We start from the raw sequence: 54,941 nt of genomic DNA on the forward strand, positions 1-54,941 counted from the left end.
TTCGGAAAGAGAACGACCTCTAAGACGTTTGACAGACCCGTTTGTTGGCCTATTCCTCGCCCTGGCCCGCGCTTCGGGCCGGGCGCTGTCCCGGGCCCTTTCGTTGGCCCTGGCCCTGACTGGCGCCCCTGCGTTTACCCCCGGTACGGTCGTGTGCCGGGGCATTGACGGGTGTGCCGCGGTAGCAGCCCACGGTGTAGGGAAATTCCAGGGTGGCGCTGTAGTGGTACGTCGTCGTCTCCTTGCCGTTCCACATCACCTTGCTGGTGCGCCCATGGCAGCTGTCCAGGTCGGCGTTGGTGGGCAGGTTGCCCTTGTCGTCCCGTTCGACGTAGATACCGAAGCCGTCCAGCGCGTACCCGACGAGGGTCGAGCCCTTCTTCGTGGCCGCGGAGAGCAGACAGGACGGGATGTCGTGGTAGTGGTAGTCCTCCGCGCCGTCGGGATGGCCGTCGCACAGGTCCTGGGTCTCGTGGGCCGCGGCGTCCCGTCCCGCGTCGTCGAGGGCGTTGTAGAGGTAGACGCCGTTCTTGAGGATGCCGATGGCTGCCATGGAGAGGCAGCCGGCATTGGCTGCGAGGCTTGGGGTGATCGGCAGGGTGAGGTTGACATTCTTCGACGCGATCGCGTTCGGGTTGGTGTCGTACTGGTAGGCCGGGTCGGACTGCTGGATGGGGAAGGAGCCGGTGCTCTGGTGCGTCGGCAGGTCCTTGGAGGTGATGATCCGGAAGTCGCCCTGGACGGTCTCGCCGTACTCGGCGTCCGGCCAGTTGTGCTCGCCCTGCACCTGTACTTTCGAGGTGGAGTCCCACGTCTTGTTCGTTGTGTCCATCCAGGGGCCGTCGTGGCGTGCCCCGCCGGGGCGGAAGGAGGTCTGGCACGAGTAGACGTGCCCGGTCTGCGGGGTGGTGGAGACTCTGTCGTCGCCGAGCGGGATCTTCTTGGGATCGGTGACCCCGGACCAGGTGGCGGGGACGCCTCCGCCGGCCACCGACGGCGCCGGGCTCACGGACTGCCCGGGCAAGGACTTCAGGGAGGAAGGGGCCGCGGACGTGCAGGCCGCCAGCAGCACCGTTCCACCGGCCATGGCCAGCCCACGCAGCGCGGACCTTCCGGATTTCACGATTCTCGCTGTCACACTCGTTCCTTTACTCGGGAGGGTGATGAGGGGGCGGACTCGGAGCCGCGGCTGGGCACGGCCCCGGAACCTCCCGGTCCGTCGAGCGAGAACCTTGGCAATCCCAGGGGCGTGCCCCCCTGAGGCCTTCCTGAAGGTTGGCTGAAACCTCACGCGGGGCTGGTCCGCCCGGCATCTACGGCCGGGGCAGGCGCACCAGGAAGGTGGCGCCGCCGCCAGGGGTCTCCAGCGCGGTCACAGTTCCGTCGCAGCTGCTCACCAGCGCCGCCACGATGGAGAGCCCGAGACCCGATCCCGTTCCGGACTGCGTGCGCGCCCGGGACGCGTTGGGGCGGAAGAAACGCTCGAAGACGTACGGGCGGTCGGCGGCCGCGATCCCAGGGCCGTTGTCGCACACCCGGATCTCGACCATTGGCCCGAGTGTTTCGGCGGTGATCCGGGTGACGGTGCCGGGCGGCGTGTGGTTGCGGACGTTGGCCAGCAGATTCCCGATCACCTGCCGCAGTCGTAGTGGGTTCGCGCAGGCGAAGACGGCCGGGCCGGGCGCGGGGTCGAATTCGACAGGGTGGCCGGGGCCGATGGCGCAGTGCTCCTCGACCGCATCCCGGAGAACGTCGGCCACCTCCACGTGCGTGTCCACATCCGTGTCCGCGACCTCGTGATCGAGCCGTGCGAGGAGGAGCAGATCCTCCACCAGGCCGGTCATCCTCTCCGTCTCCGCGGCGATCCGGGACATCGCTCGTTCGAGCAGCGGACCGGGCGGAAGCCCGCCGCGGCCATGGAGCTCGGCGTAGCCGCGGATGAGCGCCAGCGGCGTGCGCAGTTCGTGGGAGGCGTCGGCCACGAACTGCTCCAGCCTGAGTCGGGCGGCCTCACGGGCGGCCAGGGACACATCAAGCTGGACGAGCATGTGGTCGAACCCCGTGGTCAGCCGTCCGACCTCGTCGCGGGTGGCGCGGGGCCGGGTACGGCGCGTGAGGTCACCGGCCGCCACCGCCTCCGTGGCGTCGACCAGGTCGTCCAGGGGCCGCAGTTGCCGTCGTACCATCCACCAGCCGGCACCGCCTCCGAGCGCCACGACGGCGCTGCCGCCGATCAGCAGGCTCCCCAGCAGCAGGTCGGCCGTCCGGGAGGCCTCCGCCAGCGACACGGCGAAGACGGTCACGCCACCGTCGGGCCGCCGGACCGCGGTCCAGTGGTACTCCAGCGTTCCGTCCGCACTGCCGGCGCTCCTGATTCGGCCGTCTAGGCCACCGGACAGCGCGGTCTTCCAGGAGATGTCCGGCAGCGGATCCAGGTCCCCGGTCAGCTCCGAGGGCACGGCCTCCTCAAGGCGCCCCTGTGTGTCGAACCGCAGCAGTGCGACCTGCCGGGCCGGAGGCTGATCCGCACCCGGTCGCCCCCTGGACTGTGCCGGCTGACCCGGCTGACCCGGCTGTGCCGACTGCGGCTGGGCGCGGGCGCGCAGCAGCCGTGCGTCGGCCTCGGCGACGAGGTTCGAGCGGGTCCACCACAGGGTGCCGCTGCCCAGGACGGCCACCGATCCGGTGAGCAGCACCGCCACCAGGACGGCCATACGCGCGCGCAGTTGCATGCCTTACGTCCCCGACCGCAGCACGTAGCCGAATCCGCGCACCGTGTGGATCAGGTCAGGACCGTGCACGTCCAGCTTCCTGCGCAACTGGCTGATGTGCGCCTCCACCAGGTTGCCGTCGCCGCGGCCGGCCTCGGCGTGCCCCCAGACTGCCTCGATGATCTGCGCCTTCGACAGCACCTGGCCGCGCGCTTCGAGCAGGTAGCGCAGGATCCGGTACTCGGTGGGAGACAGGACGACCTCCTGGCCGCCCCGGGTCACCCGGTGTGCCCGGTCGTCGAGTACGAGGTCGCTGATCTGCAATGGCCGGTCCACTTGGCCGGTCCGCCCGCTGCGGCGCAGTACGGCGGCGATCCTCAAGGTCAACTCCTCCAGACTGAAGGGCTTCGTCAGATAGTCGTCGCAGCCCCGGGCGAACCCCGTGCGCAGGTCGGCCCGGCTGTCGCGGGCGGTGAGGAAGATGACCGGAAGTTCGCAGCCGGCGCTGCGCAGCCGCCCGCACACCTCGAAGCCGTCGAGGTCGGGCAGGGTGACGTCGAGGAGCAGCAGATCGCAGTCGGGGGCCACGCCGGCGGCAAGGCACTCCCGGCCGCTGCCGATGGTGACGGTGTCGTATCCCTCGTGCCGGAGTGATGCCTCCAGCAGCTCGGCCATCGGTTCGTCGTCCTCGACGAGCAGGATCCGGGCACGTGGCCGCCGGGCGTTGGTCCCCGAGGTCGTCACAGTCATGCGCGGGATGGTAGGGCAGCGAACTGTGGTCTCCGGCGGGCCCGGGACGACGCGAGCGGGTCATCCCGGGCCTCGGTCCGCTGAACAGCCCTGGCAAGGCAGCCCGTCACGCTGATCGCGCCCGGAACGACCGCCCGTGGACCACCTGCTGGAGGTGGTCCGCTGGGCGGCAGCCGGTCCGCAGTTCGGCCGGTTCCCGGCCCTCGCCGACCAAAAGCCCTCGTCCCCGATCCGGACACCGGGAAAGGCCCCTACACAGATCTGTAATTCCCCGTCCGCGTCGACCGTCCCGGCACCCACCACACCGACTACCACGCAGCCAGCGGCGGCCCCCACAAACAAGGCCTGCGCACCAGCGCCGGCGACTACCGCGCCCAGAACCGATCAATCCCCGGCCACATCGCCCTGACCACCTACCACAGCGCCAAGGGCCGCGAGTTCCGCATCGTCATCCTGCCCGGCCTCGTCGAAGGACTGCTCCCACATCACTACCCCGGCAAGCCCCCCGCCAAGGAGGTCGCCGACGCCCGCAGAGTCTTCTACGCCGCCCTCACCCGCGCCAAGGACGAAGCCGTCCTCATCGGAGGCGACCGCTACACCATCCCTGCCAACAAGTGGTACTCCGGACGCACACGAGACACCAAGCGCTCCAGATTCGTCGACGAAGTCGAAGCCCAACTGCCACACGCGCCCGACTGATGAGCCGAAGCATGTTGGTTGGCACATAGGCAGGGTTGTTGTCAGCAGATCGCAGCGTGAGCCCTTGCAGGGTGGCAGGCGGGATGAGGCTGCTTCGGCTGGCGCCGTAGCAGCCCGCACAACCTGCCGGTGGACCTGTCGCTGCAGCTGAACGAGGCGATGCTGGGCTGTCGGAGGAGGCCGCCCGGCGCATCGCCGAACGCCGCTGACGGCGCCAACGACAGGCGAACGTCAAGCCGCCGTCATGGAGATCCTGAACTGGTGCCGAGACGATGTTGTTCAACGGCAGAGGCGGGATAAACGGGGCACGGCCGCTTCCTGTCGGCAGAGGGGAACAGTCTCGATTCGCCGTGCGGCGATCGCTCGGCGATGTCGCTATCCGGTCAGGAGAAAAAGCTTATGCGCATTGGAGAGAAGCTGGCGGCGACCGCGGCGCTTGTCGGCACCGTGGTCACGGGCGGGCTGCTGGCTGCCGCGCCGGCGAACGCGGCCATCACGGATATGGGAATCCATTTGACCACCGGGCACAACGTGGGGCTGTACAACGACTACAACGTCATCGACAACGCCGACAAGGCCACTCAGCAGGACCTCATCTACAACGCGAATCCGAACGTCACGGACGGTATCGAGGTCGACTGCTGGAGCGACAAGGGAAAGATGCTGGACCAGGGAAACCGCTGGTACCACACGAAAACCGAGTACTACAACCACCTCGGGTACTCGCTACACATTTACGCGTGGACCTACGCCCCCTACGTGGACGGCGAGGCCGGCATCCGGGCCGGCCTGCAGAAGTGCGGCTACTAACCCGGTAAGTCCTTCAGCGACCAGGGGTGCCGGCTCCGCGCCGGCATCCTCTGCCGAACGGACCACGTCGGCCTCGGAGTAGTGGCCTGAGCCGCTCATGCGTCGCTTGATACGCATGGGGCGTCTAGTGCCGCGGTTGGCCGAGCTGGTGTTGTCGGAGCATGAACGTGCGGTGCTCGGCGGCTGGGTGGCCGAGAAACGTCCTGCTCCCCACAGGCACGGCAAAGTCGAACCCGCACGGCCATTCGACCAGGTATGGTCCGACAGGCCGTGCGGGTTCAGTAGCTGACCGTTTCCAGGGGGAGGGAATGGGCGGTAGTGCCTTTGGGGAGCTTCTGCGCGATTGGCGGCTTTCGGTCGGCTGGACGCAGGACGAACTAGCAGTCCGGTCCGGGGTGTCGGTGCACTCGATCAGCGTGTTGGAGACAGGGCGGCGACAGCCGCGGCTCTCCTCGGTGAGCCAGCTCGCCGACGCCCTCGCACTCGATCCGCGCCGCCGCGAGCAGCTGCTCGCGGCGGCGCGCAACGACACCACGATGCCGTCCCTGGCGCCGCCCCGACTGAGTGCCGCGGTGCCGCGGCAGCTGCCGTGTGCGGTGGCGGGCTTCACCGGTCGGGTGTCCCAGCTCAAGGAGCTCACCAGCTTGCTGGATCGGGAAGACACCGTGGTGATCTCGACGATCAACGGCACGGCGGGCGTGGGCAAGACCGCACTCGCCGTGTACTGGTCGCACCAGGTCGCGGACCGGTTTCCCGACGGGCAGCTCTACGTCAACCTGCGGGGGTTCGACCCCGGCAGCCAGCCGGTCGAGCCGACCGAGGCGATCCGGGGTCTCCTGGGCGCGCTGGGGGTGCCGGCCCAGCGGATACCGGCCGCTCTGGCCGAGCAGGCGGCGCTGTACCGATCCCAGCTGGCCGACCGGCGGATCCTCGTGGTGCTGGACAACGCCCGCGACACCAGCCAGGTCCGGCCGCTGCTTCCGGGCTCGGCCAAGTGCCTGACCGTGGTCACCAGCCGTGACCACCTCGGCGGACTGATCGTCAGCGAGGGGGCACGCGCCATCCCCCTGGACCTGATGACCACCACCGAGGCCTATGACCTGCTGGCGAGCCGGCTGGGCCCGGAACGGCTCGCCGCGGAACCGCAGGCTGTCGACGACTTGATCGAGTTATGCGTGCACCTGCCGCTGGCGCTGAGCATCGTCGCCGCGCGAGCCACCCTCACCCCGGCCGTGTCGCTGACCGAGCTGGCCCAGCAGCTGCGGGACGTACGCGATCGGCTGCACGCCTTGGACCTCGGTGACACCAGCGTTGACCTCAGCGCGGTGTTCTCCTGTTCCTACCGGACTCTGAGCGCCGAGGCGGCCCGGATGTTCCGGCTGCTGAGCCTGCACCCGGGGCCCATCGTCTCGGTGTCCGCGGCCGCCAGCCTCGTCGGAACCGGCCGCGATCAGGCCCGCGTGGCCCTGTCCGAGCTGACCAGGGCCAAGTTGCTCATCGAACCCAGCGCCAGCCGATTCGCCTACCACGACCTGCTGCGAGCGTACTCGGCCGGCCAGGCGCACCAGGGCGAGTCCGAGCAGACGCGCCACGGCGCCATGCACCGCATGGTCGACCACTACCTGCACACCGCGCACGCCGCAGCGCTGCTGCTCCACCCGCCCAACGACCGGCTGTCACTGGGCGAACCCCAGCCCGGGACTGTCGTCGACGAACTCGTCGACGACGAGCAGGCATGGCAGTGGTTCACGGCCGAGCACGCGGTGTTCCCAGCCGCCATCGACCGCGCCGCCGGCGCCGGCTTAGACACCCAGGCATGGCAACTCGCCTGGAGCGTAGCCAGTTTCTGTATCCGCGCCGGCCACTGGAGACAGCTGGTCGACACCCAATTCGTCGCGATCGCCGCGGCTGAACGGGCCGGTGAACCGCACGGGCAGGCGAGGTCGCTGCGTGAACTGGGCCGGGCCTACATCCGGCTCGGCCGCTATCCGGATGCGCGGGCCAGCCTGCGCCGCGCGCTCGAACTCGACGAGCCGCTCGGCGATCTGGTCGGTCAGGCCCGCAGCTACAACAACCTCGGCATCGTCGCCTACGCACAGGGCGACAACCCGGAGGCGTTGGAGCACGGCAAGGCCGCCTACGCGTTGTTCCACGCGGCCGGACACCGCGCGGGCCAGGCGGAAGCGCTGAACGCGATCGGCTGGATGCAGACCCAGCTCGGTCAGCACGACGAGGCGCTGCACTCCTGCGCCCAGGCGCTCGAACTGCACCGCGCGGTCGGCAGCCGGCACGGCGAAGCGGACACCTGGGACAGCCTCGGCGTCGCCCACCAACACCTCGGCGAACACCAGCGGGCCGTCGCCTGCTACCACAACGCGCTGGACCTGTACGAGAAGTTGGGCAGTCGCCATCCCCAGGCCGACACGCTCATCCGCCTTGGCAACACCCACCAGGACGCGGGCGACATCCCGGCCGCACACCGCTGCTGGCGGCGAGCGCTGCCCATCCTCGACGACCTAGGCCACCCCGACGCCGACGTCCTGCGCGCCCGGCTGGCCCCCTGAGCCCGCGTCCCTGCCATGGAGTGATGACTGGCGGATGGACCCGATCGCAAGTGTGCTGCGCTGCGGACAAAGGGTGATGCTCCACCGGCCGCAGGTCCGCAACGGATGCACGGGGCGCTAGGGTCTGTTGCGAAAGTGCAGGTCGCAGCTACTCATTGAGGCGACCGCTGTTGACAGGCCACTTCGTCCGCCACCTGTACAACGAGAGGGTGTACTGCTGGGCAACCGACAGCTCTAGGGGGTCGGCATCCCGAATAGGAGGACGGTCACCAGTATGGTCATCGGGATGGCGAGGGCCACTGCCAGTCCGGGAAGGCAGCCCCAGATCGTCAGTCGAGCACTGGTTCTCGCGTAGTCATCACTCTTCGGCACGCCTGTATCCAACAGTGAGAAACACCAACTCTCTACCTTCAGAGGCACGTGCCTCTGGGACCTCCAGGTTGAAGGTGCTGGTCACAGCCACTCGTGGTGCACCGGCGGCTGCCGCAGGCCTGCTACCGCACCAAGTGGCCGGGAGGGAATCTTCGGCGTTCCCGCGCCCTATCGCGAACGCCAGCTGACGGGCAGCAGCATGGCGGGCCACGAAGGCCCCACTACGCCCTTGCATTACCACTGTTGACACCACACAGCGGGACCCGTATCGAGTGCGCTCGACAACGGGCCCCGCCCAGTACTGTACTGACGCCAACTCAGTACCACAGCGAGACGAGAACAATCGCCAAACCCGACGTGGCACACCTCAAGGGCCGGCATCCGACGCTGATCGCACGGGTCTGATCACCCCTCACGGGTGGGTTGGGTCTTCTGGCCTCTACGGCCGCCCTCACAGCCCGGCCCGCAGAGCTGCCCCATGAGTGGTTCGCCCCCAAGTGAACGGATCTGCGACAGAGGTGCGTTGGACAAGACTGCACGATGTGAGCCAGGAGTGGCCAAGCCCCCGCAGGACCGAGTGTGTCAAACGAGCGGTGTAACTGGGGTAGTTGCTGGTTAGTGACGGACCGCTGAGAGTCGGCCGTCGAAGGCGTTCAGGGTGGTCTTCCAGCGCGTGGTCCAGCGGGCCTGGCCCTTGCCGGTGGGGTCGAGGGACATGATTGCCATGTAGACGCACTTCAGGGCGGCCTGCTCGGTGGGGAAGTGTCCACGGGCCTTGACCGCCCGGCGGATGCGGGCGTTCACGGACTCGATCGCGTTGGTGGTGCAGACGATGCGGCCGATCTCGGTGTCGAACCGCAAGAACGGAGCGAACTCCTCCCGCGCGTTCTCCCACAGCTTCACGATCGCCGGATACCTCCTGCCCCAGGCGTCGGCGAACTCCGCGAACCGGTCCAGGGCGGCCGCCTCGGTCGGCGCCGTGTAGACGGGCTTGAGGAGGCGGGCGATCTTGTCCCGGTCCTGGCGGGCGGCATAGCGGAAGGAGTTCCGCAGGAGATGGACCCCGCAGGTCTGCACGATGGTGCGGGGCCAGATCGTTTCCACGGCCTCGGGCAGGCCCTTGAGTCCGTCGCAGACCAGCATCAGCACGTCGCTCACGCCGCGGTTCTTGATCTCGGTGAGGATGTGCAGCCAGTGCTTGGCGCCCTCGCCGCCGTCGCCGGCCCACAGCCCGAGAATCTCGCGCCGGCCCTCGGCGGTGACGGCCAGGGCCACGTAGATCGGCCGGTGGGCGACCGCGCCGTCGCGAATCGGAACTCGGCGGCGTCGGAGATCCCGTACAAGGGCCAGGGTGTCCGCGTCGAAGCCGTGACCCTCCTCACCGGCGTTTCGGCCCACGCGTTTATCGCGTTGCCTTCGAGATCCGCCGCCCGCTGCGCGCGCGCAACGAGCCGTGATCTGAGGCGATGCCGGAAGTGTGCGCGCTGAACGTGCTCAGGATCAGGACGGCCAGCCCGCAGCCGGTGATGATCCACCAGGGTGCGGGGCGGACGCCCGCAGCGATCGCGGCGCCGACGACCGCGATGCCGAGGGAGGAGCCGATCTGGCGGCTGGTTGCGGCGACCGCTGCGGCGACCCCGGCCTGGGCGCGCGGCAGGCCGGAGACGGCCGTGTTCGTGATCGGTGCGTTGACGAAGCCGAAGCCGAGCCCGAACAGGGCGTAGGTGAGGGACAGCAGGGCGTGCGAGGGGTGGGTGGAGCGGGTGACCAGGACGGCCAGCAGCCCGCTCGCCGAGATGCCCGTGCCCGCGAGGAGGAGCGGGATGCGGGGGCCTCGGCTGCCGACGATCCGCCCAGACAGCGGCGGGCAGATCAGGGAAAGCACCGCCATCGGGAGCAGGTGCAGCCCGGTGGACAGCGCGCTGAGCCCCAACTGCCGCTGCAGGTAGAGGGTGTTGGCAAACAGGAAGCCGCCCAGTGCCGCGAAGGCGAAGACCGCCGTCGCTGTGGCCGCGCTGAAGGAGGCGCTGCGGAAGAGACGCGGGTCGACGAGGGGTTCGGTGCGTCGGTTCTCGTACGGGACGAACCAGGCCAGCGCGCCTGCTGCGGCAACCAGGCAGGCCAAGATCGGTGGTGAGGTCCAGCCCTCGTCAGGGGCTTCGATGATGGCGTACGTCAGGGTGCCCAGCAGGGTGATGACGAGGAGCTGTCCCACCGGATCGGGCCGGCGGGCCCGGGGCGCGCGGGACTCGGGGACGTACCGCACGGTGAGCGCGAGGGCGGCCAGGCCGATCGGGATGTTCAGCCAGAACACGGAGCGCCAGCCCGCCGACTGCACCAGGAGGCCGCCGAGGATCGGTCCCGCCGCCATGCTGATCCCCACCACCCCGCCCCACACGCCGATGGCCCGCGCCCGCTCCCGCGGCTCGGTGAAGGTGTTGGCCAGGATGGCCATCGCGACCGGGGTGAGCATGCAGCCGCCCACCGCCTGCACCATCCGGAAGGCCACCAGCCACTCGAGTGTCGGCGCCAGGCTGCACAGCGCGGACGCGACGGTGAACAGTGCCAGGCCGAGTTGGAAGATCCGCCGCCGTCCGACGCGGTCGGCCGTGGAACCGGCCAGCGTCAGGAACGAGGCGAGCACGATGGTGTAGGCGTCGAGGGTCCATTGCAGACCGGAGATGGGGGAGGCGAGGGCGTCCTGCATCGAGGGCAGTGCGACGTTGAGGATGGTGGCGTCGAGGCTGACCAGCAGGACGCTCATGCAGCAGATGGTCAGGACGAGCAACTGGTGCCGTCTGCTCCCGGGTTCGGGCATGGCAGCTTCCCTGTTCAGTGGGTCGGCCGGTTGGTGGCGTGCGCGTCCGCGAAGTCCCAGACCACGGGCAGGAATTCGGCCGGCGTCTCGACCTGCGGCATGTGACCGGTGCCGGGCAGCAGTTCGAACCGGGCGCCCGGGACGGCGTTCGCCCAGGCCCGGCCGTAGTCGGCGTCGACGACCTGGTCACTTTCGCCCCAGGCGACGAGCGTCGGGTGGGTGACCTTGGCCAGACGCTCGAGCAGGGTGGGGTCGGCCATGGCGTTCGGGCCGGAGTAAACCTCCAGTGCGGCCCGGTTGGCGACCATGACCGCCCGCTGGGCGTCGGAGAGGGTGCTGGGGTCGAAGCGGAACTTCGAGGGGTCGTGGAAGGAGAGCTGGGCCAGTTCGGCGGGGGAGAGGGGGAAGGTGTCGGCCACGGGGTGGCCGGGGACCTGTATGCCCACGGCGTTGACGAGGACGATACTGCTGATCCGGTCGCTGCCGAGTGCGGCCAGTTCTGCGGCGATCCATCCGCCGATGGAGTTGCCGACGACGGTGACGTCTTCCAGGCCGAGGGTGTCGAGCAGCTGTGCGTAGAGCTGGGCCAGGGTGGGGACGTCCGTCAGCCAGGCGGGGCGGGTGGTGCCGCCGAAGCCGGGGTGGACGGGGGTGATGACCCTGGCCGGCCGCTGCTCGGCGAGGAGCCCGGCGAAGAGGGCGACGGTCTGGGGGCCGCCGCCGCCGTGCAGGAGCAGGAAGGGGTGTCCCTCGCCCTGCGGCCTGCCCTGGACGTCGATGGTGAGGTCGACGTCGCCCTGTGCGAGGGAGAGGGTGTGGGTGGTGGTGCCGGTCATGGAGGTACTCCTCAAGTAGGTGGTTCTGCAAAGGGGGGTGGGTCGGTGGGCCTCACGCGAAGTCGGTGGCCGGGACCGTGGCGTACCGGCTCATCACCTCGATCGTCGACTCCGGGGTCATCTCCCGGCCGCCGGCGATCATGTCGCGCAGGTCGCGGAAGTACTGCACGTACAGGTCCGGCGTGAAGGTGTTGAGCATCACCGCCGGTTCGTCGCCGAGGTTGGCGAAGGTGTGCGGGGTGCCGGGCGGGATCATCGCGAGGGTGCCGGCCGGGGCGGCGTGGGTGGTCTGACCGATGGTGAAGTGGACGGTGCCGGAGACGACGTAGAAGCCCTCGTCGTGCTGGGCGTGCCGGTGCTGCGGTGGGCCCTGGGTGTGCGGGGCGATGGTGATCTCGCCGATTCCGAGGCGGTGCCCGGTGGTGCTGCCGTCCTCGAGGATGCGGATCCGTGCTGGCCCCAGGTGGATGGTCTCGCCGTCGTCCGGCCCTACCAGGGAGACGTCGTTCATCTTTTTCTCCTTCACGCCTCGGTGCTCGACTCTCATGAGAGCGAGCTCTCACGAAATGGAACGTTAGAGGGTTGCCTCTCTTCATGCAAGTGAACTCTCATAAAGAGAGTCGGCAGTGATAGCCTGGGCCCGAGACCTACAGGCACGAACGGGGGCGCACCAATGGCGACACGGACCGGAACCAGTGCGGGCGTGAGCACCGGCCGCAGCAACCAGAAGATGCGCACGCGGACCGCGATCGTCGATGCGGCCCGCCAACTCATCGGCACCGGTGGCGAAGTGACCATGCCCGCGATCGCACGCACGGCCCTGGTGTCGGAAGCCACCGCCTACCGGTACTTCCCCGATCTCCCCTCGCTGATCAGCGAGGCCCTGGCCGGCGTATGGCCACCCCCCGCCGACGCCCTCGCACCGGTCGCGGACTCGGCCGACCCCGTCGAACGCATCGCCTTCGCCTGCGAATTCCTGCTCCGCGGCATACTCGCCCGACAGGGAGCGGTGCGCGCGATGATCTCGGCGACCATCACCCGGCCCGAGACGGTGACCAACCGCCCCGGGGTTCGTTTCGGGCTCATCGACCACGCCCTGCTCCCCCTGCAGGACACGCTCGGGCGGACGGATCCCGAGGCGTTCGCCCAACTCAAGCGCGACCTCGCCGTTGTCGTCAGCGCGGAGGCGCTCTTCACGCTCACCGATCTGTGCGGGCTCGAACCGGACGAGGCCGTCGCCAGCGCCGTACGGACGGCGCGGAGGTTGACAAAGGCCGCGGTGCGAGAGATGTAGTAGCCACCCAGGGTGGCGTGGTCCCACAGGCGGGCTCGGCCGCACATGTCGGCGTTTTCGGGGAAGCCGTTCTCGGTGCTGCCGTCGTAGAGGCCGCCGATCCGTGCGGGCGTCAGGCCCTGTTCAGCCGCCATCTCAGCAGCGTGGGCCAGGCGAGGCTCACGGCGCGAGGTCATGGCAGAACTGTCCGTCCTGTCGGAGGCCGCATAACTCCTTGACCAACTGGGAGAGCTGGCCGGGTCAAACCGGTCGGTGCACTGAGAGCTGGTGTTGATGTCTGCCTCGTAGCTGGTCTTGGACAGGAAGTTCGCCTTCGCGCCCACCGAGTCGCCGTAGCCGCAGTTGTTGTAGCTGTCGGTGATGTTGTCGATGGCGTCGTAGAAGGCCCACTTGGCGTCGTTTCGAGAAAGCCCGCCGGCAGGCCGCCATACCGCTACCAGGTCGTGCACATTGTTTCCCTTCTGCAGATGGCGGGATCGGTGCCGGGCGCGAGCGGGGCAAAGGCCTGGCACACAGGGTGTCCGGCGCATCGTTCGGCCGGCGACGGAGGAGGGGGCCCTGCCGTCGGGGAGGGGAGTGGTCACCCGGCGGCAGGGGGCTAATCGGATGCCGCGTTGGCGTTCCAGGTCGGTGACGTGTCGGCGGTGGTAGTCGAGTTCGGCTTGGGCGGCGTGGGCGTAGTGGCGGACGACGTCCTTGCCGAGTAGGAGGTGGGCGACGGTGCTGAGTTCGCAGTACGCGAGCGCTTGGGCGAGATCGTCGTAGAGGGGGACGGAGTGCTGTTCTTGGTAGGCGTCGCTGTCGCAGGCCGGCCGCGCGGTTAGTTTCTCTTCGATGCCGTGGGTGATGGCGGCGAGGTAGGTGGCGACCGCGACGTAGGCGGAGGCGTCGGCGCCGGCGAGCCGGATCTCCAGGTGTGCGCCGGGGCCGTGGCCGGTGACGCGGACGGCGCAGCCGCGGTGGTCGAAGCCCCAGGTGTAGCGGGTGGGGGCGAAGGAGTGGGGCTGGTAGCGCTTGTAGGAGTTGACGGTGGGGGCATACAGGGGGGCCATGTGCGGCAGTGCGGAGAGAAGTCCGGCGATCGCGTGCGCCATCGCCGGCGCCAGGCCTGCGCCCCGGCGGGCTGAAGGGTCTGCCGGACGCGATTGAGACGGTCTGGCCCCGCACGGTTGTCCAAACGTGCATCGTTCACCTGATTCGCAATAGCATCCGGTACTGTGCTCGTCAGGACTGGGACAGGTCGCCAAGGATCTCAAGCCCGTCTACACCGCGCCGAGCGAGGCCGCCGCGACCGAACGGTTCTTGGAGTTCTCCGAGAAGTGGGGCACCAAGTATCCGGCCGTGATCAAGCTGTGGTCCGATGCCTGGGCCGAGATGGTGCCCTTCCTGACCTTCGACGTCGAAATTCGCAAGGTCATCTGCAGCACCAACGCGATCGAGAGCGTCAACGCCCGCATCCGCAAGGCGGTTCGGGCCCGCGGCCACTTCCCCACCGAGGGCGCCGCGTTGAAATGCCTCTACATGGCGCTGATGAGCCTGGACCCGACCGGCAAGGGCCGCCGCCGCTGGACGATGCGCTGGAAGGCACCCCTTAACGTTTTCCAGATCGCTTTCGATGGCCGCCTGACCCCCACCGACCAGCGATAACTCAACAACCAAGATCAGCCGTTAAGTTGACACACCGCTGCGATGAAGGCCGTGATGCGTTCAGACGGAGGCTCCCTGACCTCACTGCCGAGATAGCGGTCGTACAAGCCATTGAAGGACCGGCGGGCGCTCTTGTCGTCCGCCGGTCGCACACCTTCCCAAACAGCCAGGTCGTAGCTCATGCCAGGAGGCTCTCACGCCGCTCTGACAGCCATAAGAAACGACGTCTTAGACCGTGTCCTATGTGGTGAGGCGGCCGTTGGTCTGGGCATGGGGCGGGGCACATGGAGTTGGATTGTTCCGGACGGGCTGTGGGAGATCGCGAAACCGCTGATCCCGCCGTCGAAGGTGCGGCCGCAGGGCGGCGGGACTCAAGACACACCTGATGAGACGCTGTTCGCGGCCATCATCTACGTCCTGGTCAGCGGCTGCGCCTGGCGATCGTTGCCGCCGTGCTTCGGCGTCTCGAAGTCGACGGCCCACCACCGGTTCCTGATCTGGTCCAGAGCCGGTGTCTGGGGCCGCCTCCACGAAGCGGTCCTGCACCGGCTCGACGACGGCGGCCTCATCGACGTCACCCGCGTCGTCCTCGACACCGCCCACGTCAGGGCTAAAAAAGGGGCGAACACACAGGTCCGAGCCCCGTGGACCGAGGCAAGCCGGGTTCCAAGATGCACATCCTTTCGGACGCGAACGGACTGCCACTCCTCGTCGGCGTCTCAGCCGGCAACACCCACGACAGCGAAGGGCTGAAGCCCATGGTCGAGGGTCACCAAACGAGACACGACCCTCACCGAGGACGGTACTTCAAGCCCCAGCGCCTGCATGCGGACAAGGCCTACGACCGCGCCGACCTGCGCAGATGGTTGCGGTGGAAGCGCATCGGGGTACGGATCGCCCGCAAAGGCATCGAATCCAGCGAACGACTAGGCCGACGCAGATGGGTCATCGAACGGACCATGTCCTGGCTCTCCGGCTACCGACGCCTCAGCCCCCGCTACGAGCGAAACCCCGTAACTACCTGGCCTTCCTCGGACTTGCCGCCGCCCTCTGCTGCTACAAGCGACTCGTCCGCCTCACCACATAGGACACGGTCTAACTCGACGGCGCAGAGGGGGTGGTTGGTCTTCGCTGTGAGCGGCGGCTCTGTGTGCTGGTGTGTCAGTGGTGCCGGTTATGTTGCTGGGCATGACACGTTGGATCAAGTATGGCGTCATGGCGTGGATGGAAGGCGGCCGGTACAGGGACGACGAGACTGTCCTGGTCTACTTCAAGGGGACCAGCCTGGCTGCCATGGCCGAGGGCCTGTCCGCACAGCGCCGACCGCGGTTCGCCTACGGCAACGACCCATCACCGGGCGACTGGGGCGTGATCGTGCACCACATGTCCAACCCTGCCCTTGAGGACTACGACGGGATCGACTACCGCAGGCTGTGCCCTCAGGGCGCTGAGCTGATGGTGTTTGTTCCCAACCCGTGCGTGGCCAAGGCCCACGGACCCAAGGCCTACCACTACAAGGACGGCCAGACATCGTCCTGCATCGACTACGAGGACCCTGACTACGTCGGCGAATACTGGCCCAACAAGATGGCCCCCCTCATCACGGCGGCCGGACTGGATCATCAGAGCGATACCTATGAGGAGCAGCTGACCCAGCTGATCTGCGACCACCTGGGACTGCCCGCACTGGATCGCGACACCATCACGGTGGACCGCGACCTGGTGGCTTCCTACTTCTAGGCGCCTCTTCGACGGGCCCCTAAGGTTTCCGTCCGTCGGGTCAGCCGACGCCGTTCGGCAGAGTGGTTCGAGCACTGCACGTCGACCGCGACCACCTGCGCGTGGAGCAAGATCAGCTGGCGCAAGCCTGAGCGTCAGGCAGGTGGAGCAGGGAGGGGGCCAGTCCGCAGGACCGGCCCCCTCCCTGCTGTGGGTCAGCCGGCCAGCGGCTGCCACCGGTCTTCCTGCGCGGGATCGAGCCGGCTGCCCCACACCAGCGCCCCGCCTACCAGGCCGGGCTTGTCCCGCGTCGCCAGGGCGGGAGCTTCGAGCATGTCCGCGACGTTCTCCAGGTAGGCCGCCAGCGTGTCGAGCTCATCGCCAGGACCTTCGTTGTAACGGGACCAACGGCCCAGGTAGCCAGTCGCAGCGTCCAGATACAGGCCCGAGGTGCGGTCCGTGACGCCATAGGAGACGACCGGGATCCAGGCCGCGTTCCACACAGTGATCCGGTTGTCCGCGGTACGGCGGCTGTTGAGGGCGTCCTGATGGGCTTGGGTGTCCATCTGCTGCCGGTAGAAGTCAGCTACGCCGTCCAGGGGCATCAGGGCCTGGTTGCCGGGCAGGCATCCCGCGCCGTCTACCCCGTCGTCGCCCCCGGTGAGAGACCACCAGGCGCGCAGGTCGGTGGGTATCGAGATGCCGAGGTCCTGCTCCAGGCCGGTGAGGGTCGCGGAGCTCGCGCCGTCGCGGAGCGCCGCGTGGGAGTCGGGGGCGTGGTGCTGGAGCCAGTGGGTGATGCGTTGCCAGGCGTCGGCGATCTGCCGCTCGGCGACCGTATCGAGGCCGGGACCGGCAGGCTCGCCGTTGCTCTCACCCTGACCCTGGCTCTCGGCGTTCGCGGCGGCCTCGTTGACCGGGACCCGGTTCACGTACCGGATCTCGATCCGATCGGGCTCGCGTATGTAGCCGACGGCCAGGGCGGGACAGTCCTCGAACAGGTCGCCGTCGATCATCACGGTGAGGATGCCGGGCAGAGTCGAGGGCCGGCCCATGTCCGGATCGTCCGCCAGTTGGCCGGCCAGGACCCTCAGGGCGTACGGCGCGCCCGCCCCCAACTGTAAGACGGTGTCGCGCACGTGTGGAGGGATCTCAACGTTCACGGCCTGCTACTCCTTGCTGATCGGATGGAGGGCAGTGCCGTTCACACAGTAGGATGCGGATGCTGACGGCAGCCCCGGCGCACATTTTGTCTGGTACAGCGTGCGGCTGGTGCGGCGGCGACCATGCTCGGCTTCCGTCTGCAAGAGCGCTCCGTCACCCGCCGTGACGGGCAGGCCCAGAAGGCCCAGCAGCAGGAGCTGCGGCATGTGCTCGTGTGCTTCCTCGCTCGGCTCGCCGCGATACGCCGCCTGCAGCACGAGCGGTCCGTCCTGCGGGAGACCGGTGCCCCGAGGCGGATCGCACGGCCGACCGAGCGTCCTGGACGCCACTCGAACTGCACTTCTTGCTCTCCCACTGGGCGACCTCGTCCTGATGGGGACGGCGGCCAGCAGCTTCAGGGCCTGCCGAAGGTAGCTGCCACCGGCGGCGATGAGTGCGACGCGCTGAGCGCGCCGGCAACGGGGCGGGTGGGCTCAGTCGTTGCGGCGCCGTGCCTCCCGGGGCCAGCCGGCTCGACCCTTCAACGCCTCGACGCGGGTAGCTAGGTCGTGGCACAGGGCCTCCAACTTCTACTCAATCCGCGGCCCCAGCGAGATCGAATTCGTCGCCCGTGACATCGGCCGCGTGCCCGACAGCCGCCGTGCCGGACTCCGGTATCGCAGGGCCATGGAGGTTGCCGAGTGGAAAGTCGCCCGACAGCGTCGACGCGGCGCGCACCGCGTTGCGGCAGGCGTGCGCAAGCGGCCTGGCCGTCGCCCCGGAGATGACGGTGGACGCGGCGCACAACTGGATTCGGTGGGCGGAACGTGGGCTGAGCGCCCGGTGGCCACCGGACGGGCCCAGGACGGCGGATACGGCAACGGCGGCTGGGGTAGTCCTCATCAGGGCCTGTGGGGGGCGGGCCACGATGAGGGGGTGGTCCGTCGTGCAACAGGGCCTGATCGCCCGTACGTTCAGTCCGTACACGTGGCGGGCGAGGATCCGCCCGATCCTGATCGCGGCGCTGCCGCCGGCCCTGCCTGTGGTGGTGCTGGTGCCGGACTGGTCGGCCGCGCGCCGAGTGTGGGCGCTCGTGCTGGTGTCCGGACTGCCATTGCTGCTAGGGCAGTTCAGCCGGTCCCGGGGACGGCGGCTGGAGCCGGCGTTGTTCGAGCAGTGGGGTGGCAAGCCGTCGGTACAGCTGTTGCGGTGGCGGGGTCCGACGGGGACCGCGCATCTGGCGTATCTGCACGCCCGTATCGAGCAGATCGCGGGACCGCCGCTGCGGCTGCCGTCGGCTGCGGAGGAGCAGTCCGACCCAGAGGGCGCCGACGCCGTCTACGAGGTGGCGGGCACGGTGCTGCGGACCCGGGCGCGGGCGCTTCCGGGCAGTGAGCTGGTGGCGGAGGAGAACCGCGAGTACGGCTTCCGCCGCAACGCGCTGGGGCTGCGGCCGCTGGCCCTGGGCGCGGGGGTCATCGGTCTGTTCGGGGCGGTGCTGTACGCGGTGGTGGGCTGGGCGCCGGCCGGTTTCGCCAAGGCCGTGGTGTCTGTGTCGATGGTGCTCGCGGACCTGGCGCTGCTGCTGTTCTGGCTTCGGACGGTGCGGTCCGCCTGGGTGGAGGAGGCGGCCTGGACGTACGCCCGCCGCCTCATCGAGACGGTGGGGCTGCCCGACCTGGAGTCCCGGACGTCGTAACCGCTGTCAGTCGGCGGCGAGGGCTGGGCGCAATACGGTGTCGCCGTTGCAGTACAGGGCATAGAGCAGACCCAGCGGATTGCGGTGGACGACGGCGAAGTGCTCCCGGGTGGCACGAACCGCCTCGCCGATAGGCTCGCCGGACAGGAGACGGTCGAAGAAGACGGTGGCCCAGGCCGCGGCGAAGGGGGCCGGGGTGTCCGCCTCGGTGCCGAGTACCCCACGGGAACGCTCCAGGAAGTGGGTCAGGAAGCCCTCCGTGGACAGCGCCGAGGTGACGGCTGTGCCACATGCGTTGAGCACGATCACCGGTGAGCCGGGCAGGGCGGTGCCGTGGTCGCGCAGGCTGCGCAGCAGGATTCCCCCGGTGGTGCCCTCCACGGCGAGCCGGGGATTCGCCGGTCCGTCGTCGTCGTGGGCCACGGCGTGGCAGTAGAGGTAGACGATCCCGGCGGATCCGCCCGTCCCGCACAGGGTGTCGAAGAGGGGCTGCTGCCGGTCGTGGATGGTGAGGCGGGCGAGTCCCTTGTCGTGGTAGTCGCGCCAGTACGCCTCTTGCTTCGCGACCAGGTCGCGTTCGCCGCCGAGATCGATGGCGCGGTTGAGGCCGAGGGTGACGTCCAGGCCCCGCCGGGTGTCGATGGCCACCTCGATGATGCCCCGGCCGGCGTGGGCGGCGACGGGGATGCAGTCGACCCGGTGGCGAAGGCCGAGGATCTGTTCGAAGTCGGCGTCGCGCATGTGCTCGACCGGGCACATCAGGTGCCAGGGCAGCAGGGGCCGGTCGGTGACGAACTGCACGCTGCGCGGGCCGGCCCCGGTCAGGTACTCCTGGATCCTGCGGCCGACCTCTTCGAGCTGGGCGTCGGCCCCGTCGAAGAACAGGTCGCGGAACATCCGGCAGCCCGCCTCGGCCAGCAGCCGGGTGTGGTGTGTGTAAACATCGTCCGGGAGGGCGAGTCCGGTCCGGGGAGGACCGTCGGAGAGCGGGCCCCACTCGGCGGTCACGGCCCGCAGTGGACGACGGGCCTGCACCGCGATCGCGTGCAGGGCGCTGTCGGTCTTGTGCAGCGGCGCCCGAACGGCGTGGCCGATGCCTCCGGAGACGACGATCTCGTACTCGCGGCCGCCCGGAGCCGGGCGTATGTGCACCGACAGGCCGCGGTCGCGCACCTCGGCGACGGCCGCACGGGAGGGCCCTTGGGCCCGCACGCGTACCTCGTGTCCCAAGACGTTGATGTGCAGCACCTGCACGAGGCTGCCTGAGCGCCAGAAGGTCGCCTGGAGCGGGAGGGTGCCGGTACGGGCAGGGGTGATCAGGAAGCGGGCCCGGTCGGGGGAGGGTCCCTGGGCGGGCACGGTCAGTGTGCCGGCGAGGGCTTCGGCCTCGGCGTCGACGCCGGTCACCCGGACAGTCAGCGTCGCAGGCCAGGCGTCTGCGGTGCCGAGGTCCCTGAGCGGCTCGGACACGGAGTCCTCGCGCGGGCCGCCGTCGACGTCGAAGCCCAGGACGAACGTGCCCGGCCGGTTGGCTGGGCCCGGTTCGACGTCAGCGTTGATCCAGCGGCCCGCGTCGTCCAGGTCCGGCGGCAGGATGCCCGCGCGCAGGGCGAGTTGCGAGGCCGGCGGGATGCGGGCGCCCCGCTCCGTGCCCGCCCCCCGGTCAGTGGGGATGGTCTTGCCGATCAGGGACGGGGCGAGCCGTCTCCTGACTTCAGCGTGATCGAGCAGCAGCCGCAGCAGGGCCTGCGCGCGGCTCTCGTACTCCGTCGGCGGTGCCGTCGTCAGTTCCTCCACGGCGATCAGCAGCCGTGGCCGCAGTTCGGGCCAGTTCTCGCCCACCAGGGCCGGCAACTCGTACCAGAGGTCCATGAGTTCGACGAGAGCGGGATCGGGGTTCACTGTGCCCTCTCCGGATCGGTGTGCGTGCGGGTTACCCGGCCGGGTGTCACCGTCAGGTCGGCGCCCGGCCGGTCCTTGGGCGGGTGGACGGCCCGAAAGCCCCGCGCGGCGGCGATTTCGGGGCGGGCGTATTCGGTAGTGCTGGGCGAGAGGTAGTTGAACCAGAGCACGGGATCCTGGTACCGCCGCGCGATCCGGGCGACGGCCCGCCGGTCGGGATGGCCGAAGCGGGCGCCGCTGGTGGAGAACAGCCAGTGGCGGCAGTCCAGTCGGGCGAGGAGTTCCGGGCTGAGGTTGCGGCTGCTGCCGTGGTGCGGCACCTTGCACAGGTCCACCCGGTACGGCCGTCCCCACGGGGTGTCGTCCAGGTGGCGCAGACCGTCGCACAGGGTCTCGGCGTGCGCGTCGGCGCCGAACAGCACGCGGGCGCCGTCGTACTCGGCGAGGAAGGCGATGCTCGACCGGTTCGGCACGGACTCGTCGCGGATGTAGGGGCGCAACGCCAGTTCTTCCCAGGCCACGCCGGCATCGCTGCCGCGCAGGACGTCCGGGGGTGCGAGAATCTCGGGGCCGAGTCGTTCGCGTTCGATCTCCTCCACCCAGCGCGTCCAGTCCCGACTCAGGTCCAGTAGGGCGCCCCGCCGTGGGGACAGCAGGGTCAGCCGCAGCCCCGAGACGTCGAATACGGGCAGCTCACCGCCTACCGGGACGGCGACGGCGCGCCCGTTGAACCTAGTATTCCAGGGCTGGTCCACCAGCAGCCGGGAGAAGGTGTCGGCCTGGGCGTGGCTGAGGACGTCGCCGAGGATCTGCCGGTCGCCGTTGAACCATACTTCGTCCGCGGTGAACCCCTCCGGCGGATCGCGGAACAGGGGTATCAGGCCGCCGATGTGGTCGGCGTCGAGATGGGTGCACACCACGAGATCGAAAGTGCGCTCGGCGACCGGTTGTCTGCGAAACCGGGCGGCGAGCCCCTCGGGCAGCCGGCCGCCGCGGCCCCCGCGGCCGCCGTCGACGAGCATGCGGCGGGTGCGTCCTTGGTACGTCCACTCCACCCAGAGGCAGTCGCCCTCATGGGCCGGCAGTGCTTCGACTCTGATCACGTGCGGCCCGTCACGCCCCGAAGTATCCGAAGCCGGCCCAGGAATGGAGGTCGGCGAAGGAGCGCTCGTCGTCCTCCTGGAACTCCAGTGCCAGCAGGAGCCCTTCGGTGGCCTCGTCGTTCGGCAGCCACGGCTCGCCGACGGCGAGGGCCTGCTGGAGGAAGGCGAACCGTTCGCCGTTGGGTACGTCACGCAGCCAGACCTGGGCGTCGCGCAGCGCCGTGGCCGGGTGGTCGTCCTCGGTGCGCCAGCGCCGGTAGAAGTCGGTCATGAGGAGCGCGGCCGGTACATCGGGCAGCGACCACATGGCGGCGACGACTCCGGCGACGCCCGCCTGGAGCAGGCCGCCGGGCAGCGACACCACCTCGTCCGGCAGTACGGTGCCCGGCAGGTACGACTCGCAGGCGGACAGGACGGCCAGGCGGAGCGTCAGCCGCAGCGCCAAAAGGTCGCGCAGCCGCAGTTCGTCCGTGCCGGCCAGCAGCAGTCCGCTGTCCAGCGGGGTGAGCAGATCGGCCTGCCCGTGACAGGCGAAGTGCGCGGCGTCGGCCTCGGCGAGGGCGTTGCGGGCCGCGGCGGCGTGGGCTGCCGGGCCCCGCAGCACGGTCGTACGGGCCGGGAACCCGGCCGCCGCCGCGCGGGCCTCCTGCTCGGCCGAGCCCAGGGGCGGCCGTCCGGCCGGGTCCACGACGACGGTCAGCCGCTCGACGCGGCCCCCGGCGCGTGCGCGGGCCGAGGTCAGGGAGCGGGCGTTGGGCACGTAGCTGAGGACGAGGTCGTCGAGGGCGTACCGGCGTCCGGTGGGCGTCGCCCTGTCCTCGGTCCAGGCCGCGTGCAGGGGCAGCAGGCCGAGCAGGCCGCCGGCTACCAGAACGGCCCCGTCGAAGGAGCGCAGGGCGTCGCAGACCGGGCCCATGAGGTCGTCCCACAGCCACTTCGTGGTCGTCTCCAGAGACTTCTCCCACTGCGTCAGCCGTCCGGCACGGTCGGCCGCGTACGCCTTGTGGGCGTCGTCGTGGGCGCGCGCACGGCTGAGCACCGCCTGGGCGGTCAGGACAGGCAGGTCCACCTGGCGTACGTCGTGGTCGTGCACGACGAGGGCGACTCCGCCGCGTTCGGCCGCCGAGAGATACACCAGCGGCTGCTCCTCGGCGGCGCGGTAGACGTCTTCCTCGGTCGGTTCGGGCAGGAAATCCTCGAACCCGTCGAGCTGCCGGATCTCCTGCACGACGGCGTCGAGTTCGCGCCTGGCCGCGCGGATCTCCGCGATGCGGTCCACCCCATCACCCCCAGCACCGTCGGCTCCTTCACCGATCCGGTGGGACTCAGCGTAGATGAACGCTCACACTGAGGAGGTGAGTCGAGCGTCCGAGAGGGAGTGCCCGTGACCGACGACCGGACCGAGGCGGCGTACCGGGCACGTGACCGGTATGCCGAGACGGGCGATGTGGAGGCAGCCCGCGAGGCCGTCGAACTGCTGCGGGCGCTGGCGCAGGAGGAGCATGTCGCCGCGCATATGGACGAGTTGGGCGGTGCACTGCTCGATCTCTTCGAGGCGGAAGGTGAGTTCGCGGTGCTCGCCGAGGCACTGGAGACGCACGAGACGTATGTGCGGCTTGTCCGGGACGCCGACTCTCTCAACAACCTGGGCAACTGCCTGCGCGTCTGTCACGACGAGACGGGGGACGAGCATCTGCTGGAACGGGCGCGGGAGGTGCTGGAGGCGGCTGCCGAGTTGTCCCCAAAGGATGCCACGGTCCTTGACAACCTCGGTCTCGTCCTGACGGACCTGTACGACGCCGAGGGCGAACCCGCGTTGCTCGACCGCGCCCTGGAACTGCACGCGCGTGCCGTCCTGTACGGCGCCGCCGAGGATCCCAACCACCTGCTGCACGTGGCGAATCTGGCCTCCGCCCACATGCACCGCTACGACCGTGCCGGCGACCCGGCCGATCTCGATGCCTGGGCCGGGGGCTGCGCACGGGCGGTGGCGCTTACGCCCGCCGGATCTCCGAACCTGCCGCTGCGGCAGGCCAATCTGGCCCTCGCCCTGTTGGAGCGCCACGCCCGCCACGGCTCACCCGCCGATCTGGCCGACGCCGTGCATGCCGCACAGCGGGCCCATGACACGAGTCCCGCCGGCGCCGCCGACCGGCCCCGGCAGGCCGGTGTCCTCGCGAACGCGCTGATCCGGAGGTATCACGAGGAAGGTGACCCGGAGGACATGGACGAGGCGACCGTCTTGCTGCGCGCCGCCACCGCGGATCGTCCCCAGGGCCGTTCCGGTTCGCCGCACCTGTGGAACAACCTCGCCCGCACCCTCTTGGAGCGCTACGAACGCGACGCGGACCCGGCCGAGTTGGAGGAGGCCCTCGAGACGGCCGCGCACGCGGTGGACCTGCTCGACGGCCCCGAACCGCTGCTGCCGCAGTGTCTGGACACGCTCGGCACGGTACTCACCGCGCGCTATCTGCACCACGGCGACGAGGAGGACCTGGAGCGGGCCGTGACCTGTCTGGAGCGATGCGCCGATCTGACCGACGAGGCGGCCCCGGCCCTGCCCGGCAGGCTGACCGCTCTGGCGATCGCGCTGGCGTACCGCTACGAGCACACCTGGGAGATCGCAGATCTCGACCGTTCCGTCGGCCTGTTCGACACAGTCGCCGAACTGCGCCCCCAGCGGCCCGGTCCCGCGGACCTCAACAACCGTGCGCGCGGCAGGATCCGGCGCCACCAACGCACCGGGGACCCCGAGGACCTGGCGTTCGCCCTGGACCAGCTGGAAAAGCTGGTGGCGGCCACGCCTGAACAGGCCCCCGGCCTCCCGCTGTACCTGGAGAACCTGGCCGAGGCCCTGCGGCTGCGGTACGAGTCCACCGGGGTGGCCGACGACCTGGAGCGGGCCGTGGCGGCGCTGCGCCGGGCCTTGCGGTTGCTGCCGCCGCGCGCCTCCCGGCGGCCGGACACGCTGCAAGGGCTGGGCAACGCGCTGCTCGACCGGTTCGGCGCGACGGGCTCGGTCGTGGACCTCGACGAGGCGCTCGCCCTGCACCGCCAGGCACTCGCCGCGCTCCCCACGGGCGCTCCGGGCCGCGCCGGCGCCCTCAACGACCTGGCGAACGCCGTGCGGGAGCGCCATCAGCATCTCGACGCCCCGCACGACCTGGACGAGGCGATCGCCCTGCTGAACACGGCAGTCGCCCTGGCCGGTCGCACGACACCTGACCGGCCGGTGTTCCTCGACAACCTCGGCAACGCCCTCATGGACCGCTACGAACGCGACGCCGACCCGGACGACCTCGACACGGGTCTCGCCGCCCATGCCGAGGCCCTGGAACTGCTGCCCGCGTCGGCGCCGGAACGAGGCCGGATCGCCGCCAACGCCGGGGGAGCGCTGTGGCGCCGCTGGCGGCTGAGCGGCGGCCGGGAGGACCTGGATGAGGCGATCTCCCTGCTGCGGGAGGCGGTCGGTGCGACACTCCCGGCGTCCCCGAACCGTCCGCTGCGGCTGAACAACCTCGGCTGCTTCCTGCGTGACCTGCACGGTCTCACCGGGGCGGAGGACGACCGGCTGGCCGCCGCGGCGGCGCTGGAGGAGGCGTGCCGGTCGGGGGCGGAGCGCGGGCCGCGCTGGGCCCTGGAGGCGGCGCGCAACTGGGGGAGCTGGGCCACGGCGCGCGAGGCGTGGCCGGAGGCGGCCGGAGCCTACCGGTTCGGTCTCGACGCCCTGCGCACGGCATACCGCGGCCAGGGGATGCGCCCGCACCGGGAGAGCTGGCTGAGGATCGCCGACCGGCTGCCCGCGGACGCAGCCGAGGCGTATCTGCGTGCTGGTGACGTCCCGGGTGCCATACGGGCCCTGGAGGCGGGCCGGGCGGTGCTGCTCAGCGAGGCGCTGCTGACCGGGGACACCGCCCTCGAACGGCTGGCGGCCGCAGGACACACCGCGGTGGCAGACAATTACCGCCGTCTCGTGGACCGGCTCGCCTGGCTGGAGAACCCGCACGACGACACCCGGTCGCACACGGCCGGACGCCCACGGTGAGCCGGACACCCATGACGGGCCTGCCGGACGCGGTGGGCGACCGGACTGCCGCTGTCGTGCGGCGGCTTCCGGACCGGCGTCTGGAGCGGCTGATGAACCGCTCCTGCGCGGACCGGGCGGGCCCTCGTCGCGTCGTCAGACGTCCGCCAGACGAGCGACTTGGTTGTCCTGGCATGCGCAGGTGTGGAACGGCTCGGACGTTCCGGGCCCGTGCGGGTCTGGGCGGACGGCGGTCCCGCGCCCGTGGGTGCTCAGTCGTCGCCGAGCAGGACCACTCGGCGGCCGTGACGGTTGGGGGAGCCGATCGGGCCGGTGCCGTGCGCCGGGCGGCCGGCGGGGACCGCGCGTTCGCGGCCCCAGGCGCGGATTTCCTCGATCTGTTCGGGATTGCTGCGGATGAGGGGCGCGGTGTTGGCGAAGATGTCCTCGATGAACGACGGGCTCAGCCGGTCGGCGCCCCCGCCGAGAAGCACCTCGGCTCCGACGTCGTGCAGGGCGGACTCGATGTCGGAGCCGGCGAACCCCTCCGACAGGTCCACCAGACGGTCGATCTGTCCAGGCTCCGGCTCGGTCTTGACGTAGCGGCGGTAGTAGAGCTCGATGATCTCCCTGCGGTCCGTCTCGTCCGGCAGGTCCACGAAGAACAACTCGTCGAAGCGGCCCTTGCGCAGCAGCTCCGGTGGCAGGCTGCGGACGTCGTTGGCGGTCGCGACCACGAAGGCACGGGAGTCCGACTCCTGCAGCCAGAAGAGGAACTGCCCGATGACGCGCTGGCTCACTCCGGAGATGTCGTGGCTTCCGGCCAGCCCCTTCTCGATCTCGTCGATCCACAGGATGCAGGGGGCGACCCGGTCGGCGGTTTGCAGCGCCTCCCGCATCCGGCTCTCCGACTCGCCCAGATAACGGCCGTGGATGCTCGCCATGTCCAGCCGGTACAGGGGCAGCTGCCACTGCTGAGCGATGGCCTTCGCGGACAGCGACTTCCCGCAGCCGGGCACCCCGACCAGCAATACGCCCCGGGGCGGGCGCAGACCGGTGCCTCGCAGGTCGGTGTGCATCAACCGGTGCTTGCGCTCCAGCCAGTCGCGCAGACTGCTCAGGCCTCCCACCGCGTAGTCCTCGGACTTGAGGGTGAGCCGTTCCAGGCCGGCCAGATCGTTGAAGATACGGTCCTTGGAGCGGGCCAGCTCCAGGACGTCGTCCGCCTCCACCGATCCCTTGGCGACCAGCGTCGCCATCAGGTTGACGGCCTCGCCCTCGGTGACGCCCCGCAGAAACTCCGCGGCCCGGCGCACGTCGTCCCCGCTCCAGTGCACAGGGACGACACCGTGGTGGGCGTCGAGGAAGTCACCGATGATCCCGTGCATCTCGTCGGCATCGGGCAGATCGAGCTGCAAGCTCATGCCGAGCCGCTGCAGACCACTCCAGATGGGGCTGTCGGTGAGCAGCACGACACAGCCCGCGTTGTCGTCGGCGATCCGGGCGAGCTCGGCCAGCTCGCGCGTCAGCGGGCTGTCCGACTCCACGTCTCCGGGGTCCACGAGGACGAGCGTCGCCTGCTGCCGCACCGCGAACTGGGCAGCGGCGAAGTCGGTGGCCCCGGTGAACGACCGGTCGTCCAGGACGGAGGAGCTGGTGCGCAGATCGCGCAGCCCGGTGGCCCGCGTGTGGATCCAGAACTGCTGGCCGCTGCGCCGTGGCTGGCCGGCGACCTCCTTGACCATGCGCAGAGCACGTTGCTGCTCGATCGTCCGCAGACCGATGACCGGTACGCGGGCGGTGAGGTAGCGGTCCAGGTCGTGCTGGCTGGCGGCGTAGTTCGACATGTTCTGCTTTCGGGGCCGTGTCCTGAGGGGCGGTTGCGGTCCGGTGGCGGCGGGTCAACCGGGCCGGATGATCCGGCGGCGTCCACCGGTGTGCGGCGCAGGGGCCGGAGGGAGCCCTTCGGCCGGGTCGTCCAGGACCGCGGTGAGCGGGTTGTCCCGGTAGGTGCGTCGTCGGGCCTCTACCGCGCGTGGGTCGTCGCCCGCGGCCAGCCGCTGGTCCAGCCCCTGTTCCAGGGTGTCCTGCAGAGTGCGGATCTGGTCGTCGACCGCTTGCAGGACCGGGGTTCGGAAGTCCTCGGGCAGACAGGGATGACGCAACACGGTCCGTACGGCCCGCAGTGTGACGCGGCCCCGGGTCAGGGCCCGACCCGCCGTGAATTCGTCCCCGGCGGCGTTCACCTCCCGGACCAGTGCGTCCAGTCCTCTCTGCAGCCGTTCCTCGACCGCGCCGCGAACTTGGCCCAGCAGCCGTTGCCAGGCGTCGACCGGCAGGTCACCGGGTTCCAACCGGGGCAGATCGGCGCCCCCGTCGGGCCGGTCCCCACGTGCCCACTGCTCCAGAAAGTCCGCCCAGACCTGATAGGGACTGGCGCCACCGCCGCTCCGGGCAGACCGCGGGCCCGGGGGGAGGGGGGAGGACGCATTGCCTCCGGGAGTGCCGGGCGCGGCTTTGGGGGCGCCGGATGCGGATGCGGCGTCCTTCGGGGTGCGGCGCCAGCTACGCCCCCACAGGACGCGGGGCGTGGATGTGGCGGAGCCCGCGGTGCCGGGCGTGGTCCCGTCGGCTTGCGGGGATCCGGATCGGGGTCCAGCTGCTTCTGGGGTGTGGCTGCGGGCGTCCGGGCGTCCGGGTTCGTTCGAGGGTGGTGGATCCAATGGTTGGATGCGTCTGGTCACCGTTTGTTCCTCGGGCGTACCACCATGACCTCACCTGGCGGCAGCGGTTCCCATGCTGGCAGGCCGCTCACCAGGCGTCGCTGCCGGCGTCTGGCCGGCGGGGCGTCCGACGCCGCTTCCCCCGGCGTGCCGCCCGTGGCGGGCAGGCCCGGTACGGTGCCGGGGTTCCGCCACCGTGGCAGGTCACCGGGCCGCCCCTGGTACTCGTCGTTCGTCATGACCGTATCGCCCTTCTCTGCTCAGTCGTCCCGGCCCGTGAACCCGTTGGCGCCGACCACCCGTCCGTCGAAGGGCGTGGCCCCGTTGGCGGCCGTGGCAAGGGAGGCGATGAAAGCCCGCGCGTGTGCCTCGCCGGCGTCGGCCTCCCGGTAGCGCTTGCGCCAGTCCGTCCACTCCGCGTGCACGCCGCCCAGCTGGGTGAGTGCGTCGTCCCGGCGCCGCCTCAGCGACTGCTCGGCGTTGTTCTGTGCGGTGCGCGCAGTTTCACTGCGGTTGTAGACGACGACACCCCAGACCCCGGCGGCGAAGATCACGGCGATGAACGCGAACTTCACGTTGATCGCGAGCAGCACCATGAAGCCGGGCAGCAGCACCGCCAGCATGATCTGGAGCTGCTTCTTCACGTCGTACGCGAGCGACTTGACGTAGGCGGCGATGTGCCGGTCGTAGTGGCGGCGTAGCGACTGCTTGAGGTCGGCCAGGTCATGGGCGATCGGCTGGGTCCAAAGGGGCGGCTCGAAGCCGGGTCCGTCGGCCGTACGGCTGCCCCCCTTGCCGAACCTGACGTCGACGGCGGTGGGCAGCGCGGCCCGGTAGTCGCGCGCGAAGCCGGCGTGCGCCTCCGCGAGCCACTCGTGGCAGGAGGCGACGGCGAGCTTCTGAGCGGCCGGTGAGGCACCGACGGACGCCGGATCCAGAGCCGCGGTCGACTGCACGGTGAGGTAGTCGCGGGTCTCGTCGAAGGCGGGTGCCTTCAGGTCGGACTCCCGGCGGGCGGCCTCCTCGTCACCGTCATGCCGGACCACCAGCTCGTGGTAGAGCAAGGTGCGGCGCAGCGGCAGCTCCTCGGCGTCATAGTCGCCGACCAGTCGGTCGAGGATGGCATCGATCTCGTCCTCCAGCCGGTCCGAGGCCGGGGTCGGCTGGGCCATCAGTTGCTCGAACCGGTCGAGGAGCGTGGCGTGGACCCGCGCCGAGACCAGTGCCGCGTCGAGTCGGTCCCACTGCGGGCAGGACTCGGCCAGCCGCGGGAACTCGGCCGTCGTGCTCGGGCCCCGCAGCCCCTCGATCTCACCGCGCCACCGGCTCACCTGGGCGGACCGGACGGCGTCGTCGTCCAGCAGGTCCTCGCGCCACTTCGCCAGCGTCTCTTGCAGCAGCGCCCGGCCCGCAGGCCCGAACGCGCCCTGCGAGGCGCATTCCAGGATCACCTGGAACTCGCGGCCCAGCGCCATCGGGTTCTGGTGTAACAGGTAGTGCCGCAGCCAGCGCACGGAGGCCTCCGCCCGGTCCTGCCGGCGCAGCACCAGCGCGAAGAGCAGTGAGGTCTTCGCCGGTGACCGACGAAACGCCTCCTCGGTGGCCTGCTCGCACAGCTCGCGCCGGTCGGCGGTCCAGGCGGCCAGGCCCACCAGGGCCGGGGCCAGCCAGTACCGCGGCGACTTGATCATCAGTTCCTCGGTGATCTGTCGCACGGTGTCCTCGGAGACCAGCCCTGAGTCGAAGGCCTGCAGAATGCCGGTCGCGCTGCGCCGCACCTCGTTGTGGTGGCCGAAGTCGCGCTCGATGTCGGCCTTGACCTCGCCGACGCGGGTTTGGGCCAGCTGCTTGTTCTTGTCGAGTTCGTCCTTGCGGACGTACGCCTCGAACCGTGTCAGCAGGTTCAGGAGGGTGCTCTCGGTCTGACGCTGCGTCTGCTTGACGTCGTCGACCTGCTCTTCCACCCCCTGCAGCTGGGAGGAGAGGCCCTGGATGCGCCCCGCCAGTCTTCTTTCGACGGCGCGGGCGACAGCCTCCGGGCTCACTTCGGACATGGTTGCAACTCCGTTCAATGCAGTGCGCCGCCCCGCTGCCGGGATGCGGACCGGGTCAGGGCCGGACGACGTCTCCGTCGGCCAGCACGGGAAGCAGGAGGCCGCCTTCGTGGACCTCGATGAACGCGTACGCCTCGGAGCGCGCCAGAGACCGGGCCGCGTCGAAAGGCGGCGGCATGGGCTCCCGGGCGGCGAAGTGGTCCAGGATCCGCCCGTCGAGCGCCAGCCGGTGATCCACATATGGGTGGCCCAGATGACAGCGGGCCACGAAACCGAGCGGTGCGGCGCCATATCCGGCCAAGTACTGCTCGCGCAGCCACTGCGCGTGCTCGCGGAACGCGTCCTCGCTCAACTCCGCGTCCAGCCGGGCGACTGCCCGGAGCAGGGAGCCGGGGCGCGCCCGGAGCAGTTCCCGCGAACGTCGGGGCTGCATCCCCCAACGCGGTGTGATCGCCGGTCCGGTGGCGGGCCGGGCGACGGTCGGCTGCGCCGGCGGTACGACGATGCGGCGTATCCGGTCTCCGGAACTCATGATCCCCCCGATGAACCCACAAAAGCCCTCGCGGCCTCCTGGCAGGTGACGTCCCCGGCAGAAGACGCGAAGGGGCATGCGGCGCGGCGCCGACTCGACTGCACGCCTTCAGCAGAGGAGTAATGCGCCGTCAGTGTGGCGGAAAAACATGGCGGTTGTCCCTGTTTCGGCGAAGTACGCCCATGTTCCGACCGGCTTACGACCAGAACCGGGACGGCAAAACGTGCCCGGCCGCTCAACCGCCTTGCCACACTCGGCATATGGGTACGAACACGACGGTCGGCACCGGCCCCGGCGAGGTCCGGGTACTGCTGGTGGGCATCGACGACTACAGCACCGTGGACGGACTGCGCTCGCTGCACGGGTGCCGCAACGACATTGCCGCCGCCCGCGCCTGGCTGGCGCGCCGGTTCGGGACGCGGGCCGTAGTGCGGGAACTGCTCGACAGGGAGGCGACCGTCACGAACGTCACCTCAGGCTTCGCCGAGCATCTGGCGGCAGCAGAGCCAGGAGACGGCGCCCTCTTCTGGTTCTCGGGACACGGCACCGACTTCGCCGACCTCGACGGCACCTACGCCGCCACCGAGCCGACCGGGCGCTACCAGGCACTGGCCCTGGCCGACGGCCCCCTCCTCGACAAAGAACTCAATGCCCTCCTCGACGCGGTCGCGGCGCGGGGCGTGCCCACCACGGCCGTCGTCGACTGCTGCTTCTCCGGCGGGGCCACCCGCGCGAACGACACGGCGGACACCGCCGACGCCGCAGATACGGCCGTGCCGACCCTGCGCGCCGCCCGCTTTCTGCCCGCACCCCGTTCATGGCGGCTCCGCCCGGGCAGCCGGGACGCGGCAGCCGGCCACGCCGAGCCGCCTCGGCACGTCCTGCTGGCCGCCTGCCGCCTGAACGAGTCGGCCTACGAGCGCGTGAGCGGCGGTGTCGTCCGCGGAGTCTTCACGCAGGCCCTACTGGAAGCCCTGGACGGTGCGCCGGCCGACAGCCGCCTCAACCACCGGGACCTCCTGGCCGCGGCGGCGGCCCGGGTGACGGCCCACGAACCTGGACAACATCCCGTTCTCGCGCCCCTCGGGGCCGGCGGCCCCGCCGACACACCGTTCCCCGGAGGCACTCCCGGGTCGACGGGACCCCATCTGCTGCGGTACGGCGGCGCCGGATGGGAAGTCGACTGCGGAGCCGCCCACGGACTGCGGGTCGGCGCGGACAACGGCCCGGAGTTCACCGTCATGCCGGGCCGCACCGCAACGCCGGTGAAGGCAACCGTCCGGGTGCACACGGTCCAGGCCGACCGCTGCCTGGTGACGCCCTGCGGCTGGACGCCCGACGAGCGGCAGGTGTATCCCGTCGAACTCTCCGCACTGGCGCTGCCGCCCGTCGGCGTGTCAGTGGACGACACCGGCGACCTGCAGGCCGCTCTCCAGCTGCGCGAGGCCCTGGCTACCGCCGGACCTGGCGGCGGGCCCAGCCCACTGCTCGGGCTCGGCGCACCGAGGTCCGAGGTCCGTCTCACAGCCGCCGTGTCCGACGGCCGGGTCCGGATCCGGCCCGCGGACGACACGCCGAGCGTTCCCGACCTGCCGCTGGACACCGCGTCGGATGCCCGCCGAGCGGCCGACTGCCTGATCCACCTGGCCCGCTGGTACCAAGCCCGCGACCTGGCCCACCCGATGTCCACCCTGAGCGGTCAGGTCAAGATCGAGATCACCCCCTGGGGCGGCAGCCGACCACTGTCACCCGACGCCGACGGGCTCTTGACCGTGCCGTACGCGCACTCGCCAGAAGGATGCCGGGAACCCTGGGTATCCATCAGCCTGCACAACACCTCGCGCCGCACCTTGTGGTGTGTACTGGTGGACCTCACCGACAGCTACGCAAGTCATACGGTCCTCTTCCCGGGGGACTTCGTCGGACCCGGTCGGCGCGGGTACGCCCTGGACGGCGAACCGGTGCGGCTCGCACTGCCCGCCTCCCGGCCCGTACGCCCCGGCGCACAGGTCATGGACTGGCTCAAGCTGCTCGTCGCGGACACGGAACTGAACACGCTCCCCTTCCAGTTCCCGGCCTGGCGACCCGGCGGAAGCGCGAGCGAACGGCAGACCGTGGCGGGGCTCGACGGGAAGTGGCGGCTCGCACCCACCGGCCACCGGGACGCCGGGCCGGCGGCGACGGCGTCCGGCTGGGGCACCAGGACCGTACGGCTGCGCACGGTGGTTCCCCGGGTCGGCCAGGCCGGATGAGACCGGGGGCCGCTGCTCATGACCTGCTCAGGGGCGGCCCAGGTGAGTGAAACCGGCCCAGGCCGTGGGGTCGTGCAGGTCCGTGGCCAGGGCCCGTTCCCGCAGGGCGGCCGGCATGCCGTCCGGCAGCACACGATGCGGGTCGAGCATCCACAACTGCGCACGCCGCAAAGCCTGTTGGGGGCCCAGTCGTTCCCGCCGCAGGAAATGGTGCGTCAGATACATGAGGACGGAGGTGGCGTCGTCCGGCACCGGCCATAGCGAGCCGATGACGGACGCCGCGCCGGAGACCAGGAAAGCGGTGGCCAGAGTGTAGGCCTCGTTGTGGCCGCGCCCCGACACATGGCTGCGGCAGGCGGCCAGCAGCACCAGCGCGAGGCGCTCGCCCGCGGTCTCGGCGAGTGCCTCGGCGGAGAGTTCACCGCCGCTCAGCGACAGCCGGGCCGTGCGCCCCCGTCCCTCCGTGACCACCCCGTGGCAGGCAAGGTGCAGGATGCCCCCCGAGGCGTCCGGGGAGCGCAGCCAGGCCAGCACGTCATCCGCCGTGGCGCCCCGGCCGAGATAGCTGCCGGCGCTGCTACCGCCGTGGGCGGCCGGTGCGTAGAAGCTCCGCCACACCGCCTGGGCCTCCTCGCCGGCGTAGGGCAGATCGCCGGTGGGGTCGCCGACCACGAGCGCGGGCCCGTCGGGCCGGACGGCGGGACGGGCAGCGAGGTCGCACAGCAGCCGGGCCGAGGCGGTGTACGAGATCTCGGCCCGCTGAACGGCGTAGTGTCGCCGCCCCTGCCCGGCCGGTTCCCAGGCCGCGTGCCAGGGGACTCCGCCGAGAGCGCCCATCGGCACTAGTACCACGCGAGGCGTTCGCTCGGGCATGCCGAGGGCTTCGAGCAGTGGCTTCACGGCCGCGAACCACGTCCACGAACCCAGCCGGTCGAGTTGGTCGCGCAGCCGCGTGGGCGCGGTCCGCGCGGACGGCCGGCTCACCGGCCCGAGATCGCGCCCCGCCCCGGCCGCCGGGCGCTCCGGAAGGAACGTGCGCAGGGGCGCGGCCCCGGAACGCAGCAGCGGCAACGCAAGTGCGTGGGCACGCCCGTCGCGCGTCACGACGACGGCCGTACCGCCCCTGTCATCGTCGGACGCCAGGAGATAGGCCAGCGCATCCAGCCCGAGCACCCGCAGCGCACCCCCGATCTCCTCGACCGACGGCGGGTCGAGCAGCGGATCGAGCGGGGGCGGGCCGGCAGGTGCCGGTACGGAGTGCGAAGCCGTGGCTTCCGGTGGGGTGGCGAGGGCGGTCAGGGCGCGGCGTCTCAGTTCGCTTGGTACGGACTGCCGGACCGGGGCGGCGGCGGTGGTCGTGGCTTCGGCACCGCGCCACTCGGCTGCCAGGTCGGGGTGGCCTGCGGCGGTAAGACGGTCCGGGACCGACAGGGAGGTGAGGGCGGCGTGCAGGACCAGGGCACGACAGGCGTCGAGAGCTCTGACCGCGTCCTGCGGACACTCGTCCCGGATGGACCACTCGACCACCTCCAAAGCCGCGTCGGTGGCATGCACGGCGACCTCGGTGGCGTGGTCGGTACCGGACTGCGTGAGCGCAGCCCAGGCATGACCGCGCAGCGCCGCCAGGCCGGTGAGACGGGCCTGCGCATGGTCGGCGTCGGCCCGCGAGCCGGTGATCCGCCACCAGTCGGCCCGGGTCCGCAGGGACCGGCCCAGCGCCAGACCGGTCAGCGCCCACATCGGATGCTCGGGACCGCCGGCCCTCTCGCGCGCCCGGATGAGCCACTCGATACCGGCGTTGAGCACCTCGGGCTTCTTTTCGGCGAGGAACCGCAGGTTCAGGGCCGAGCCGAGCGCACAGGCGCACCGTACCCACTGCTCTCCGCCCTCGTTGGCCACCGCCAGTGCCGCCGAGAGCAACTCCTCGGCCTCGTCCAAACGCCGCGTGTCATTGCGTTCGGCTGCCTCGGTCAGGCAGCGCACTCCGTTGTCCGCGAGAACTGTCGCATGCTGTGCCGGCGGTAACCGTGCCGCCATGCGCTTCAGTTCGCCAGGCGTGGGGGCGCCGGCCGGTCGCAGGGACCGGGGCCGCCCCAGGCGCTCGGCGAGCGCGTCCCGTTCGGTGCGGGCGTTCTCCAGGCTGCTCCACACGGAGATACGGTGCGGGTCCTCCGGGTTTGTCGCGGCGTAGGCGTCGCCGAGCGCGCGCAAAGCGCGGTCGGCCATCCCGAGATCGCCCAGGGCCACGGCGCGCCTGACGCTCAGCAGGGCGATCTGTGCGTCCAGACGGTTTCGTTGGTAACCGGTCAAAGTGGGGCTGGTGCGCAGCGACTGCAGTCCGGCCAGTGCCTCCTCGATGTCGTCGACGCCACCGAGGGCGGCCCCCCGGCCCAGTACCGCCCAGGCCCGGACCATGGACACCTGGTCGGCGGTCCGTCCCGACGAGCCCTCCGAGCCGCTCAGATCCGCTCTGGCCCGGTCCAGATGCCCTAGTGCGGCCTCGTACGACGTCCGCGACCCGGCCCCGCGTACCCCTCTCAGCCGTGCGGTCCCGGCCATCAGTCCCACGGTGGCCTGCCAGTCGGCATCCTCCAGCGCGCCCATGGCCGCCGCGTGCAGCTCCTGCACCTGCTCAGCGGCCGCGGGGCTGTCCCCTTCGTGGTCGGCGACGAGCATCAGGATCGCGGCCGCGCCCATGGCGTACTGGGGGTCAGCGCGATCCAGGGCCCGCCACCGCCGGTACGCCTCCGCGAAACCGTCGGCCAGCCGGTGGGCGCCGCCCACGTCGTGCACCAGCGCCCCTACCTCCCAGGTGTTGTGGTTGACGAACGTCGTGCCCTCGTCGATCTCCCGCTGCGTCTCCTGGTAGGCCCGCACGAACAGTTCGGTCCGCTCGGGGTCGGGCTCGGCCAGGCCGAGTCGGGCGAGCTCGTTGTGGGCGGCGGCGGCCACGCAGAGCACGAGGCGGCGGATCCCAGGGATCGCCTCCGGCCGCCGAGCCAACCGCTCCGCGTGCTGTCGGGCAGCGAACAGCCGGGCGGGCTCGTGGTCGTTGCCGAACCGGGTCAGCTGACAGGAGGACAGGGTCAGCAGCGCGGCCGACGGGTCCCCGTCGTCCTCCTCGTCCCAGTGTTCCAGGGCGTGTTCCACTAGAGCGAGGCAGCGGTCCCGGCCGGTGTCGTCGTTGCGGGCGACCGCCTGCTCGTACAGCACCCGGGCGAACACGTCGATGTAGTGCGGCGGCAGCTCATCCAGGGTGTCGGCGGTGTCGAGCAGTGGTTCCACCAGGGCTTCGACGAGCGGTGCCTGGGTCCGGTCGTTGCAGTGTGTCGTGCTCCACAGCAGGCACCGCGCGAACGCCTCTTCCTCGTCCGGCAGCGGAGCACCCGCCGAGCGGGCCCGTGCCATCACGTCCAACGCCTCGCGCACCAGGTCGGTGTCCTCCCGGCAGCGGCCCAGGAGCAGGAGCGCCCATCCCAGACCGTTCAGTACGAAGCCGTCGTCGCGGTCCCCGGCGGCCAGCGCGGTGCGCAGCTGCCGGACCGCCCGCTCGGCGTCGCGCAGGTCCTCCGGATCCCCCGTGGCGATGCAGCGGTCGAGCAGCAGGTCCCCGAGATCGGCGTGAACCTGGGCACCGTCCGGGTCGTCCGGGCCGAGCAGACCAAGGACGCTCTCGCAGCGCCGGATCGCCTCGTCGAGCAGCGCCCGGCGCCCGCAGAGGCCGGGCTCCGCCTCCTCTGCGGCGGCACACCAGTAGCGGAGGGCGCACACCTTCGCCATCAGCTGCTGTACGAAGATCTCGTCGCCCGCGCCGGAGCCGTCCGGTCCGCCATCTCCCGGGCCGACGGCCGCCGGGCTCTCCAGGACGGCACTCAGCAGGCCGTGGGCACGGTCCAGGTGCTCGGGGCAGTCCTCCATAGCGGCGAGCATGACGAGGAGGTGCGCATAGCCGGTCCGGCGGTACTGCCAGGCGATGTGCGTGTCCCGCCCGGCACAGGTGTGACCGCCCACCGCATCGAGGGACTCGGCGGGACCGGCGCACGCGGCGCAGGTGAGGTCGGCGTGGGCGAAAAGGGCCTCGGCATCCTGCACGGCCGTGCGGACGTCACCCGCCTCGGCCTCCTCGAGCAGGGCCAACCGGTAGCTGCACGCGGCGACGACCGACCAGGCGTCGTCGATGGCCTCGGGGGCGTGCAGGCCGGCCATCGCCTCCAGCACTCCGGCCCGCTCGGCGCGCAACGCTGCGGCACTCGGTTCCCAGGCATCATCGGACGAGAAGGCGGGGACCGCGAGTGCCTCCAGGAGGTCGTCGGAGGCTTTGCCCGTGACCCCGTCCGTGAATGCATCCGGCCCGGACACTACGGTGCCATCCTGGTCGCGTACGGTTCCAGCACGGCGTTCAGCCACTCCCCGCCCTCGGTCGAGTCCAGGGCCAGCGGGGGAAGCCCTTGGTCCGACAGCGCCCCGGCCTGCAGACGGTCCGCGAACAGCACGGTCACCCGATCTGCCGGTTCACGCTTCGACGGCCAGAGCAAACCCTGCGCCCAAGGCGCGGTGTGCGCGCGAATCCAGTGCCCCCAGTGCCGGGTGAACGGATACTCGGCTGCCTCCGCCTGCACGAGCCAGGCGTCCTGCGCGACCGCGGCCAGATCCCGTCCCGTCACCAGGGGCAGCACCGCGATGTTGGTGGTCAGCCGGAGAAAGGAGAGCAGCTTCCCGCGGACGGTGGCCCGCGGCAGCAGCCGTGGCCCACCGTCGGGGTCGAAAGGCACCGACCGCAGCAGCGACTCGCACACCGCGGCGGCCGGGGTCAGTCCCGCGTAGAGGTAGCCGTAGCCGTCGAGGTCGGTCGCGTCGAAGCGGCCCCCTCCGTAGAAGGGGTGCGCAGGACGGTGGTTGAAGTCGGCACCGGACCGGGTCGCCGAGTGCAGACGGAAGAGGTCGGTTCCGCCGGCCAAGGTCACCTTCGCGGGCGCGCCAGGCAGAGCGCCGGGTGGGCGGGAGTTGGGCATGGGAGTCGCTCAGTCTCCTTCCGGCTCGGTGAGACAGCGGGCCGCCTCGTCGATGCGTGCCTCGTGATCCCGGCCGAGCAGTGCGGCGGGACGGGCACCGCCGAGCCATGCGTTGGGCGACAGCCACCAGTCCGCCACCCCCCAGGGGTCGTCTGCGGCGCCGAGAGCGGAGTTGACCGTCCGGACACGGGGGCGCAGGGCGTGTCCGCGCCGGTGGGCGGGCTCGGGTTCGAACTGGAACAGCGGCAGCCGGTTCCGGCCGTCGATCCCACGCAGGCGGATCAGCCCCGGCGCGCACGGATCGCCGCCCCGGGCCACGACTTCCGCCTCGTCCAGCGCGGGCTCGGCGAGCAGTCGGTCCCGCACCGCACCGAGCACCGGTCCCACCATGCGATGCCCGTCGAGTACCAGCACCGCGAGGTCGGCCGCAGTGAACCCGTGAACCACGGGGGCACTACCGAGCCGCCCGCCCGCCCCCATGAGGAGCGGGCGCAGCAGAGCAGCGGCGGCAGCCAGAGCCTGCTCGCGGGCCTGCGGGCCGGACTCGGCACGAGACGCCCGCAGGTGACGCGCCAGCGATGTACGGGCCTCGGCCGACAGCGTGGCCGCCAGCCGGTCCCATTCCGCCGCCGCACCGGCCAGGACGGACAGATGGCCTTCGGTCATGTCAGCTCCGTGGAGCGCCCGTCCGCCGGAGAGTCCGGGGAAGAGGATGTTCCGGCCGCGCCCAGCAGCCGCTCCACCAGGTCGGCCCGTTCGAGGCGGCGTACGACCAGGTGAACCTCGGTGTCCGGCCTGCGGGACAGGCTTGCTTCGAGCGCGGCCCACAGCGCGGCGAGGCCCACTTCCGGCCGAAGACCGCCGCGTCCTGAACCGAGCAACGGGAAACAGATCGACTTCAAGGGCGGCTCCCAACGAGCGGCCTCCTCGGCGAGCAGGTCCAAGGCGGCGGTGGCCGCACGCGTGATGTCCGACGGCTGAACGTCATAGTCGTTCGTCCCAGGACGAGGTGTGGCAACGACCGCGTGATAGACGCGCCGGATCCCCGCCGAGCGCAACGCCCCGGAGCCGGTTGCCACCACGGTCCCCGGCAGCACCGCCCGGTCCGGTGCGCCACGGCGGGCCAGCCAGTTTCCCAACTCGTCGTGGACCGTGTCCTTCAGTAGATCGCCGCGGGGGTTACGCAGGGACGCCGAGCGTCGCAATGATGCCGCCACCGAAGCTTTGTAAACGGGCGGCAGGGCCAGAAACGTGTTGGCGGGCGAGACCACCACGTCGACGTCGCGCAGCAGGTCCACCGCGTGGACGTGAAGCCGGATCGAGGTCCGGTGCCCACCGACGACCACCGGCACCGTGCGATGAGTGGCCGGCAGAAGCACCCCCTGCGGTGCCTCGTACGCCGGTCCCTGCCGAGGCCCTGCCTCGTCGCACATCCGCACGATCTGTTCGGCCACTTCACCCAGAGCCATGAGCTCCTGAGACTTGCGGAAGCGCTCGACAGTGACGTGATGCACGGCCGCGGCACGACGGCGCCGCTCCGCGGCCGCCATCTCACGTGTGTCATCGGTGAGTCCCAGGCTGTACGCGGCAGACTGCCGCAGCTTCCCGCCGTCCACCGCCGCCACGGCGACCTTCAACAGGTGTTCCAGGGCGGCCGCACGGGCCTCCGGCGTCCGTAACAGTCCGAGGCGAGCCGCCGCCGCCTCCAACGAGGGGAGCCGCAGACCTCGCATCCGTAGCACCCCGACGCGCCTGACCTCCCGCACCTCGCGAAGAACCGACGCGTGGTCAGGCGTCCGCTCCTCCGGCATGCGGCCAGGATCGCACCCTGATATCACCGCTCACAACCGATTCGGCACACTCGGCACCCCACCCTTGACCACAGGTGGATGCCGACCAGTCGGCCGCCGGTCCAGGAATGAGCCGCCCGGAATGCGGGGCGCTTGTCCGCCGTCCACGCGCGGGAGGGCGCACTCGAACCGATCCGGCGGAGCGGAGAACGACTCGGCGGGGCTGGGCTGGACGCGAGCAGCGCTGTCAACGGCATCCGTACGCCGCGTTTGTCGGGTGCGGTCCGTCCGGCGCCGGAGGGCGTATCGAAGTCGAAACGGGCCTCCGCAGAGTCCAGCAGCCTCCCCGAGCCCAGGGCAGCGGCGCCGATGACATGACTGGCTGGCAGAACGGCATGGGGCGCGACCCGCACGCCCGTTCCCACCGGTCGGCCGCCGCGACCACGTGCTCGCCCACAGACGCCGGGCCTGTTGCTGATCTTGGCCCTGATACTGGTTCCGCTCCGCGAATACGGCAGAGTCGGCCGGACCGTCCCCTGGGCCCGGCGGCAGCATCCTCAGCCATGCGCGCGGACGATCCGGGCCACCGCAGCGGCGTGCACGGCCACGTTGCTGCGCCCCGCCTCGCCTCTGAAGTGGAGGGCGACCGCGTTGCCGGAGTCCAGGTCGATCACGGCGGAGCCGGAGTTGCCACCCAGCGTGGTGGCGTCGTGGTGGACCACGTCCTGCCCCTCGATCCCAATGAGCTGTCCTGCGGCCAGCCGCTTGCAGTTGTAGGCACCGTCGAAGATGCGCTGCTGGTCGGCCGGGTCGGCGCGCGAGTCGTGCCCGGGGTAGCCGATCACCGCGATCCAGCCGCTCACGCGCGCCCCCGTGGTGTGGAGCGCGATGGGCGGCGGCGGGCTCTCGCCGTCCTCCCCGGTCGCGTCGATCCGCAGCAGGGCCACGTCATACCTGTGGTCCGGTTCGCTCCAGAGACTTCGGTGACGCGGAAGCGGGACTCCTCCGGCTGCTGGTACTCCTGGTACCAGTCCAGGCTGGGCCGTACGGCCTTGCCCGTCCAGGACTGCTTGAAGGCGAACCCCGAGCCCGAGTCCGCTCCGGCCTGCGTCTGCCGGACGAACTTCTCGGCGACATGACGGTTCGTCACGACGAGCCGGGGGACCCACCATCCAGCCGGTGCCGACCCATTTCAGGTCGTGGTTGCGTAGGTCGATACGGCCGACGCTGGGGATCGCCTTCTCCAGCGGCCCACCGGGCCGCTCGACGCGAGCCGTCACGCTTGCGCTGCTGGGCCGGCCGTCCGGCGGCATCTTGAGGCCGAGGCCGGCTGACCAGTGCCCCTGGCCGAGTTGACCTACCACACCTCATGCAACTTCCGTAGCGGCCAGCCCTGAAGGGATCAGAGGGACGGACAACTGCGCAGTGGCGCCAGTAAGGTGCGGGACGTGCTCGTGCGGACCACGGCGCCAGAGCGGAGCGCGGGAGGCACCGGCAGACATGAAAGTCTGGTTCTTCGTCCTGTGCGTTGTCTTCGTCCTCATCGTCGCCAGGCGCGTGCTGCGGCTTCTGCGTGGCTCGCGCCCGGGCAAGCGCGGTGTGCTCGTCGGGCCCCAGCGGGCACAGGCCCTGGACCGGCTCCAGGCGTCCGTGTGGCGTGAGTGGTCCGAGGAAGCAGACAAGCGTGGCCTCACCCCCAACATCCAGCGACCGCGGTTGCTTCACACGCAGTGGGCCCCCGCGCCGCCAGCGCTGACCGATGGCCGCACCCGTGGGCTCACCGGTACCACGGCGGACATGACCGGGCTCGTCGAGTCGTTCACCGCTCTCGTTCCCCAGCGACTGGTGATCATCGGCCCGGCGGGTTCGGGAAAGTCGACCTTGCTCCTGCTGTTCCTGCTCGAACTGTGCCGGACACGCGAACGGGACCTGGCCGGCCAGGGGCTTCGGGGGGAGGGCGCGGAGGCCCCGCCTGCGGTGCCCGTCCTGTTCTCCCTGAGTTCCTACGATCCCAGACGCCACGGGCTGCTGGACTGGCTGGCTGGGCGGCTGGCGGCCGAATATCCCGAGGTGGGGTCGGCGGCTTCCGCGAGGGACCTTCTCCACCGAGGCGATGTGCTGCCTTGTCTCGACGGGCTCGACGAGATCCCGGAGCAGCGCGTCGGCAAAGTGCTGAACCGTATCCGCAGGGAGTTCGCCACCGCGCGACCGGTGATTCTGGCCTGCCGGACGGAGGAGTACAGGCAAGCCCTGGCCCGGGAGCCGGTGCTGCACGGTGCCTCGGTCACCGAGGCACGCGAGCTGGCCTTTCCGCATGTGATGGAGTACCTGCGGGCCAGCCTCGGAGAGGGCGGCCCCAGCCACAAGGAATGGGCGGATCTGTTCGGCCGTCTCGAACACGGCTGGGGTGTGCTGGAGGACGAAGTGGCCGCGGCACACGAGCGCGGTGTGCCGATGCCCCCGCCGAACTGGTCCCTGCTGGTATCGCCCGCCGGCCGTTCCGGCGTCGCGGAACTGGGCAGGCGATGGACGGTCCAGGCGGAAGCGGCAGCGGCGCAGGGCGGCCCGGCACGCGAGGTGACTCCCCAGCTGCTCGCGGCCCTCGGCGCAGCACTGACGTCGCCCCTGACGGCGAGTCTCTTCACCGATCTCTACGGCTACACGGACGTCAGCGACGAGACACCGTTCCGGCGGCTGGCGCGTGCCGCCCCCGGCACGGTCCGGGCGGCGATCCTGGAGAACGCGGTGCGTGTCCTCTTCGACCACCGTCTGAACCCTGACGACTGGCCTGATGCACGGGAGCACCTGTCCTTCCTCGCCCGCCACCTGGAGCGCACCGGCCGGACCGACCTGGCCTGGTGGGAGCTGAGCGGCGCGCTCCACCACGGCATCTACGGCGGTCTTCTCGGGCTCCTCGCGGCCGTGGCCGGGGGCATCACTACGGCATCCGCGGTCGACGCGGGGGAAGGCGCGCTGGCGGCGTTCCAGCTGGGGACGGCGGCGCTGGGCACCGGGATGCTCGTCTCTTGGCGGGGGCCGGACCGGGTGGCTTCGTGGCTGGACGAGTTCCTGCTCAAGAGGTCCACTGCGCGGAGGCCGCGCCGGGAGAACCCGGAGACAGGGACATCATCGGGCAGCCGCGCAGGGGACCCGAGGCTCGGGCGGACGTCGACGGCTCTCGTAGTCGGGCTGCCGATGGGGGGAATCCTGGGCTTCCTCGGTTCGTTTCCGGACGGACCCGTCGTCGGGCTGCTCATCGGCATCATCGGCGGTTCGCTGGTCGGCGTGCCCGCCGGTCTCCTCGGCGCGGGCGGGCCCGTTCGCGGACCGCGCTGGTTCCGCCGCGGCACCGGCTTCCTGCGCCGCATCGCGGGCGGAGCGGGCGTGGGGTTCGCCGCCGGGGCAGCCCTGGGGCTGCTCTTCTGGTGGACTCTGCGCACCATCCGCGGATCCGACGCCGGGCACATGAATCGACCCACCTATGTGCTGGCCTCCATGCTTTTGTTCGCCCTTGTCGGCATGGCTCTGGGGCTGGTGTCGGGCTTTCTTCGCTGGCTTCAGACACCCGCGCCGGCCGACGACTCCACGTCCCCTCGGATCTTGCTGCGCGGGGACCGGAGGCTCGTCGCCGGATGGGCTCTGATGATCGCCGGGTTGGCCGGGCTCGGCATGGGATGGATCATGGCGAACTCCTCGACCGGCCGCGGGCAAATAGCCGAGGGCAGCGTGCTCCTCATGGCCCTGGTCCTGTGGGTGCCCATCGCCGTCCGTCCCTGGCCCCGGTATGTCGTCGCGCGCTCCTGGCTATGGCTCCGGGGTGATCTTCCACGCGACCTCATGGCATTCCTGGAACACGCCCACAAGGTGTCGGTGCTGCGGCAGGTGGGAGGCGTCTACCAGTTCCGTCACAAGGACGTACAGGAGCACCTGGGCATGGCACCCGCCGACACTGGTGCACGGTCTTAGCCGGCAGGGCGTCAGGAGCCGCCGAGGAAGCCGGTCAGTGCGGCTTTCGCCGTGTCGAGCGCGAGCAGCACGATTTCGGCGGCGTCCTCCGGCAGGTCCGCGAACAGGCCGGTCGACGCCTGACGGCGGAGCGCGTCCGGATCGCCGACGGCGCACCATCGTTCGACATCGTCCGGTGTCAGGCCGGCCGTTGTCGCCAGCGCGCGGAACGGTGCTGCCAGCGCCGTGCGCACCACGTGGGTCCCGGGATTCCCGGTGCCGTCCGGGAGGGCGGCCCGGGCGCGCAGCAGCGCCAGACCGCCGCCGGGCACGGTGCCGCACCGCAACGCGGCCTGGGACGTGTGCGCAGCGCGTTGGGCGGCCTCGGTGCGGGCAGCGATCTCCGCCTGCGTATCCCCGCCGACGGCCAAGGAGACGGCACGGGAGGTCAGCCAGTCGATCTGTTCCTCCAGCGCCGACCGTTCGCTTTCGGAGGCCGCCCGGTCCATGAGCGCGCGGGTGGAAGCGATCCACCGGTCCAGCATGCGCGGATCGTGGGCGCCGCCCATCAGCACCGTCTCCGACGCGGAGACCACCGCCAGGTCCGCCTGGCCCAGGACGTCGAACCAGGCGGTGCCCGGGAGCAGGCGGGAACTCTCCGTCAGCGCCGTGGCGCCGGTCAGCACGGCCAGGGACCGCAGCCGCTGGTGCCCTTGCCGCGCGGCGGGAACACGGACCACTGTCGGTACCGGTCCGTCCGCCGGATCGCACAGGGACCGCAGCAGGCCGCTGCGCAGATCGGAGCCGTCGGCGGTGGTGAGCACCAGGAGCGGTCTTCCCTTCCTGGCGAGGCGGTCGCGCAGCCTGCGGAAGGCCTCGCCGTCCCCGGTCACCGAGTCGAGCAGCAGCACGTACGGCTTCACGAGCCGGGTCCTGCGGGTCCATGCATCGGTTCCGGGGGCATCGGCGGCGTACGGGAGGGCGTACCCGGCGGGCACGCGCAGGCCTTGGCGTACGACCGGTCCCTCGATGGTGCGGGTCACGCCGGGTTCGCAGATCAGTACGCCGTAGGGGCCCGCGAGCAGTGCCGCGGCCGAGACCGCCTCGGCCACCTGCGGGTCCGTCGTCGCACCGCGGACCACCGCGTCCGGACGGGAACACGGCGCCGCCATGTCGACCAGGACGGCGCGGGCCAGGTCGAGCGCCTCGGCGCATTCTCGGAACAACTCACACAATCCGCTGCCCCTGGCCCGTTGGTCGTTCGCCTCCCCGACCAGAGCTGCGGCGAGGACCGCCGCGAGCAGCGCCCCGTCCCCGGACGCCGCGTCCATCGCGCGGGCGGCCTCGACGACCGGATTGATGCCGAGCACCGCTCGGGGATCGGCGGTCCGAAAGCAAGCGGCCACCTGCCGGGCGTCGGTCACACTGACGGGCCGGCCGTCCGGGTCCAGCACCGTGGTGCCAAACGAACGGGAGCCGAGAAGAGCGCTCATGGCGGCTCCGACGGCCCGGGCGCCGTCGCCCGGTGTCGTGCCGATCCCGCTCCTCCATGGCACCGGGGTCTCCGGAGTCCGGATGTGCGGCAGGGGGCGGGCGAGGGCGTCGCGCAGCAGCTCGGCGTGGGGTCCCGAAAGGATCCGGGAGGCGATGAGAGAGGTGGGGATTGCCTGGTTCAGGTTCATGCCGCCGTGATGACCGTGGTGCATGGCCACCAGCAGGCCGCCGTCGGTGACGAGGGGACCGCCCGACGAGCCCTGCAGAGTGTTCGCGCCTTTGTACCGGACACGATGCGCGCCGGGGTACAGGACGTCCCCGGTGTTGCTGTGGTCCAGCAGCTGCCGCAGGGGGTGGTGGAAGAGATGCAGCGGGCTGCCGAAGACGTAGTCCTCCTCGGACAGCTTGTAGTAGCCCCTGGGGCGCAGAAGGCCGTTCGGCTCGACCAGATCGGGGGGATGCGCGGCCAGGCGTACGAAGGCGAAGTCCAGGCCGTCCTCGTCGGTCTTCATACCGGGTGGCACCGGGTCCTCCGGCGCGGGCGGGCTGGAGTCGAGAAGTGCGATGAGGGGAATCCGCACAGCGTCCTGCGCGGAGGTGTGTCCCGGGTCGTGGTACGAGGGGAACACAGCCACCATCCCGGCCACGGGTCCGGCCCCGGACATGCCGCGTGACAACCTCACCGCGTGTCCCGCGGTGAGCAGCAGCGCGGGCCCGACCAGGAAACCGGTGGCCACCTGGCTGCCACCGCGCTCCAGACGGGCGACCCGTGACTCGGCCTCGGTGGCTCTCGCCCTGATCTCCTGGGTCGAGTGCATGCCGGCGCGGGGATTGGTGGCCGCCTGCAGTTCGGAACCCGAATCCGGAGTCTCCGTCGTCACGAGGCGTGCCGTCGGACGAGACGCGCGACGTCCGCAGCGGGTACGGCGTAGTTGCGTTTCCCCGGAATCCCCTGGAAATGAAGGCCGAGCGCCCGGCCGGTGTCCAGGTCGACGACGACGGACCCGGAGTTGCCGCCGAGTGTTGTCGCGTCGTGATGGAACCACCTGCTGCCGTCGAAAGAGATGACCTGCCCCGGAGCGAGCCGCTTGCACTCGAAGATGCCGTTGAAGATGCGCTTGCGGTCCTCCGGGTCGTCGTACTTTCCGATGTAGGGGTAGCCGATCACTCCCACCCAACGGCCCACGGTGAGCTCGTCCTTGCCCTGGGCCAGCTCGATCGGCGGCGGCGGGGACTCCCCGTCCTCACCGGTCGGGGCTAGCCTGAGCAAAGCGGCGTCACAGGGAGAGGAGTCCGGCTCGATCCAGACCACCTCTGTCACCTTGAACCGTGATTCCTGCGTCCGGCCGTGCTCGTGACGCCAGTCGATGTAGGCATGCACCTGTGCCAGGGGGTTCGCACGGAACCGGAAGCCGCCGCGACCCCTCTTCGCGAACTTCTCCGCCACATGGCGGTTGGTGACCGCGAGCCCCTCGGCCACCACCCATGCAGTTCCCACCCACTCCAGGTCGTGGTTGCGCAGATCGACCCGTCCCACACTGGGAATGACGCCCTCAAGGCGGCGACGAGCGGCCTTCACCCTGGTGGCGACCACGAGACTCTCGGCCGTGTGGTCGGGGGCGTCGGCCACGGTGGCGAAGGTGTTGCGCCGCACCAGGTAGACCGGCCTGCCGAACTGCCTGACGATGGCCTCCAACCCGCTCTCATCGCCCCGCCAAGTCCCCTCAGCCATCGCCTTGACGGCATCAGCGGCCCGGTCGACATCCAGGAGACCTTCCAGAGCGCCGACGCTCTCCAGACCCTCCGACGACGTCGCGACCGCATCCCTGATCTCCTCGAAGCGGTCGAGGAACTCCTCCCGCACCTCGCGGTCGGCGAAGATCTGCGTGTACTCCATATCTGCCCCCGTCAGTTCGGTACTGCTGGGACCGACACGCTACTGGGTGACGCACCGGACACGCAGCGACATGAGAGGGCACGTCGGCACACCGAAGAAGCCGCCCTGGACCGGTTCGCCGAGTTCGCCGCAGCTTGGGGCCGGAAGTATCCGGCGATCGCGTGTCCCGGGATCAAGCTGGTCGGCGGCCGCGCCGCAGTCTTCCCATCCGCTGCCCTGCCGTCGTCGATCTCCTACGACTACACCAACTGGGCAAAGAAACCGAAAAGAGCTACGAACGCACCGCCGACGGAACCGGTGTCGGCGACCTCCCCGCCCTGCAAGAAGGCCCGCAGGGTTGGCGGGTGAGCGCGGCGTGGGCCCACCAGGTCAACAAGGAGGTGGACGTGGTCGCCTTCATCGTCGACGAGGACGAACAGGTCTCCTGCGATGAGGACTGCGTCTTCTACGGCGCCCCACAAAGCCCCGGCAGCGTGGTCCAGTTGGTGACTGAGGGCCCCGAAGGAGCAAGCCATCGTCGTCGAGCTGAGCGCGTTGCCGGCTGCTGCGCACAAGGTCGTTGTCGCGGCCGCCCTGGACGGAGCCGGCACGTTCGCAGATGTCGGAGCCATTGAGATCATGGTGGTGCCTGCCTCCGGAGAACAGGCCGTGGCCCAGGCCACGCTGGATGCGGCCACCACGGAGCGCAGCCTGGTGATGGCTGAGATCTACCGCCGCGGCCCTCTCTGGCGTATTCGGGCCGTAGGCCAGGGCTATGACCACGACCTGGCGAGCACCGCGCGCTCCTTCGGCGTCGACATCACGGGCTGAGCCCGCGGTCCTGAAGGCGCTGCAGCGATCCTGACGCAGGCCCCGCCACGGCTGATAGGCGACGGCGGGGTGTCCGCCAGGTACAGCCTTGTCCGACGGTGCGGTGTGGCGTGGCCAGGTCCGGACGGGCTTACGGGGTGTGGCGGCGCAGGGGCCGAGCACGGATCCAGCCGCCCGTCTCTCAACGTTCGAAGCGGGTATCGGGACTGTCCAATCAACGGCCCTGTCTCACATTCGGTGGTGACGGAGGGTGTCGCTATCCGAGGAGGATGCGGTGGCGGAGGAGAGTGAAGCCTGCTCGCCCGTGCATCTGGCGGGCGATCCGCTTGGTCGTGGTGTTCACGTCCTCGGTGGGTCCGTTGCTGTAGCGGAGCGTGAACGCGGCGATCACGGCGTCGAGGTCTCGCTCCAGCCCCCGGGTGAAGGCGTGCAGGTGCGGCAGATCGGCTGCGCGGATCTGGGTGATCCAGAGCTCGAGCGCGTCTACATTTGCTGGCTGAGGCTTCAGGAGCTGGGCGAAAGCCGGGATAGAGACTGCCAGTTGAGTCATTTCGGGGCAGGCCGCGGTGAGGCGGTCCAGCAGCTGTCGTTGCTCAGCCTTGAGGTTGTCGGGTCTGGTGAGCAGCATCCGGGCGAGCCGCCGTGCGGAGATTTGGCTGCGGTCGGCGTCGGCGCGGCCTTGGTTGATGTACTTGTGCAGGAGGTTGAGGCAGCCGGTGAAACCGAGGGATTTGATCTCTTCGAAGAGGTGCAGGACGGGGACGGCGGGGTCCTCGGCGCGGCGTTTGCGAAGGTGTTCGCGGTAGGGATCGACCAGGCTGGCGCGGTATTTGGGGACGCGGAGCATGCGCTAGGGATGATCGGCGCGGGCGTAGCGTTTGACGGTGTTCAGGGCCAGTTGCAGGCGGCGGCCGCATTCGAGCAGGCCCACACCCTGGTCGAGCAGACCGTGAACCTGGTGCCACCGTTCCAGGGTGGTCTGTGCGCGGGGCCCGTCATAGAGGGGTACGTCCAGTACGGTCGCCCAACAGGTGCTGTGGGCTTTCACTTCGCTCAGGGCCGCTTCAGGTTTTTCCATAAATGCCAGCGATCGCCAACCTGCACCGCATCAGGCAGCGCGCGGCGGATGGCCTCGGCGTACGTCGCCGAGCCGTCCCGGCACACGATCTCGACGCCCGGATGCTCGCGCAGGCACACCTCCAGGGTGTCGGCCGTGCGGTCGGCAAGAACGTCGATCCGTTCGTGGGTCTCGGCGTCGATCACCACGGTGGCATAGCGGTGGCGCCTGCGCAGGGCGAAGTCGTCGACCCCGATCACGCGCGGCACCTGCCTGGTGGGCAGAGCGATGCGCAACAAGGTGCGCAGGGCAGCGTGACGCGACAGTCCCATCGCGAGCATCGCTCCAGCAAACGGGACCCGCCCGGCCCGCTAACTCCTCGACCACGGCCTTGACTTGCCTGGTCAGCCGTGCGGTGCGGCGCTGATATCGCTCCAACACCCCGGGCACCTGCTCGCGGAAGGTATGCCGGCAGCCACGCGTGGGACACACCAGACGCCGCACCCGCACGCGGACCACCACCCGCCGCCCGTCCACCGACACGTCGGCCACCGTCCGCAGATGAAAACCATGCACCCGCCCGGACGGTGCCCCGCAACCCGGACACGGCACCGGGCTCTCAGGGGTCCGCGCACGCACCGAAATCTGCTCGCCCTCATCCGTCACGTCCTCGATGACCAGCGGCGCGAGCCCCGAAAACACCACATCTACAAGATCGTTGACGTTCCGCACATCACGTCCACGATGAACCAGCGCTCTCCGTCACCACCGAATGTGGGACAGGGCCAATCTAACGGCTCCTTCACGACGGTCGAGGGCGGCAAGCTGACTACGTCGGGGTCGGGCAGCAACTTCAAGGTCAACGGCAAGGCGAACATCGTCTGCGGCAACATCAACGCCGCGAACACCACGATCTACGTCATCGGTGCGTCTGGGGCTGTGACGGTGGTGTCGGCGGCCGTGGCCAGGGTCGGGGCAGGGACCATGGGGACGGGTGGGATGTGGGGCCGGGTAAGGGCCTGGGTTCTTGCCCGGCGGGTGGTGGGCATGGTGGCGTGCTCGGCGACCAGGGTCCGCGCCCGCTCGGGCAGCGACGGCGGATCGAGCCTGCCCGCACCGGCGCCGGGCACCAGCACCTCGGCCACCTCATCCGCCGTCGGCCGCCGCTCCGGGTCGGGGTGCATACACCGGCGGACCAGCTCCGCGAGCTCCTTCGGCAGCCCGGCGAGATCGGGGGAACCGGCCCGGATACGGGCGACCACGGACGGCGTGTCCCGGCCCCAGGGGCTGCGCCCCAGGGCCAGGCGGGCGAGGACGGTCCCCAGGGAGAAGACGTCGCTCGCGGGGGTGAAGGCGGCCTGTTCGCGCAACTGCTCGGGCGAGGCGTACGCGTACGTGCCAGCGAAGCCGCGCCGTGGCTCGGTGAGCCGTTCGATCTGGGCGATGCCGAAGTCGATGACGCGCGGTCCGTCCTCGGTCAGCAGCACGTTGGCAGGCTTGAGATCGAGGTGCACGATGCCCTGGGCGTGGATGGCGCTCAGGGCGACGGCGATGCCCGCCCCCAGCGAGCGCACCAGGCCGGGCTCCAACCGGCCGCAGTGCTCGACGAGTTCCTGCAGCGAGGGGGCGGCCACGTACGGCACCGCCATCCACGGGGTCGCACCGTCCGTGTCCGCCGCGATCACCGGCACGGTGAACCTTCCGTCGACCCGCTGGGCCGCCCGCACCTCGTGGGCGAAGCCCCGCTTGATCGGGGGAGCCGCCGCGAGGTGCGCGTGCAGCGTCTTGACGGCGACCATCAGCCCTTCGGCGTCCTGGCACAGGTAGACCCGTCCGAAACCGCCCTCGCCGAGCACTCCAGGACCTCGTACGAACCAAAGGCCGTCGGCTGGTCCGCCCCGCCCGCCCCGGCAGCGGGCCGCGCCCGCTCCATCTCCCGCCAGCTGCCGATGGCGGCCGCCTGCGGGTGGAACGCGATCCGGCCGTCCTGCGCGACCGACGCCCGCTCGCGCGGACCTTCCTCATTCGTGGCCGTCCGCTCCGCCTGCTCGTCCTCCACCACGACGAACGCCGCCGCCTGCTCCGTCCGCGCCGACTCCGGGCCGCCGTCCTCGAACCCGTACGCCTGGATCTGCACGTTCTCGTCGCTCATGCGGGACACGAAGACGCCCGGCAGTCCCAACCCCGCGCACACGGAGGCCTCTTGGGGCGTCGGCCGCAGGTCGTCGCGGGCGAAGCACAGGGCCGCCACCTCGTACCCCTGCTCGGTCAGGCCCCGCAGCACGTCCTTCCACTGCTCCGCCGTCCAGGAGCGCCACGCCGGTTCGTCCGCGATGTCGTTCACGACCGCGAGGCGGTTCGCGACGGCCGCGCCGGCCGCGCGCGCGAGCACCGCGCACGCCGTGTCCGGCGCCGTCTGCACCGTCTCCGCCAGCAGCGTCGCGGTCCGCTGCGCGACGCGCACTACGGTGCGGCCGGCCACCCGGGCCAGCCCGTCGCGCTGCCCGCGCAAGGTGTCGTACACCGGCGATCCCGGCAACTGGCCCTGGAGTTCCAGGCACGCGAGCACCTTGTCGAAGCACCTGACGGCCCTCGCGTGGTCCTCCGCCCGCACCGCCGCTTTCGCCTGCGCGACGAGCGCGGAGAGGACCTCGGAACCGGCCGGGCCGTGGAGCTCCTCGGCCCGTACGGCTATCTGCCCGTACATCCGGCCGGCGCGCGCGAAGTCCCCGGCGGCTTCGACCGCGGCGGCCGTCGCGAAGAAGTCCCGCAGTCCTTCCTCGCCGCCCTCGTTGCCGAAGGGCAGGACGCCCGCGACCTCGACGTAGCGCTGGCGGGCGATGCTGACCAGCTGGTGGGTGGGGCCGAAGTTCTGCTGGGCGGTCACCAGCATCTGGGAGAACGCGCGCAGCGCGGCCGCGTTGTCGCCGCTCTTCTGCTGCCAGTAGCCCACCTCGCACAGCAGGGTGAGGGCGGTCTCGGTGCGGTTCTCCCGCTCGGCGGCCCGGCGCATCGCCTCGTAGCGGCGCACGGCCTCCTCCGGCCGGCCCGACCGGCCGTGCCAGTGGGCGAGTTGGTGCCGGGCCAGTTCGGTGTCCCGGTGGCGTGGTCCCTGGATCCGCTCCCGGTCGGCCAACAGACGTACGAACAGCTGAACCGCGGCCTCGGGCCGACCCGACTCGCCCATCCAGTGGGCGAGTTGGTGTCGTAGCACCAAGGTTTGCCGGTTCTGCGGTCCCAGCACGTCCTCCGCCCGCGCGACGAGTTCCCCGTACCGCTCGGCGGCCCGGCGCGCGTCACCCTGGCGGCCGGTCAACTCAGCCGCCTCGCCGCCCTCACGCAGCGCCTCGACGAGCGCGCGACGACTCGACGGCGTTCCGCGCCCTCTGCCCAACCACCTCATCGAGTCCCCCCAACACCGGATCCGGACGTGCGCCAAGTAGCCAGTATGCGCAACCCAAACGATTGCGCCAATCGTTTGGGCAACCTTGCCCATGAAGTTCCGCTGAATACCAACCGGCGGCTGCACAAGTCGAGTTACGCCGCGTCGGCAGTCGACGAGGCAGAGTTACGCCGCGTCGCTCACCGCAGGCTCGGGCCGATCGGTGTGCCGGTGGAGGTCCGCACCACGAGTTCGGGTGTGAGCGCCTCCGAGGCGACGGGCTCGCCCGCGATACGGCGCAGGAGCAGCCGTACGGCACGGCGCCCCTGTTCGGCCATCGGGGAATGCACGCTGGTGAGCGGGACGGGCAGTTCGGCGGCGAGCGGGGTGTCGTTGAACCCGGCCAGCGCGAGGTCCTCACCCAGCCGCAGGCCCAGGTCACGGGCAGCGCCCATGGCGCCCAGCGCGGCAAGGTCGTTGACGGCGAAGATCGCGGTGGGACGGTCGGGGAGGCTCAACAGTTCGACGGCGGCCTGGTGCCCGCCTGCGGTGTCGAAGCGGCAGTGCCGCACCCGGTGGGCAGGCAGCGGCAGGCCCGCCTCGCGGTAGCGGTCGGTGAAGCCGGTGGTGCGGTCGGTGCCGGTGCTGGCGAAGGGTTCACCGGCGACGACGGCCACCCGGTGGTGGCCGAGGGCCAGGAAGTGCTCGGCCACGAGCCTGCCGCCCAGCGGGTCGTCGCAGGTGACCGCCGGAAGGCCGGTGTCCGTGCGGCGGTTGACCAGCACGAAGGGCGTGCCGGCCAGGGCGGGGTCGGCGAGGACGGCCCCGTCCAGGTGCGCGTCGCCGATGACGAGACCGTCCACCCGGCGCCCGAGGACCATGCCGATCCGCTCGCGCTGGGTGGCGGGATCGTCATGGGTGTTGGTGACGAAGGTGGACAGTCCCCGAAGGGTCGCCTCCTCCTCCACGCCCTCGTAGATGGTGGCCACCACGATCTCCGACAGCCGGGGAAACAGCACACCGACCAGGTTGCTGCGCCGGGTGCGCAGACTTGTGGCGTACGGGTTGGGCCGGTAACCGAGTTCGTCGGCTAGTTCCCGGATCCGCCGCGCCGTCTCGCCCGACGCGGCGCGGCCCTGCCCCCCGGACGGGCCGTTGAGGACCCGGGAGACCGTCGAGACGTGCAGTCCGAGCCGGTCCGCGATCCCGCGCAGTGTCACCGGACCGCTGTCGTCCGCCATAGCCGTCTCCCACGTCGCCGTCTCCGAACAGATCACATTCTCTCGAACGACGGGCCTCCGGGGGCTCGGCGGGGCCCGAACTCCACGGGACCGGCAGGCTCGACGGACCGTCGACCTGGTACACCTCATGCGACACAACGGTGCGACGCCCTCAGCTTCCAACTCCCCGAAGTCACCCGGGCTCTGATCTGGACCGGCCCCAACAGCCAGGTGCGCGCCTTCGAGCCGCAGCAGGCGAGGCCATCGTCGACGCACCGGACGAGCGCACCAAGGTCCTGACCGAGGTCGGCCGTTCCTCACCGGCCTCACGGCCGAGCAGCCCTTCGCAGGCGACAAACTCTTGCCGGCGCTGTGCCAGAGTGCCTGACAGCGATGGGAGAGCCAGTGCTGATCAAGCCGGCATGACGGCTCAGGCAAACGCCTGCCGCCTCAGGGCCAGTATCCCAGCCCGGCAAGCTGATCAGCTTGGCGCGGCAGGGTGAATATGAATTGCCGAGGTCCAAGCCGGTGCCGACTCGCCGCCGGCAACTGCGCCACCTACCGCGTGCACTTGCACCACCTCAGCCTCGGGGGAGTCGAAGCGGTCTTGACTGTCCTGTTCGACCTGGCCTGGGCAGCGTCTTTTTCAGTGCGTGTCAGTTTCCGGCTCGGGCCGGGGGAG

General features: G+C 70.5%; 35 protein-coding genes and 5 pseudogenes. 11 read left to right on the forward strand and 29 right to left on the reverse strand.

What is annotated here, in order from left to right; translation table 11 throughout:
- Positions 1-49: 49 nt before the first annotated feature.
- The 3 genes from M8J74_RS33085 to M8J74_RS33095 all read right to left on the reverse strand — a co-directional run bounded on the left by M8J74_RS33085 (position 50) and on the right by M8J74_RS33095 (position 3,461).
- Positions 50-1,138 (reverse strand): YHYH protein, encoded by a 1,089-nt coding sequence (locus tag M8J74_RS33085; RefSeq protein WP_249839964.1) that lies wholly within the window; start codon positions 1,136-1,138, stop codon positions 50-52.
- A 175-nt stretch (positions 1,139-1,313) separates the two neighbouring features.
- Positions 1,314-2,732: a sensor histidine kinase gene (locus M8J74_RS33090; protein WP_249839965.1), complete on the reverse strand. Its 1,419-nt coding sequence runs from the start codon at positions 2,730-2,732 to the stop codon at positions 1,314-1,316.
- 3 nt (positions 2,733-2,735) lie between these two features.
- Positions 2,736-3,461 (reverse strand): response regulator transcription factor, encoded by a 726-nt coding sequence (locus M8J74_RS33095; protein WP_249839966.1) that lies wholly within the window; start codon positions 3,459-3,461, stop codon positions 2,736-2,738.
- Positions 3,462-3,905: 444 nt separating this feature from the next.
- Here M8J74_RS33095 and M8J74_RS45080 point away from each other — a divergent pair, with 444 nt between their 5' ends.
- From M8J74_RS45080 to M8J74_RS33110, 3 genes are all read left to right on the forward strand, one after another.
- Entirely contained in the window at positions 3,906-4,160 is a 255-nt protein-coding gene (locus M8J74_RS45080; protein ID WP_505016714.1) for a 3'-5' exonuclease, read from the forward strand.
- 399 nt (positions 4,161-4,559) lie between these two features.
- On the forward strand, positions 4,560-4,970 hold the full coding sequence (locus tag M8J74_RS33105; RefSeq protein ID WP_249839968.1) for a hypothetical protein: 411 nt from the start codon (positions 4,560-4,562) through the stop codon (positions 4,968-4,970).
- A 308-nt stretch (positions 4,971-5,278) separates the two neighbouring features.
- Positions 5,279-7,534 (forward strand): ATP-binding protein, encoded by a 2,256-nt coding sequence (locus tag M8J74_RS33110; protein WP_249839969.1) that lies wholly within the window; start codon positions 5,279-5,281, stop codon positions 7,532-7,534.
- Between the two features lie 987 nt (positions 7,535-8,521).
- Here the strand turns inward: M8J74_RS33110 and M8J74_RS33115 are convergent.
- The 5 genes and pseudogenes from M8J74_RS33115 to M8J74_RS45180 form a co-directional block, all read right to left on the reverse strand.
- Positions 8,522-9,223: pseudogene (locus M8J74_RS33115) on the reverse strand (IS256 family transposase); the annotation flags it as partial.
- An 85-nt stretch (positions 9,224-9,308) separates the two neighbouring features.
- Positions 9,309-10,724, reverse strand: coding sequence for a DHA2 family efflux MFS transporter permease subunit (locus M8J74_RS33120; protein ID WP_249839970.1), 1,416 nt, complete (start codon positions 10,722-10,724; stop codon positions 9,309-9,311).
- A 14-nt stretch (positions 10,725-10,738) separates the two neighbouring features.
- Complete coding sequence (locus tag M8J74_RS33125) at positions 10,739-11,560, reverse strand: alpha/beta fold hydrolase (protein WP_249839971.1); 822 nt, start codon at positions 11,558-11,560, stop codon at positions 10,739-10,741.
- Positions 11,561-11,612: 52 nt separating this feature from the next.
- The gene (locus M8J74_RS33130) at positions 11,613-12,071 is read right to left on the reverse strand and encodes a cupin domain-containing protein (RefSeq protein WP_249839972.1); all 459 of its coding nucleotides are present in this window, start codon (positions 12,069-12,071) and stop codon (positions 11,613-11,615) included.
- Between the two features lie 329 nt (positions 12,072-12,400).
- On the reverse strand, positions 12,401-13,906 hold the full coding sequence (locus M8J74_RS45180; RefSeq protein WP_249839973.1) for a type I glutamate--ammonia ligase: 1,506 nt from the start codon (positions 13,904-13,906) through the stop codon (positions 12,401-12,403).
- 62 nt (positions 13,907-13,968) lie between these two features.
- On the opposite strand from M8J74_RS45180, the pseudogene M8J74_RS33145 reads away from it, so the two are divergent.
- Positions 13,969-14,501, forward strand: a pseudogene (locus M8J74_RS33145) (IS256 family transposase); the annotation flags it as partial.
- Between the two features lie 14 nt (positions 14,502-14,515).
- Here M8J74_RS33145 and M8J74_RS33150 read toward each other — a convergent pair.
- Positions 14,516-14,683 carry a hypothetical protein gene (locus M8J74_RS33150; RefSeq protein ID WP_249839974.1) on the reverse strand — a complete coding sequence of 56 codons (168 nt, stop codon included), beginning with the start codon at positions 14,681-14,683 and terminating at the stop codon, positions 14,516-14,518.
- Positions 14,684-14,771: 88 nt separating this feature from the next.
- Between M8J74_RS33150 and M8J74_RS33155 the strand changes: the two are divergent.
- Both M8J74_RS33155 and M8J74_RS33160 read left to right on the forward strand, forming a co-directional pair.
- Positions 14,772-15,588: pseudogene (locus tag M8J74_RS33155) on the forward strand (IS5 family transposase).
- Positions 15,589-15,689: 101 nt separating this feature from the next.
- Positions 15,690-16,241 (forward strand): hypothetical protein, encoded by a 552-nt coding sequence (locus M8J74_RS33160; RefSeq protein ID WP_249839975.1) that lies wholly within the window; start codon positions 15,690-15,692, stop codon positions 16,239-16,241.
- 194 nt (positions 16,242-16,435) lie between these two features.
- Here the strand turns inward: M8J74_RS33160 and M8J74_RS33165 are convergent, their stop codons facing one another.
- A complete protein-coding gene (locus tag M8J74_RS33165; RefSeq protein WP_249839976.1) occupies positions 16,436-17,383 on the reverse strand; it encodes an SMI1/KNR4 family protein in 948 nt (315 codons plus the stop codon).
- A gap of 6 nt (positions 17,384-17,389) precedes the next feature.
- Positions 17,390-17,641, reverse strand: coding sequence for a hypothetical protein (locus M8J74_RS33170; protein WP_249839977.1), 252 nt, complete (start codon positions 17,639-17,641; stop codon positions 17,390-17,392).
- A 668-nt stretch (positions 17,642-18,309) separates the two neighbouring features.
- Between M8J74_RS33170 and M8J74_RS33175 the strand changes: the two genes are divergently transcribed.
- Positions 18,310-19,062: a hypothetical protein gene (locus M8J74_RS33175; RefSeq protein ID WP_249839978.1), complete on the forward strand. Its 753-nt coding sequence runs from the start codon at positions 18,310-18,312 to the stop codon at positions 19,060-19,062.
- Positions 19,063-19,068: 6 nt separating this feature from the next.
- Here the strand turns inward: M8J74_RS33175 and M8J74_RS33180 are convergent, their stop codons facing one another.
- From M8J74_RS33180 to M8J74_RS33190, 3 genes are read right to left on the reverse strand one after another with little or no spacing between them, the layout of a single operon-like run.
- Positions 19,069-20,964 (reverse strand): CHAT domain-containing protein, encoded by a 1,896-nt coding sequence (locus M8J74_RS33180; protein WP_249839979.1) that lies wholly within the window; start codon positions 20,962-20,964, stop codon positions 19,069-19,071.
- Positions 20,961-22,067: a ComEC/Rec2 family competence protein gene (locus M8J74_RS33185; protein WP_249839980.1), complete on the reverse strand. Its 1,107-nt coding sequence runs from the start codon at positions 22,065-22,067 to the stop codon at positions 20,961-20,963. Before M8J74_RS33185 ends, M8J74_RS33180 begins: the two co-directional genes overlap by 4 nt.
- Before the next feature lie 10 nt (positions 22,068-22,077).
- On the reverse strand, positions 22,078-23,346 hold the full coding sequence (locus M8J74_RS33190; protein ID WP_249839981.1) for a CHAT domain-containing protein: 1,269 nt from the start codon (positions 23,344-23,346) through the stop codon (positions 22,078-22,080).
- A gap of 105 nt (positions 23,347-23,451) precedes the next feature.
- On the opposite strand from M8J74_RS33190, the gene M8J74_RS33195 reads away from it, so the two are divergent.
- Complete coding sequence (locus M8J74_RS33195) at positions 23,452-26,112, forward strand: hypothetical protein (RefSeq protein WP_249839982.1); 2,661 nt, start codon at positions 23,452-23,454, stop codon at positions 26,110-26,112.
- Positions 26,113-26,363: 251 nt separating this feature from the next.
- Here M8J74_RS33195 and M8J74_RS33200 read toward each other — a convergent pair whose 3' ends face one another.
- From M8J74_RS33200 to M8J74_RS33215, 4 genes are all read right to left on the reverse strand, one after another.
- Positions 26,364-27,938 (reverse strand): AAA family ATPase, encoded by a 1,575-nt coding sequence (locus M8J74_RS33200; RefSeq protein ID WP_249839983.1) that lies wholly within the window; start codon positions 27,936-27,938, stop codon positions 26,364-26,366.
- A 54-nt stretch (positions 27,939-27,992) separates the two neighbouring features.
- The gene (locus tag M8J74_RS33205) at positions 27,993-28,445 is read right to left on the reverse strand and encodes a hypothetical protein (RefSeq protein WP_249839984.1); all 453 of its coding nucleotides are present in this window, start codon (positions 28,443-28,445) and stop codon (positions 27,993-27,995) included.
- Positions 28,446-29,074: 629 nt separating this feature from the next.
- On the reverse strand, positions 29,075-30,868 hold the full coding sequence (locus M8J74_RS33210; RefSeq protein ID WP_249839985.1) for a hypothetical protein: 1,794 nt from the start codon (positions 30,866-30,868) through the stop codon (positions 29,075-29,077).
- 55 nt (positions 30,869-30,923) lie between these two features.
- Positions 30,924-31,400, reverse strand: a complete 477-nt coding sequence (locus tag M8J74_RS33215; protein ID WP_249839986.1) for a hypothetical protein — start codon at positions 31,398-31,400, stop codon at positions 30,924-30,926.
- A gap of 260 nt (positions 31,401-31,660) precedes the next feature.
- Here M8J74_RS33215 and M8J74_RS33220 point away from each other — a divergent pair, with 260 nt between their 5' ends.
- Positions 31,661-33,652 carry a caspase family protein gene (locus tag M8J74_RS33220; protein WP_249839987.1) on the forward strand — a complete coding sequence of 664 codons (1,992 nt, stop codon included), beginning with the start codon at positions 31,661-31,663 and terminating at the stop codon, positions 33,650-33,652.
- A gap of 27 nt (positions 33,653-33,679) precedes the next feature.
- Here the strand turns inward: M8J74_RS33220 and M8J74_RS44875 are convergent, their stop codons facing one another.
- The 5 genes from M8J74_RS44875 to M8J74_RS44650 form a co-directional block, all read right to left on the reverse strand.
- Positions 33,680-38,011, reverse strand: a complete 4,332-nt coding sequence (locus M8J74_RS44875; protein WP_249839988.1) for a CHAT domain-containing protein — start codon at positions 38,009-38,011, stop codon at positions 33,680-33,682.
- On the reverse strand, positions 38,011-38,616 hold the full coding sequence (locus tag M8J74_RS33230) for an RES family NAD+ phosphorylase (RefSeq protein WP_249839998.1): 606 nt from the start codon (positions 38,614-38,616) through the stop codon (positions 38,011-38,013). Before M8J74_RS33230 ends, M8J74_RS44875 begins: the two co-directional genes overlap by 1 nt.
- 57 nt (positions 38,617-38,673) lie before the next feature.
- A complete protein-coding gene (locus tag M8J74_RS33235) occupies positions 38,674-39,330 on the reverse strand; it encodes a hypothetical protein (RefSeq protein WP_249839989.1) in 657 nt (218 codons plus the stop codon).
- Positions 39,327-40,475, reverse strand: a complete 1,149-nt coding sequence (locus M8J74_RS33240; protein ID WP_249839990.1) for a macro domain-containing protein — start codon at positions 40,473-40,475, stop codon at positions 39,327-39,329. The genes M8J74_RS33235 and M8J74_RS33240 overlap by 4 nt, the downstream gene beginning before the upstream one ends.
- A 536-nt stretch (positions 40,476-41,011) precedes the next feature.
- Complete coding sequence (locus M8J74_RS44650) at positions 41,012-41,767, reverse strand: trypsin-like serine peptidase (protein WP_308406147.1); 756 nt, start codon at positions 41,765-41,767, stop codon at positions 41,012-41,014.
- Positions 41,768-42,251: 484 nt separating this feature from the next.
- Here M8J74_RS44650 and M8J74_RS33250 point away from each other — a divergent pair, with 484 nt between their 5' ends.
- Positions 42,252-44,420 carry a hypothetical protein gene (locus M8J74_RS33250; RefSeq protein WP_249839992.1) on the forward strand — a complete coding sequence of 723 codons (2,169 nt, stop codon included), beginning with the start codon at positions 42,252-42,254 and terminating at the stop codon, positions 44,418-44,420.
- An 11-nt stretch (positions 44,421-44,431) separates the two neighbouring features.
- Here the strand turns inward: M8J74_RS33250 and M8J74_RS33255 are convergent, their stop codons facing one another.
- A complete protein-coding gene (locus M8J74_RS33255; RefSeq protein ID WP_249839993.1) occupies positions 44,432-46,774 on the reverse strand; it encodes a TCP-1/cpn60 chaperonin family protein in 2,343 nt (780 codons plus the stop codon).
- The gene (locus M8J74_RS33260) at positions 46,771-47,790 is read right to left on the reverse strand and encodes a trypsin-like serine peptidase (RefSeq protein WP_249839994.1); all 1,020 of its coding nucleotides are present in this window, start codon (positions 47,788-47,790) and stop codon (positions 46,771-46,773) included. The genes M8J74_RS33255 and M8J74_RS33260 overlap by 4 nt, the downstream gene beginning before the upstream one ends.
- 386 nt (positions 47,791-48,176) lie before the next feature.
- Between M8J74_RS33260 and M8J74_RS44880 the strand changes: the two are divergent.
- Positions 48,177-48,600: pseudogene (locus M8J74_RS44880) on the forward strand (TerD family protein).
- A gap of 256 nt (positions 48,601-48,856) precedes the next feature.
- Here the strand turns inward: M8J74_RS44880 and M8J74_RS33270 are convergent.
- From M8J74_RS33270 to M8J74_RS33285, 4 genes and pseudogenes are all read right to left on the reverse strand, one after another.
- A pseudogene (locus tag M8J74_RS33270) lies at positions 48,857-50,389 on the reverse strand (ISL3 family transposase).
- 182 nt (positions 50,390-50,571) lie between these two features.
- The gene (locus M8J74_RS33275; RefSeq protein WP_249839995.1) at positions 50,572-51,513 is read right to left on the reverse strand and encodes a serine/threonine-protein kinase; all 942 of its coding nucleotides are present in this window, start codon (positions 51,511-51,513) and stop codon (positions 50,572-50,574) included.
- Complete coding sequence (locus M8J74_RS33280) at positions 51,456-52,973, reverse strand: tetratricopeptide repeat protein (RefSeq protein WP_249839996.1); 1,518 nt, start codon at positions 52,971-52,973, stop codon at positions 51,456-51,458. The genes M8J74_RS33275 and M8J74_RS33280 overlap by 58 nt, the downstream gene beginning before the upstream one ends.
- A 266-nt stretch (positions 52,974-53,239) precedes the next feature.
- On the reverse strand, positions 53,240-54,280 hold the full coding sequence (locus M8J74_RS33285) for a LacI family DNA-binding transcriptional regulator (protein ID WP_249839997.1): 1,041 nt from the start codon (positions 54,278-54,280) through the stop codon (positions 53,240-53,242).
- Positions 54,281-54,941: the final 661 nt, after the last annotated feature.

Source organism: Streptomyces panaciradicis (assembly GCF_023516615.1).
GTDB classification, from domain to species: domain Bacteria; phylum Actinomycetota; class Actinomycetes; order Streptomycetales; family Streptomycetaceae; genus Streptomyces; species Streptomyces panaciradicis.

Coding starts and splice junctions, on each gene's coding strand:
- M8J74_RS33090 (WP_249839965.1), bottom strand. CDS start 2,732: ATGCAACTGCGCGCGCGTATGGCCGTCCTGGTGGCGGTGCTGCTCACC.
- M8J74_RS33095 (WP_249839966.1), bottom strand. CDS start 3,461: ATGACTGTGACGACCTCGGGGACCAACGCCCGGCGGCCACGTGCCCGG.
- M8J74_RS33105 (WP_249839968.1), top strand. CDS start 4,560: ATGCGCATTGGAGAGAAGCTGGCGGCGACCGCGGCGCTTGTCGGCACC.
- M8J74_RS33110 (WP_249839969.1), top strand. CDS start 5,279: ATGGGCGGTAGTGCCTTTGGGGAGCTTCTGCGCGATTGGCGGCTTTCG.
- M8J74_RS33120 (WP_249839970.1), bottom strand. CDS start 10,724: ATGCCCGAACCCGGGAGCAGACGGCACCAGTTGCTCGTCCTGACCATC.
- M8J74_RS33125 (WP_249839971.1), bottom strand. CDS start 11,560: ATGACCGGCACCACCACCCACACCCTCTCCCTCGCACAGGGCGACGTC.
- M8J74_RS33130 (WP_249839972.1), bottom strand. CDS start 12,071: ATGAACGACGTCTCCCTGGTAGGGCCGGACGACGGCGAGACCATCCAC.
- M8J74_RS45180 (WP_249839973.1), bottom strand. CDS start 13,906: ATGGCCCCCCTGTATGCCCCCACCGTCAACTCCTACAAGCGCTACCAG.
- M8J74_RS33150 (WP_249839974.1), bottom strand. CDS start 14,683: ATGAGCTACGACCTGGCTGTTTGGGAAGGTGTGCGACCGGCGGACGAC.
- M8J74_RS33160 (WP_249839975.1), top strand. CDS start 15,690: ATGACACGTTGGATCAAGTATGGCGTCATGGCGTGGATGGAAGGCGGC.
- M8J74_RS33200 (WP_249839983.1), bottom strand. CDS start 27,938: ATGTCGAACTACGCCGCCAGCCAGCACGACCTGGACCGCTACCTCACC.
- M8J74_RS33210 (WP_249839985.1), bottom strand. CDS start 30,868: ATGTCCGAAGTGAGCCCGGAGGCTGTCGCCCGCGCCGTCGAAAGAAGA.
- M8J74_RS33215 (WP_249839986.1), bottom strand. CDS start 31,400: ATGAGTTCCGGAGACCGGATACGCCGCATCGTCGTACCGCCGGCGCAG.
- M8J74_RS33220 (WP_249839987.1), top strand. CDS start 31,661: ATGGGTACGAACACGACGGTCGGCACCGGCCCCGGCGAGGTCCGGGTA.
- M8J74_RS33235 (WP_249839989.1), bottom strand. CDS start 39,330: ATGACCGAAGGCCATCTGTCCGTCCTGGCCGGTGCGGCGGCGGAATGG.
- M8J74_RS33240 (WP_249839990.1), bottom strand. CDS start 40,475: ATGCCGGAGGAGCGGACGCCTGACCACGCGTCGGTTCTTCGCGAGGTG.
- M8J74_RS44650 (WP_308406147.1), bottom strand. CDS start 41,767: ATGCCGCCGGACGGCCGGCCCAGCAGCGCAAGCGTGACGGCTCGCGTC.
- M8J74_RS33250 (WP_249839992.1), top strand. CDS start 42,252: ATGACCGGGCTCGTCGAGTCGTTCACCGCTCTCGTTCCCCAGCGACTG.
- M8J74_RS33260 (WP_249839994.1), bottom strand. CDS start 47,790: ATGGAGTACACGCAGATCTTCGCCGACCGCGAGGTGCGGGAGGAGTTC.
- M8J74_RS33285 (WP_249839997.1), bottom strand. CDS start 54,280: ATGGCGGACGACAGCGGTCCGGTGACACTGCGCGGGATCGCGGACCGG.